At 71.8% G+C, this 55349-nt stretch carries 58 protein-coding genes and 1 tRNA gene (2 of these 59 running past the window's edge); 24 read left to right on the top strand and 35 right to left on the bottom strand.

Annotated features, from left to right (window positions below):
- Positions 1-1595 carry the 3' portion of a serine/threonine-protein kinase gene (locus ABT129_RS01570; protein WP_351895169.1) on the top strand. The gene continues 337 nt to the left of window position 1, outside the view, so 1595 of the gene's 1932 nt are visible here — the last part of the coding sequence; its start codon lies beyond the left edge, outside the window; its stop codon occupies positions 1593-1595.
- A gap of 189 nt (positions 1596-1784) precedes the next feature.
- Here ABT129_RS01570 and ABT129_RS01565 read toward each other — a convergent pair whose 3' ends face one another.
- Positions 1785-3068 carry an adenylosuccinate synthase gene (locus tag ABT129_RS01565; protein WP_187621778.1) on the bottom strand — a complete coding sequence of 428 codons (1284 nt, stop codon included), beginning with the start codon at positions 3066-3068 and terminating at the stop codon, positions 1785-1787.
- Positions 3069-3210: 142 nt separating this feature from the next.
- Here ABT129_RS01565 and ABT129_RS01560 point away from each other — a divergent pair, with 142 nt between their 5' ends.
- Positions 3211-4059, top strand: coding sequence for a diacylglycerol kinase (locus tag ABT129_RS01560; RefSeq protein ID WP_351895167.1), 849 nt, complete (start codon positions 3211-3213; stop codon positions 4057-4059).
- On the opposite strand, the gene ABT129_RS01555 is transcribed toward ABT129_RS01560, so the two are convergent.
- The 19 genes from ABT129_RS01555 to ABT129_RS01465 all read right to left on the bottom strand — a co-directional run bounded on the left by ABT129_RS01555 (position 4056) and on the right by ABT129_RS01465 (position 25035).
- Positions 4056-5144, bottom strand: coding sequence for a 3'-5' exonuclease family protein (locus ABT129_RS01555; RefSeq protein ID WP_351895166.1), 1089 nt, complete (start codon positions 5142-5144; stop codon positions 4056-4058). The genes ABT129_RS01560 and ABT129_RS01555 overlap by 4 nt on opposite strands.
- 148 nt (positions 5145-5292) lie before the next feature.
- On the bottom strand, positions 5293-6489 hold the full coding sequence (locus ABT129_RS01550; RefSeq protein ID WP_351895163.1) for a cytochrome P450: 1197 nt from the start codon (positions 6487-6489) through the stop codon (positions 5293-5295).
- Between the two features lie 26 nt (positions 6490-6515).
- A complete protein-coding gene (locus ABT129_RS01545; RefSeq protein WP_351895161.1) occupies positions 6516-7178 on the bottom strand; it encodes a response regulator in 663 nt (220 codons plus the stop codon).
- Positions 7175-8521 carry a sensor histidine kinase gene (locus ABT129_RS01540; RefSeq protein WP_351895159.1) on the bottom strand — a complete coding sequence of 449 codons (1347 nt, stop codon included), beginning with the start codon at positions 8519-8521 and terminating at the stop codon, positions 7175-7177. The genes ABT129_RS01545 and ABT129_RS01540 overlap by 4 nt, the downstream gene beginning before the upstream one ends.
- An 85-nt stretch (positions 8522-8606) precedes the next feature.
- Positions 8607-9476, bottom strand: a complete 870-nt coding sequence (locus ABT129_RS01535; RefSeq protein ID WP_351895157.1) for an alpha/beta hydrolase — start codon at positions 9474-9476, stop codon at positions 8607-8609.
- 103 nt (positions 9477-9579) lie between these two features.
- Positions 9580-10833: a kynureninase gene (gene kynU, locus ABT129_RS01530; protein WP_351895155.1), complete on the bottom strand. Its 1254-nt coding sequence runs from the start codon at positions 10831-10833 to the stop codon at positions 9580-9582.
- Positions 10826-11674, bottom strand: a complete 849-nt coding sequence (locus ABT129_RS01525) for a tryptophan 2,3-dioxygenase (RefSeq protein WP_351895152.1) — start codon at positions 11672-11674, stop codon at positions 10826-10828. Before ABT129_RS01525 ends, kynU begins: the two co-directional genes overlap by 8 nt.
- A gap of 124 nt (positions 11675-11798) precedes the next feature.
- Positions 11799-12710 (bottom strand): DUF3152 domain-containing protein, encoded by a 912-nt coding sequence (locus tag ABT129_RS01520; protein ID WP_502981611.1) that lies wholly within the window; start codon positions 12708-12710, stop codon positions 11799-11801.
- A gap of 108 nt (positions 12711-12818) precedes the next feature.
- Positions 12819-13232 carry a DUF3151 domain-containing protein gene (locus tag ABT129_RS01515; protein WP_351895148.1) on the bottom strand — a complete coding sequence of 138 codons (414 nt, stop codon included), beginning with the start codon at positions 13230-13232 and terminating at the stop codon, positions 12819-12821.
- 147 nt (positions 13233-13379) lie between these two features.
- Complete coding sequence (locus ABT129_RS01510; protein WP_351895145.1) at positions 13380-14834, bottom strand: MFS transporter; 1455 nt, start codon at positions 14832-14834, stop codon at positions 13380-13382.
- Positions 14835-14915: 81 nt separating this feature from the next.
- Positions 14916-16904 (bottom strand): Ig-like domain repeat protein, encoded by a 1989-nt coding sequence (locus tag ABT129_RS01505; protein WP_351895143.1) that lies wholly within the window; start codon positions 16902-16904, stop codon positions 14916-14918.
- Between the two features lie 154 nt (positions 16905-17058).
- The gene (locus tag ABT129_RS01500) at positions 17059-18219 is read right to left on the bottom strand and encodes a MalY/PatB family protein (RefSeq protein ID WP_351895293.1); all 1161 of its coding nucleotides are present in this window, start codon (positions 18217-18219) and stop codon (positions 17059-17061) included.
- A 78-nt stretch (positions 18220-18297) separates the two neighbouring features.
- Positions 18298-19320: a class II fructose-bisphosphate aldolase gene (gene fbaA, locus ABT129_RS01495; RefSeq protein ID WP_351895141.1), complete on the bottom strand. Its 1023-nt coding sequence runs from the start codon at positions 19318-19320 to the stop codon at positions 18298-18300.
- A 221-nt stretch (positions 19321-19541) separates the two neighbouring features.
- Positions 19542-20081, bottom strand: coding sequence for an orotate phosphoribosyltransferase (pyrE, locus tag ABT129_RS01490; protein WP_351895139.1), 540 nt, complete (start codon positions 20079-20081; stop codon positions 19542-19544).
- Between the two features lie 79 nt (positions 20082-20160).
- A complete protein-coding gene (locus ABT129_RS01485; RefSeq protein WP_351895290.1) occupies positions 20161-20946 on the bottom strand; it encodes an aldose epimerase family protein in 786 nt (261 codons plus the stop codon).
- 62 nt (positions 20947-21008) lie between these two features.
- Positions 21009-22001 (bottom strand): SRPBCC family protein, encoded by a 993-nt coding sequence (locus tag ABT129_RS01480; RefSeq protein ID WP_351895137.1) that lies wholly within the window; start codon positions 21999-22001, stop codon positions 21009-21011.
- A gap of 75 nt (positions 22002-22076) precedes the next feature.
- Positions 22077-23804, bottom strand: a complete 1728-nt coding sequence (locus ABT129_RS01475; RefSeq protein WP_502981610.1) for a spermidine synthase — start codon at positions 23802-23804, stop codon at positions 22077-22079.
- 75 nt (positions 23805-23879) lie between these two features.
- A complete protein-coding gene (locus ABT129_RS01470) occupies positions 23880-24398 on the bottom strand; it encodes a DUF2617 family protein (protein ID WP_351895135.1) in 519 nt (172 codons plus the stop codon).
- A 415-nt stretch (positions 24399-24813) separates the two neighbouring features.
- The gene (locus ABT129_RS01465; protein ID WP_351895133.1) at positions 24814-25035 is read right to left on the bottom strand and encodes a hypothetical protein; all 222 of its coding nucleotides are present in this window, start codon (positions 25033-25035) and stop codon (positions 24814-24816) included.
- A 91-nt stretch (positions 25036-25126) separates the two neighbouring features.
- Between ABT129_RS01465 and ABT129_RS01460 the strand changes: the two genes are divergently transcribed.
- The gene (locus tag ABT129_RS01460; protein ID WP_502981609.1) at positions 25127-26305 is read left to right on the top strand and encodes a pyridoxal phosphate-dependent aminotransferase; all 1179 of its coding nucleotides are present in this window, start codon (positions 25127-25129) and stop codon (positions 26303-26305) included.
- Between the two features lie 66 nt (positions 26306-26371).
- On the opposite strand, the gene ABT129_RS01455 is transcribed toward ABT129_RS01460, so the two are convergent.
- The gene (locus tag ABT129_RS01455; RefSeq protein WP_351895128.1) at positions 26372-26908 is read right to left on the bottom strand and encodes a type III secretion system chaperone family protein; all 537 of its coding nucleotides are present in this window, start codon (positions 26906-26908) and stop codon (positions 26372-26374) included.
- 140 nt (positions 26909-27048) lie between these two features.
- On the opposite strand from ABT129_RS01455, the gene ABT129_RS01450 reads away from it, so the two are divergent.
- Positions 27049-27468, top strand: a complete 420-nt coding sequence (locus tag ABT129_RS01450; protein ID WP_351895126.1) for a hypothetical protein — start codon at positions 27049-27051, stop codon at positions 27466-27468.
- A gap of 30 nt (positions 27469-27498) precedes the next feature.
- Here ABT129_RS01450 and clpB read toward each other — a convergent pair whose 3' ends face one another.
- Positions 27499-30105, bottom strand: coding sequence for an ATP-dependent chaperone ClpB (gene clpB / locus ABT129_RS01445; protein ID WP_351895123.1), 2607 nt, complete (start codon positions 30103-30105; stop codon positions 27499-27501).
- 121 nt (positions 30106-30226) lie between these two features.
- Between clpB and ABT129_RS01440 the strand changes: the two genes are divergently transcribed.
- On the top strand, positions 30227-30631 hold the full coding sequence (locus tag ABT129_RS01440; RefSeq protein ID WP_351895121.1) for a pyridoxamine 5'-phosphate oxidase family protein: 405 nt from the start codon (positions 30227-30229) through the stop codon (positions 30629-30631).
- A gap of 209 nt (positions 30632-30840) precedes the next feature.
- Here ABT129_RS01440 and ABT129_RS01435 read toward each other — a convergent pair whose 3' ends face one another.
- Together ABT129_RS01435 and ABT129_RS01430 are read right to left on the bottom strand one after the other, a co-directional pair.
- A complete protein-coding gene (locus ABT129_RS01435) occupies positions 30841-31161 on the bottom strand; it encodes a Rieske (2Fe-2S) protein (RefSeq protein WP_024755935.1) in 321 nt (106 codons plus the stop codon).
- On the bottom strand, positions 31158-31400 hold the full coding sequence (locus tag ABT129_RS01430) for a hypothetical protein (protein WP_351895119.1): 243 nt from the start codon (positions 31398-31400) through the stop codon (positions 31158-31160). The genes ABT129_RS01435 and ABT129_RS01430 overlap by 4 nt, the downstream gene beginning before the upstream one ends.
- A gap of 164 nt (positions 31401-31564) precedes the next feature.
- Here ABT129_RS01430 and ABT129_RS01425 point away from each other — a divergent pair, with 164 nt between their 5' ends.
- Positions 31565-32569 (top strand): helix-turn-helix transcriptional regulator, encoded by a 1005-nt coding sequence (locus ABT129_RS01425; RefSeq protein ID WP_351895116.1) that lies wholly within the window; start codon positions 31565-31567, stop codon positions 32567-32569.
- A 28-nt stretch (positions 32570-32597) separates the two neighbouring features.
- A complete protein-coding gene (locus ABT129_RS01420; protein WP_351895114.1) occupies positions 32598-33071 on the top strand; it encodes a hypothetical protein in 474 nt (157 codons plus the stop codon).
- 133 nt (positions 33072-33204) lie between these two features.
- Here the strand turns inward: ABT129_RS01420 and ABT129_RS01415 are convergent, their stop codons facing one another.
- From ABT129_RS01415 to dnaK, 4 genes are all read right to left on the bottom strand, one after another.
- Positions 33205-33648 (bottom strand): heat shock protein transcriptional repressor HspR, encoded by a 444-nt coding sequence (locus ABT129_RS01415; RefSeq protein WP_015034631.1) that lies wholly within the window; start codon positions 33646-33648, stop codon positions 33205-33207.
- Positions 33649-33652: 4 nt separating this feature from the next.
- The gene (gene dnaJ, locus ABT129_RS01410) at positions 33653-34837 is read right to left on the bottom strand and encodes a molecular chaperone DnaJ (protein WP_351895112.1); all 1185 of its coding nucleotides are present in this window, start codon (positions 34835-34837) and stop codon (positions 33653-33655) included.
- 93 nt (positions 34838-34930) lie between these two features.
- Positions 34931-35581, bottom strand: a complete 651-nt coding sequence (gene grpE / locus ABT129_RS01405; protein WP_351895109.1) for a nucleotide exchange factor GrpE — start codon at positions 35579-35581, stop codon at positions 34931-34933.
- The gene (gene dnaK / locus ABT129_RS01400; RefSeq protein WP_351895108.1) at positions 35581-37425 is read right to left on the bottom strand and encodes a molecular chaperone DnaK; all 1845 of its coding nucleotides are present in this window, start codon (positions 37423-37425) and stop codon (positions 35581-35583) included. Before dnaK ends, grpE begins: the two co-directional genes overlap by 1 nt.
- A 292-nt stretch (positions 37426-37717) precedes the next feature.
- On the opposite strand from dnaK, the gene ABT129_RS01395 reads away from it, so the two are divergent.
- Together ABT129_RS01395 and ABT129_RS01390 are read left to right on the top strand one after the other, a co-directional pair.
- Complete coding sequence (locus tag ABT129_RS01395; protein ID WP_351895106.1) at positions 37718-38206, top strand: sugar transferase; 489 nt, start codon at positions 37718-37720, stop codon at positions 38204-38206.
- Positions 38207-38313: 107 nt separating this feature from the next.
- Positions 38314-40569 carry a (Fe-S)-binding protein gene (locus ABT129_RS01390; protein WP_351895104.1) on the top strand — a complete coding sequence of 752 codons (2256 nt, stop codon included), beginning with the start codon at positions 38314-38316 and terminating at the stop codon, positions 40567-40569.
- A 57-nt stretch (positions 40570-40626) separates the two neighbouring features.
- Here the strand turns inward: ABT129_RS01390 and ABT129_RS01385 are convergent, their stop codons facing one another.
- A complete protein-coding gene (locus ABT129_RS01385; protein ID WP_351895101.1) occupies positions 40627-41127 on the bottom strand; it encodes a hypothetical protein in 501 nt (166 codons plus the stop codon).
- Positions 41128-41302: 175 nt separating this feature from the next.
- Here ABT129_RS01385 and ABT129_RS01380 point away from each other — a divergent pair, with 175 nt between their 5' ends.
- Positions 41303-42187, top strand: coding sequence for a Yip1 family protein (locus ABT129_RS01380; protein WP_351895099.1), 885 nt, complete (start codon positions 41303-41305; stop codon positions 42185-42187).
- A 65-nt stretch (positions 42188-42252) separates the two neighbouring features.
- Here ABT129_RS01380 and ABT129_RS01375 read toward each other — a convergent pair whose 3' ends face one another.
- Together ABT129_RS01375 and dcd are read right to left on the bottom strand one after the other, a co-directional pair.
- Entirely contained in the window at positions 42253-42750 is a 498-nt protein-coding gene (locus tag ABT129_RS01375; RefSeq protein ID WP_351895097.1) for a phosphoribosyltransferase, read from the bottom strand.
- 13 nt (positions 42751-42763) lie between these two features.
- Positions 42764-43339: a dCTP deaminase gene (gene dcd, locus ABT129_RS01370; RefSeq protein ID WP_351895094.1), complete on the bottom strand. Its 576-nt coding sequence runs from the start codon at positions 43337-43339 to the stop codon at positions 42764-42766.
- A gap of 402 nt (positions 43340-43741) precedes the next feature.
- Between dcd and ABT129_RS01365 the strand changes: the two genes are divergently transcribed.
- Together ABT129_RS01365 and ABT129_RS01360 are read left to right on the top strand one after the other, a co-directional pair.
- Positions 43742-43812 (top strand) — tRNA-Gly (locus tag ABT129_RS01365).
- Between the two features lie 199 nt (positions 43813-44011).
- Positions 44012-44671, top strand: a complete 660-nt coding sequence (locus ABT129_RS01360) for an SMI1/KNR4 family protein (RefSeq protein ID WP_351895092.1) — start codon at positions 44012-44014, stop codon at positions 44669-44671.
- 613 nt (positions 44672-45284) lie between these two features.
- On the opposite strand, the gene ABT129_RS01355 is transcribed toward ABT129_RS01360, so the two are convergent.
- A complete protein-coding gene (locus tag ABT129_RS01355) occupies positions 45285-45689 on the bottom strand; it encodes a hypothetical protein (protein WP_351895090.1) in 405 nt (134 codons plus the stop codon).
- Positions 45690-45861: 172 nt separating this feature from the next.
- On the opposite strand from ABT129_RS01355, the gene sigJ reads away from it, so the two are divergent.
- From sigJ to ABT129_RS01310, 9 genes are all read left to right on the top strand, one after another.
- Positions 45862-46812 (top strand): RNA polymerase sigma factor SigJ, encoded by a 951-nt coding sequence (gene sigJ, locus ABT129_RS01350; protein WP_351895089.1) that lies wholly within the window; start codon positions 45862-45864, stop codon positions 46810-46812.
- A 162-nt stretch (positions 46813-46974) separates the two neighbouring features.
- Entirely contained in the window at positions 46975-47472 is a 498-nt protein-coding gene (locus ABT129_RS01345; protein ID WP_351895087.1) for a hypothetical protein, read from the top strand.
- Positions 47473-47677: 205 nt separating this feature from the next.
- Complete coding sequence (locus ABT129_RS01340) at positions 47678-48232, top strand: DUF5994 family protein (RefSeq protein ID WP_351895084.1); 555 nt, start codon at positions 47678-47680, stop codon at positions 48230-48232.
- Between the two features lie 117 nt (positions 48233-48349).
- Positions 48350-48760 (top strand): VOC family protein, encoded by a 411-nt coding sequence (locus ABT129_RS01335; protein ID WP_351895082.1) that lies wholly within the window; start codon positions 48350-48352, stop codon positions 48758-48760.
- 31 nt (positions 48761-48791) lie between these two features.
- Positions 48792-49238, top strand: a complete 447-nt coding sequence (locus ABT129_RS01330; protein ID WP_351895080.1) for a helix-turn-helix transcriptional regulator — start codon at positions 48792-48794, stop codon at positions 49236-49238.
- 5 nt (positions 49239-49243) lie between these two features.
- Positions 49244-49873 (top strand): glyoxalase, encoded by a 630-nt coding sequence (locus tag ABT129_RS01325; RefSeq protein WP_351895077.1) that lies wholly within the window; start codon positions 49244-49246, stop codon positions 49871-49873.
- 70 nt (positions 49874-49943) lie between these two features.
- Entirely contained in the window at positions 49944-50420 is a 477-nt protein-coding gene (locus ABT129_RS01320; protein WP_351895075.1) for an iron chaperone, read from the top strand.
- Positions 50421-50863: 443 nt separating this feature from the next.
- On the top strand, positions 50864-51067 hold the full coding sequence (locus ABT129_RS01315) for a cold-shock protein (protein ID WP_030210008.1): 204 nt from the start codon (positions 50864-50866) through the stop codon (positions 51065-51067).
- 170 nt (positions 51068-51237) lie between these two features.
- Positions 51238-51501 carry an SCO5918 family protein gene (locus ABT129_RS01310; protein ID WP_351895073.1) on the top strand — a complete coding sequence of 88 codons (264 nt, stop codon included), beginning with the start codon at positions 51238-51240 and terminating at the stop codon, positions 51499-51501.
- A 79-nt stretch (positions 51502-51580) separates the two neighbouring features.
- On the opposite strand, the gene ABT129_RS01305 is transcribed toward ABT129_RS01310, so the two are convergent.
- Both ABT129_RS01305 and ABT129_RS01300 read right to left on the bottom strand, forming a co-directional pair.
- Entirely contained in the window at positions 51581-51940 is a 360-nt protein-coding gene (locus tag ABT129_RS01305; protein ID WP_351895071.1) for a hypothetical protein, read from the bottom strand.
- A gap of 126 nt (positions 51941-52066) precedes the next feature.
- Positions 52067-52669, bottom strand: coding sequence for an MBL fold metallo-hydrolase (locus ABT129_RS01300; RefSeq protein WP_351895068.1), 603 nt, complete (start codon positions 52667-52669; stop codon positions 52067-52069).
- A gap of 115 nt (positions 52670-52784) precedes the next feature.
- Between ABT129_RS01300 and ABT129_RS01295 the strand changes: the two genes are divergently transcribed.
- The gene (locus tag ABT129_RS01295) at positions 52785-53753 is read left to right on the top strand and encodes a GlxA family transcriptional regulator (RefSeq protein ID WP_351895066.1); all 969 of its coding nucleotides are present in this window, start codon (positions 52785-52787) and stop codon (positions 53751-53753) included.
- Positions 53754-53759: 6 nt separating this feature from the next.
- Here ABT129_RS01295 and ABT129_RS01290 read toward each other — a convergent pair whose 3' ends face one another.
- On the bottom strand, positions 53760-54287 hold the full coding sequence (locus ABT129_RS01290; RefSeq protein WP_351895064.1) for a hypothetical protein: 528 nt from the start codon (positions 54285-54287) through the stop codon (positions 53760-53762).
- Between the two features lie 154 nt (positions 54288-54441).
- On the opposite strand from ABT129_RS01290, the gene ABT129_RS01285 reads away from it, so the two are divergent.
- The gene (locus tag ABT129_RS01285; protein ID WP_351895061.1) at positions 54442-55116 is read left to right on the top strand and encodes a TetR/AcrR family transcriptional regulator C-terminal domain-containing protein; all 675 of its coding nucleotides are present in this window, start codon (positions 54442-54444) and stop codon (positions 55114-55116) included.
- A gap of 149 nt (positions 55117-55265) precedes the next feature.
- Positions 55266-55349, top strand: the 5' portion of a protein-coding gene (gene gadC / locus ABT129_RS01280; protein WP_351895059.1) for a glutamate/gamma-aminobutyrate antiporter GadC. Its footprint extends 1398 nt past the window's final position; only the first 84 of its 1482 coding nucleotides appear in the window; its start codon is at positions 55266-55268; the stop codon falls past the right edge of the window.

Here is a 55349-nt window from a genome sequence, read left to right as displayed (position 1 = left end):
TGACCGTGAAGGCGCTGGCCTCCGGGCTCGCCCGTGCCCTCGTCCACATCCACGCCGCGGGGCTCGTCCACCGCGACCTCAAGCCTTCGAACGTACTGCTGACCGTCGACGGCCCCCGGCTCATCGACTTCGGGATCGCCCGCGCCGTCGACACCGTCGCCGACGGCGGCAACCTGACCACCACCGGGGCCGTCGTCGGCTCCCCCGGCTTCATGTCGCCCGAGCAGGTGCGCGGCGACCGCCTCACCCCGGCGTCGGACGTCTTCTGCCTCGGCACGGTCCTCGCCTACGCGGCGACCGGCCGTTCCCCCTTCGGGACGGCGGACAGCGGCGTCCACGCCACCATGTTCCGCATCGCCCACGACGAGCCCGACCTGACGGATCTCGCCCCCGAGCTCTCCGGACTGATCCGCGCCTGCCTCTCCAAGGAGCCGGCGGGCCGCCCCTCCGCCGCCGAGATCGCCGAGACCCTTCCGGTCCCCGACCCCTGGCTGCCGGCGGACGTCCTCGCCCGGCTCGGCCGGCACGCGGCCCGGCTCCTGGAGGCGGAGACGGACAGCGCGACCGGGACCGGAACCGGGGAGATGGCCGGGACCGGGGCGGGAACCGGGACCACGGGTCCCGCGTCCGGCGACCCGGCCACGCCCCTTCCCGTACCGTCCACCGCCTCCACGGCGCCCCGGTCCCCGTCCCGCGCCCCCGGCCGCCCCCGCCGCACCGCCCTCATCGCCGGCCTCGCGGCCCTCGCGGTGGCGGCCGCGGCCACCGTCACGTACGCCCTCTGGCCCGACCCGGACCCCGGCGGCGCACAGAGGAACCGGGGCGCGGGCGGGACCGACGGCGTCTCCGCCCGCCCCTCCGGGATCGTCCCGTCCACCTTCCTCGGTGCCTGGGAGGGCGTGCTCCAGGGCTCCCCCGACCACCCGAGGGAGACCGCCCGGATCGAGATCTCCCAGGGCGCGGCGGGCGCCAAGAACGCCGTCTACGTCCAGGTCACCGAGAACCGGCTGTGCATGGGCCGCTCCCGGCTCGTCTCGGCCGACGAGGACAAGGTCGTCTTCGGCGAGTCCGACGTGACGACCAGCGTGCCCGCCCAGCGCTGCGTGCCCGCCGCCCACCAGACCCTCACCCTGCGCTCCCCCGACGTCCTCGAATGGAGCTCGGGCGCCGCGAAGGCCACCTTCCGCAAGGCCCCCACGGGCACCGAGGTCGTCCCCGCCCGCTACCTCGGCCGCTGGTCACGCATCCCCGCGCCGGAGGTCTACGGCGAGAACGACGACCGCTACACCTCACAGGTCACGATCACCCAGGGCCCGGTCGGCGCCACGGTGGTCGGCGTCATCAACGGCTATCCGCGCACCGTCGACGGCGTGCCCACCTCGGAGGACTGGTACTGCGGCACCACGGCCGTCCTCGCGGGCGTCGGCAACCTGCTGATCATCGGCCCGACCACCCGGGACACCACCGCCTGGGACCGCGAATGCCAGGAGGGCCTCGCCGGCTACCTGCTCGTCGACAAGCTGAAGGGCAAGGACCGGCTCCTCATGTACCCGATGCTCGACGGCGAACCGAACGAGTACTACCGGAGCCAGTAGTTCCGGGGGCGGTGGGTCCGGCGGGTCCCGTGGGTCCGGCGGGTCCCGTGGGTCCCGTGGGTCCCGTGGGTCCCGTGGGTCCCGTGGGTCCCGTGGGTCCCGTGGGTCCGGCGGGTCCCGTGGGTCCGGCGTGGACATGCCGAGGGCCCGCACCCCGGCGAACGGGATGCGGGCCCTCGGGCGTCCCGCCTACAGGAAGGAGTTGATCTCGATCGTCTCGGTGCGGCCGGGGCCGACGCCGATCGCGGAGATCGGGGCGCCCGACATCTCCTCCAGGGCCTTCACGTACGCCTGCGCGTTCTTCGGCAGGTCGGCGAAGGTCTTGGCCTTGGTGATGTCCTCGGACCAGCCCGGGAGCATCTCGTAGATCGGCTTCGCGTGGTGGAAGTCGGTCTGCGAGTACGGCAGCTCCTCGACGCGCTTGCCGTCGATCTCGTACGCGACGCAGACCGGGATCTGCTCCCAGCCGGTGAGCACGTCGAGCTTGGTGAGGAAGAAGTCGGTCAGGCCGTTGACCCGGGTCGCGTACCGCGCGATGACCGCGTCGAACCAGCCGCAGCGACGGTCACGGCCGGTGGTGACACCGCGCTCGCCGCCGATGCGGCGCAGCGCCTCGCCGTCCGCGTCGAAGAGCTCCGTCGGGAACGGGCCGGCGCCGACACGGGTCGTGTACGCCTTGAGGATGCCGATGACCCGGCTGATCTTCGTCGGGCCCACGCCGGCGCCGGTGCAGGCGCCGCCCGCGGTCGGGTTCGACGAGGTGACGAAGGGGTACGTGCCGTGGTCCACGTCCAGGAGCGTGCCCTGGCCGCCCTCGAAGAGCACGACCTTGTCCTCGTCGAGCGCGTTGTTGAGGATCAGCGTGGTGTCCGCGACGAACGGCTTGATCTGCTCCGCGTACTGGAGCATCTCCTCGACGATCTGCTCCGCGTCGATCGCGCGACGGTTGTAGAGCTTGGCGAGCAGCTGGTTCTTGCCCTCCAGCGCCGCCTCGACCTTCTGGACGAGGATCGACTCGTCGTACAGGTCCTGGACCCGGATGCCGACGCGGTTGATCTTGTCGGCGTAGGTCGGACCGATGCCGCGACCGGTGGTACCGATCTTGCGCTTGCCGAGGAACCGTTCCGTCACCTTGTCGAGGGTGACGTTGTACGGGGTGATCAGGTGGGCGTTACCGCTGATCAGGAGCTTGGACGTGTCGACGCCACGCTCGTTCAGTCCGCTCAGCTCGGAGAGCAGGACCGCCGGGTCGACGACGACACCGTTACCGATCACCGGGGTACACCCCGGCGACAGGATTCCGGAAGGGAGAAGATGCAGCGCGTACTTCTGGTCGCCGACGACGACGGTGTGGCCGGCGTTGTTGCCGCCCTGGTAACGCACTACATAGTCAACGGATCCACCGAGGAGATCGGTGGCCTTTCCCTTGCCCTCGTCACCCCACTGAGCACCGAGCAGCACAAGTGCGGGCACAGGCGTACACCCCTTCCGGGTGGGGCATGTCCAAGGTCAGGGGCCGAGGCCGCCTCACCGGTGTGCCCCGGAATAGACGAAGCCCCTGGCGCAATAGCGCAAGGGGCTCTTGCACAAAGATGCTACCCGAGGAAGGACCGAGGTGTCGGCTCACGACCAGCTGCTGGTGGTCATCGACCCGGTCGCCCGCCGAAGTGACGGCGAGTCCGTACGGATCGCGAAAGATGTCCTGTCCGCGGGCGCGGAAGCGAAGATCTGCCTTCCGGACAGCCCGGAGGAGTTCGCCCGCGCCCTGTCCCGGCGCGGCGCACGGCGCCCCGTGGTGATCGGGGACGACCGGGCGCTGCTGCGTACGGTGGCCCTCCTCCACCGGGAGCGGGAGCTCGCCGGAGGGGCCGTCTCCCTCGTCCCGATCGGCCATCCCGACGCCCTGCAAGTCGCCCACGCGCTCGGCGTGCCGCGCTCCACCCCGGCGGCGGCGCGGGCGGTGCTCCACGGGACGGTGCGGCGCCTGGACCTCCTCGTCGACGACAGCGACGGCGTCGTCCTCCGCGGCCTCCGCATCCCCGGCGTGCCCGCCGTCCCGGCGCTCTCCTCGGCGGCCCCGTCCGTCTGGGGCACCTGCCGCTCCCTGGTCCGCACCCTGGTCCGCCCGGCCCCGACGGCCCTCGCCGTCCGCGCGCTCCGGCTGCGGGTCGAGGCGGACGGCGTGCTGCTCGCCGATGTCGACACGCTCCTGGACAGCCTGACCGTCCGCTCGGTGCGGGGCGCCGCCGAGGTGACCGTCCACCCGTCGGCCGCCCCGCCCCGGCACGCCGTCGCCCGCACCCTCACGGTCTCCGGCCCGGACTTCCGCTACCGCGCGGACGGCCGCCTCACGGGCCCGGTCCGCCGCCGGACCTGGACGGCCAGAGCGGGCGCCTGGGGCCTGACCCTGCCCCGGGGCACCACCCCGGAGGCGGTCCCGGACGACCTGGGGGCCACCCCTTAGGCCCGGAGGGGGCGCCCCTGGGCGTCCGGAGAAACCTGGGGTTCGCCGAGGGGGCCGTGGTCCTCCCAGGGGAGCACCTCCACCGTCTCCAGGGGCCACCGGCGGTCCCTGTCCCTGTCGGGACGCCGGGCCTCGGCCTCGCGGACGTGCTCGGTGTGCCACCGCACCTGTTCCCGGTGGAGCGCGGGACGGGACAGCCGGGCGACGGGTGGGTGACAGGCCGCGATCACCTGCGCCAGGACGAGTGTCGTCCCGGCGTCGCTCAGGGGGTCGCCGGGACGCTCGTGCGGGACGCCGTACCACTCGGCGACCTTCTCCAGCGCGCGTCCGCCCGACCGGTTGGGTTCGGTGTGGCGGTCCAGGACGAGGGGGTCGCACAGCGGCGCCAGGCCGCGGGCGAGGCGGTCGGACAGCGGCGTGAGCCCGTGCCGGAGCAGCTCGGTCTCCAGCGTGGTGAACACGAAGGGCGCGTGCCAGACGACCAGGGGATCCTTGGTCGCCAGATGTCCGGCGAGCACGGCCGCGAGCTCGTCGAGCGCTTCGGCCGCCGGTTGCCCGTCCCGGCGCGCGTGGTCCACCGAGATGCCGTGGTTCTTGCGGGGCGCGACGGAGACGGGGTCGGTGCCGGGGTCGACGAGCCAGGAACGGCGGGTCCCGTCGCTGAGCCGCACGGCCGCGCCGAGGATCCGGTCGACACCGTGGCGGTTGCCGGTGGTCGCGATGTCCACGGCCATGAGCCGGCGCCGGTGCCAGCCCGGGTGGCGGCCCCGGGGCGGCGGCGCGGGCTCGCGTACGTGCTCACGGTGGTAGACGTCCCACCCGCCGTGGCCGGCGTGCACGAGGACGCCGAGACCGGCGGGAACGGTCGAGCCGCAGACCCCGCACTCGGCCTCCCTCTGGTTGGCGCGCAGCGCGGAGGGGTCCGACGTGGTGCCGTCGGGGTCGGGCTCGGGGGCGTGGGCGGGGTGGTAGACCACCCAGCCGCCCCACGCGCTGCGGAGCAGCGTTCCGGCCTGTGCCTCGACGTCCTCGCCGCACCGGGCGCAGCGGCCCGCGTAGTGGTTGGTCCGTACCGGGTCGTTCACTGCCTCACCTCGCCGGTCGCCTCGCGTGGAGGTGATGGACACCAGCTTCTCGGATCGGCGGCGGCGACGCGAGCGTTTCGCCGAGGCCCGCGGCGCGGCCCCGCCGGGACCGGCTCCGGGCCTCGGGAGGGCTCGTCCGAGGGCGGCCTCACACCTCCACCAGGAGCTCCTCGAACCCCCGGATCACGTATCCCGGCTTCCGTACCGGCTCCGCCGCCAGGCGCATTTCCGGGGCGCGGCACAGCAACTCGCCGAAGACTGCGGTGAGTTCGAGGCGGGCGAGCGGGGCGCCGAGGCAGTAGTGGATGCCGGCGCCGAAGGTGATGTGGGGGTTGTCGGCGCGGGTGAGGTCGAGGGTGTCGGCCGTCGGGCCGAAGCGGGCCGGGTCGCGGTTGGCGGAGCCGAAGAGGAGGGCCACCTCGGAGCCGCGCGGGAGGGTCACGCCTCCGATCTCGATGTCGTCGAGGACCCAGCGCTCGAACATCTGGAGCGGGGTGTCGTAGCGGAGAAGTTCGTCCACAGCTGTGGACAACTTTTCGGGATCCGGCCGGACGCCCTCCCGGAGCAGCGTCCACCAGCCGTTGACCGTGGTGTTCACCGTGGCCTCGTGGCCCGCGTTCAGGAGGAGGACGCAGGTGGAGATCATCTCCTGCTCCGTCAGCTCCTCCACGGCGACGAGCCCCGAGATCAGGTCGTCGCCCGGGGTCCTCCGGCGCCGTGCGATCAGCTCCCGCAGATAGTCCGAGAACGCGACCGAGGCCTCGACCGCCCGACGGGCCGTCTCCTCCGAGGGGTTGAGCTCGAACATCCCGCAGATCGCCGCCGACCAGGGCCGCAGCCGCCCCCGCTCCTCGTCGTCCTCGGGAATGCCCAGCATCTCGGCGATCACCGCGACCGGCAGCGGCTCCGCGACGGCGGCCTGGAGGTCGCCGCCGCCCGCCGCGACCAGCTCCCCGACCAGATCGGCGGCGAGCCGCCGTACCGTCGGGGCCAGGTTCTCCACCGTCCTCGGTGTGAACGCCTTCGACACCAGGCGCCGGATCCGGCCGTGGTCGGCCGCCTCCAGGTCGAGCAGCCCGTGGTCGTTGAGCGTGTGGAAGGGCTCGTGCGCGGCGGCCGGGGCCTCCTGCCCGAACTCCTCGTGGGTGAAGCGGTGGGTGTACGTGCGCCCGAGCCGCCGGTCCCTGAGGAGCGCCGACACGTCCGCGTGGTGCGGGATCAGCCACTGGCGGGTCGGGCCGTGCCAGTGGGCACGGCCCGCCGCCCGCAGCTCGGCGTAGGCGGGGTACGGATCGGCGACGAACTCCGGGGACCAGGGGTCGTACACAGTGTCAGCAGCGTCCATGGGCGGACGCTACCCCCGCCGGGGCCTCAGCCGCCGACCCTCACCAGACCCGCCTCGTACGCGAACACCGCCGCCTGCGTCCGGTCCCGCAGCCCCAGCTTCACCAGGATGCGGCTCACGTGCGTCTTGATCGTGGACTCGGCGACGACGAGGTGTTCGGCGATCTCGGAGTTCGACAGGCCCTGGGCGATGAGCACGAGGACCTCCGTCTCACGCTCCGTCAGCTCCCCGATCCGCGCCATCGCGGGCGGGCGCGGGGAACTCCCGGGCGCCTTCGCGAACTCGTTGATCAGCCGCTTCGTGACGGTCGGCGCGAGCAGCGCCTCGCCGGCCGCGACCACCCGCACCCCGTCCGCGAGCTGCCGGGCCGAGGCGTCCTTGAGCAGGAAGCCGGAGGCACCGGCGCGCAGCGCCTGGTACACGTACTCGTCCAGGTCGAAGGTGGTCAGGACGAGGACCTTGGCGTCCGCGTCGGCGGCGACGATCTCCCGGGTGGCCTCGATGCCGTTCAGCTCGGGCATCCGGATGTCCATCAGGACGACGTCGGGGTGGAGGGCGGCGACCTGGGCGATCGCCTCCCGGCCGTTGACGGCCTCGCCGACGACCTCGATGTCGGGCATCGCGCCGAGCAGCACCGAGAAGCCCTCGCGGACCATGATCTGGTCGTCGACGATCAGTACGCGGATCACCGGTCGGTCTCCTCACGGGTCTCTTCACGGGTCTCTTCACGGCTCACGGGGATGAACGCGGCCACCTCGTAGCCACCGTCCGCGGTGACCTCGGCCGTCATCTCCCCGCCGAGCATCGTCACACGCTCCCGCATGCCGGTGAGGCCGTGACCCGCGCCCGGCGAGGGCTTGACCAGGCCGCGGGCCGGTCCGTTGGCGATGCGCAGTCCGAGACCGCCCAGGACATAGCTGACCTCGACCTTCGCGGCGGCGCCCGGCGCGTGCCGCAGCACGTTCGACAGGGCCTCCTGGACGATGCGGTACGCGGAGAGCTCCACGCCCTGCGGCAGCTCCCGCACCGCGCCGGTCACCGTCCTGTCGACGACGAGCCCGGCCTCGGTGACGTTGCGGACCAGGGTGTCCAGGTCGCCGAGGGTCGGCTGCGGGGCGTCGGGGGCCTCGTAGTCCTCGGCGCGCACGACTCCGAGGATGCGGCGCAGCTCGGTCAGCGCGGCGACCGCGTTCTCGCGGATGGTGAGGAAGGCCTGCTCCAGCTCCGGCGGCGGGTTCTCCACCCGGTACGGGGCGGCCTCCGCCTGGATGGCGACCACCGACATGTGGTGGGCGACGACGTCGTGGAGTTCGCGGGCGATGGTGGTGCGCTCCTCCAGGACGGTCCGCCGGGAGCGCTCCTCGGCGGTCACGGTCTGCTGGGCGGTGACCTCGCGGTCGGCCTGGCGGCGGACCTGGAGGACGGTGACGGCGAGCAGGACCAGGGCGGCGACGAAGAGCATCGGGACGGAGTCGGAGCTCCGGCCGACGCCGAGGAACATCTCCGTGAAGAGGCAGTAGGCGGCCGTCACGAGCCACATCCACGCCGAGGCGCGGGGCCGGGAGCGGGCGGCGACCACGCCGAGGACCACGAGGTGGGAGAAGAACGTGATGTGCGACCAGGGCCAGCCGGCGTTGTAGCCGGCGAGGTAGCCGATGACGGGCGCGGTGGCGAGCGAGGCCCAGAAGGCGAGGACCGGCCGCACCAGGGTGAGCAGCACGATCGCGGGCGGGGTGCAGACGAGCACCAGCGTCAGCGGGGCGAAGGTGGTGTCGAACTCCTCGTACGCCATGGCGAAGGAGATCATGGCGAGGAACGCCACGACCGCGTGCGGGAACAGCCCGAGGTGCGGTCGTATCCCCTTCGGGAAGAAGCGGGCCACCTTGGGGTTCACGTCGACCGGCTGGAGCGGCCGGTAGGCCACCGCGTCGTGGAAGAGTTCCTGCCGCAGCCCGCCGAGGACGACCTGGACCAGGTGGAACTCGGGGGCGCGGCTCGTCTCGGGGGTCTGTGTCTGAGTCACGTCGACCACGGTACGGGGGCCGCCGGGACCGGTCGTCCCGCTCGGTACGGATCCTGATCCGTCCCCCCTGAGTACTACGAGGTCCCCCGCTCCCTCACCAGGCCAGCTGGGCGATCTCCTCCGCGACCACCGCGCAGGCGTCCGCCGCCGGGTCGATCAGGGGGAAGTGGCCGACCTCTTCGAGGAGCGTGAGGCCGATCGTCTCGCCCGCGTGCGCGGCCGCCTCCACGTAGGCGTCGGCGACGCCGTACGGCACGTCGACGTCCTCGCGGCCCTGTACGACGGTGGTCGCGATGCCGGTCGGCAGCAGCGCCGACGGGTCGGCGTGGGCCGCCCGTTCCTCGTACGCGGAGGCATCGCCGAGCAGTTCGGTGACCGCGCCGCCGCACACGCCGAGCTCGACCGCCCGTCCGAAGTGGGCGATCGGGGCGAGGGCGACGACCCCGCGGAGGGCGGGCGGGGCGGGCAGCCGCCACGGGGAGCCGACGGGCAGGACGTGCCGGGCGGCGGCCCAGAGGGCGAGGTGGCCGCCGGCCGAGTGGCCGGTGAGCACGGTCCGCGCGGGGTCGGCCCCCGGCAGGTGCGCGGCGGCCAGCTCCGGGAGGGCGTCGAGCGCGGCGGCCACGTCGTCGAAGGTCTCGGGCCAGCGCCCGGCGACCGGGGCCGCGCCACCCTGTCGGGGGATGGCGCCGCCGCGCCGGTACTCGACGTTGGCCACGGCGAAGCCCCGGCGGGCCAGGAAGTCCACGAAGGGGGTCAGGTGCCGCCGGTCGTACAGCGCCCGCCAGGCACCGCCGTGCAGGGCGACGACGAGCGGCGCCCGCGCGGGTCCGCCGTGCGGGGCGTAGAAGTCGATCACCTGGTCCGGGTGGTCGCCGTAGGCGGCGGTGGCGTCGGGGGCGACGGCCGGGTGCGAGAAGGCGGACGCCTCTTCGGCGGCGCCGCGCGCGGCGGGGTCCGGCATGCTGTTCCAACCTCTCGGGTACGGGGCCGGATTGGCCTGACCTGCGGGGACGGTACCAGGAGTGGAGCCCCCGCAGATCAGGCGATCATCGGACCGTCGTCCCTCAGGCGGGGAGGTCGGTCAGGACCTCCGAGAGGATCCGCGCCGCCCGCTCCGCGTCGGCGAACCCGACGTACAGCGGGGTGAAGCCGAACCGCAGGACGTCGGGGCGGCGCAGATCGCCGACGACGCCGCGCCTGATCAGCTCGGCCATGACGGCGGGCGCGTTCGCGCAGCTCAGCGCGGCCTGGCTGCCGCGCTCCCGGTGCGCCTCGGGCGTCGCGGTGGCGACGCGGCCCTCCGGCACGTACGCGCGCACGCACTCCAGGAAGAAGTCGGTGAGCGCGAGGGACTTGGCCCGTACGTCCTCGATCGCGACCCCGTCCCAGACGTCGAGCGCCGCTTCGAGGGCCAGCATGGAGAGGATGTCGGGCGTGCCGACCCGGCCCCGCACGGCGCCCGCGGCCGCCTCGTACCCGGGGGTCATGGCGAACGGGTCGCTGTGCGAGTTCCAGCCGGGCAGCGGCGAGTCGAAGGCGGCCTGGTGGCGCTCGGCGACGTACAGGTAGGCCGGCGAACCCGGCCCGCCGTTCAGGTACTTGTACGTGCAGCCGACGGCCAGGTCGACCCCGTGGGCGTCCAGGCCGACCGGCAGGGCGCCCGCGCTGTGGCACAGGTCCCAGACGGCGAGCGCGCCCGCCGCGTGCAGGGCCGCGGTGATGCCGGGCAGGTCGTGGAGCCGGCCGGTGCGGTAGTCGACGTGGTTGACGAGCGCGGCGGCGGTGCGCGGTCCGACGGCCGCGGCCATGCCGGCCGGGTCGACGGGCACGATCCGGTGACCCGTCATCCGCGCCGCGGACTCCGCGATGTACCCGTCCGTGGGAAAGGTCGTCGCGTCGACGAGGATCTCGTCGCGGCCCTCACCGGCGAGCCGGGCGGCGGCGACGACCGCCTTGAAGACGTTCACGCTGGTCGAGTCGCCGACCACGATCTGTCCGGGGGCGGCGCCGACGATCGGCGCGATCCGGTCGCCGATCCGCTCGGGCGCGGTCCACCAGCCGGACTCGTCCCAGGAGCGGATGCGCAGCTCGCCCCACTCGCGGGTGATGACGTCGGCCATCCGGGCGGGGACGTGGGCGGGCAGCGCGCCGAGCGAGTTGCCGTCGAGGTAGACGGTCCCGGCGTCGAGGGCGAACCTCTCGCGGTGCTTGCCGAGTTCGTCGGCGGCGTCGAGGGCGAGGGCGCGCTGTGACAGGGTCTCGTCCCCGTGCGGATCGGACGTGCCCCCGGTCCCGGGCACGGTGGTCGTCTCAGACATGGCTGCGCGCCGTCCACAGCTCGGGGAACACGTTCTTCTGGGCCCGCTTCTCCAGCCAGGCCACGCCCGCCGAACCGCCGGTGCCGGTCTTCGCGCCCATCGCGCGCCGGGTCGCCACCAGGTGGTCGTTGCGCCAGCGCCAGACCAGTTCGGCGACGTCGCTCAGGGCCTCGCCGAGCCGGACGAGCTCGCCGTTCTGGTCGGCGTCCGCGTAGATGCCGGCCCAGACCGCCTCGACCTCGGCGGAGGGCTCGTAGCGCTGTGCCAGGTCGCGGCCGAGGACCGCGGCCGGGACGGGCAGGCCGCGCCGGGCGAGCAGCCCGAGGACCTCGTCGTACAGGCTCGGCTCGTGGAGCGCCTTCTCCAGCTCGGCGTGGACGCGGGGGGCGCCCCGGTGCGGGACGAGCATGGAGGCGGACTTCTCGCCGAGGAGGAACTCCATCCGCCGGTACATCGCGGACTGGAAGCCGGAGCCCTCGCCGAGCGCGGACCGGTAGGCGTTGAACTGGCCGGGGGTGAGCTGGGCGAGGGGACGCCAGGAGTGGTTGAGGGCCTCCAGCTCGCGCACGGAGCGCTTGAGGGCGTCCATGGCGACGGGGATGTCGTCCTCGCGCAGGGCGCGGCTCGCGGTCTCCCACTCGTGGACGATCACCGTGAACCACAGCTCCATGACCTGGGTGGTGACCAGGAAGACCATCTCGCCGGGGTCGTCCGAGCGGAGGTGCTGGAGGTGGGTGAGGACGTCCGCCTGTACGTAGTCCTCGTACGGCGTCGTGCCGGCGAAGTCGAGGTTCGGGTCTACGGCGACCGAACCGGCTCCGGCATCGGGGAAGGTGGACATTTCTGTCTCCTCGATACGTATTACCGGGTAGCGGTCCGCTCCACCGTGCGTACGTCGTTCCGTACGGCACGGGAGCCCCGGTCCCCTCGGGGGGCGCGCTTCGTCGCGCGCCGTCCCAAGCGCATCATGACACGATCGGCCCGGTGATGTAGCTCCCGTCTTCGTCATACGGAAACGCGTTCGAGCGACATCCGTCCAGCCCCTTGATCTGCTGCATCATCGCGGGGGCGGGCCTGCCCGGGCCCGGGCAGCCCATGTGCTCCCGGATGCCGATCTCGTGCCCGACCTCGTGGTTGATGATCAGGTGCCGGTACTCGGCGGCCTCCCCGGCGAAGGTCGGCGAGCCGAGCATCCACCGCTTGAGGTTCACGACGACCCCGTCGGTGGTCTCGCAGTTCAGCTCGCCGCCGGTGTCCATGCCCTGCGCGAGGCAGAGGGCGTCGGCCGTGTCCGGGGTGGCGATCCGGATGACGAAGTCGGCGTTCTCGGAGACCAGCTGGAAGCGGCCCCGGCCGTGCGCGGCCCAGCCGCGCGGATGCGCCAGGATCCGCTGGATCTCGGCGGCCGTCGCGGGCGCCGACAGCGGGATGCCCTTCTCGACCTCGACCCGGTAGCGGCGCAGGACGCCACCGTCCCCGACCGGCTCGCCGGAGGCCCGCGCGGTGGTGAAGGTACCGGCGCCGGACTGCGGCACGGCGGGCTTCTGCTTCGGCGGGGTGGACCTCTTCTTCGGCGGGAGCACGGCCTTCACCGGCGGCTTCGTCGTCGGCGCTGGCTTCCTCGGCTGCGCCGTCGTGGGCCGGGGCGCGGGAGCGGCCGTCGTCGGGGCCGGGCTCTCCGTCGTCGGGACCGGTGCGGGGAGGGTGGCCGGCGGCGGCGCCGACACCGCCGGGGGCGGGTCCTCGAAGTGGGCGAGGGCGGCCCCCGCGCCGAGCGCGACCGTCATCAGGGCCAGCGTCGGCAGCGCGATCCGGGAACCGGACCTCCGCCTTCTGCCGGTACGTCGCCGTCCTGCGGGTGCTGCGCGTTTGCCCACGACAGAATTCCCCCCTCGGGTCCTGCGGTCCCGGGGATCGTACCGGCCGTTTCGAACGCCCTTTCCCCCACGCGGGGGAAAGGGCGTCCGTCGGGCACCGGGGGAACGTCAGCCGAGCGTCTCCGCCGCGGTCTCCGAGGAGTCCCGCAGGAAGGTCGAGCAGCGCTCGTACTCGTCCTTCTCGCCGATCTCGCCGGCCGCGCGGGCCAGCGCGTGCAGGGCGCGCAGGAAGCCGCGGTTCGGCTCGTGCTCCCACGGCACCGGGCCGTGGCCCTTCCAGCCGTTGCGGCGCAGCGAGTCGAGGCCGCGGTGGTAGCCGGTACGGGCGTAGGCGTACGACTCGACGACCGCGCCGCGCTCGTACGCGTCGTCGGCGAGCTGGGCCCAGGCGAGCGAGGAGGTCGGGTACTTCGCGGCGACGTCCGCCGGCGCCGTGCCGTTCGCGAGCAGCTCGCGCGGCCCCGGGTCGTCGGGCAGGTGGGTGGGGGCCGGTCCCCCCAGAAGGTTCTCGTGGATGGCCATGGGGCCCAGTCTGCCTCAGTCCCGAGGGCCACAGTCCCCACGTCCGGCTCCCGCGCACGGCCGGGCCCCGCCACCGCTCCGGCCCCGGCGCGCGCACGGCGCCCGCACCTCGGCCCCGCGCCCGCTTCCCGGAGCGCACGGCCGGGTTCAGGCCGACGCGTCCCGCTGTCCCGGGTCCAGCGGTGGCGACGTCACCCCGCAGTGCACCCGGCACTCCGGGTGGCAGTCCGCCCGCGCCGGCGTCCGCATCGTCGTCCAGGCGATCACCGCGCCCACCACCAGGATCCCCGCACACATCGGCATCGCCCGCCGGAACGTCGCCCCGAACTCCTCCGCCGAGCGGTACGCCTCCGGGCCCATCCCGGCGAGCAGCGGCAGCGCCGCCACCGCGAGCAGGCCGGCCGCCCGCGCCGCCGCGTTGTTGATGCCGCTCGCCAGGCCCGCCCTGGACACGTCCACCGAGGCGAGCACGGTCGCGGTCAGCGGCGCGACCAGCGCCGTCATGCCGAGCCCGAGCACCAGAACGGCCGGCAGGACGTCCCGGACGTACGAGGCGTCCTCACCGACCCGGAGCATCAGGAGCATGCCCGCGGCGCACAGCAGCGGCCCCACCGTGAGCGGGATCCGGGGCCCGATCCGCTCCCCCACCTCCCCGGACTTCGCCGAGAGCAGCAGCATCAGGACGGTCGTCGGCAGCAGGGCCGTACCGGCGCCGAGCGCGGAGTAGCCGGACACCACCTGGAGCTGGAGGGCGGCCAGGAAGAAGAAGCCGCCGAACGCGGCGTACACGCACAGGGTGACCAGGTTGACCGAGGTGAACATCCGGGACGCGAAGATCGACGGCGGGGTCATCGCCGCCTCCCCGCGCCGCCGCTCCACCACCACGAACCCGGCCCCGACGACGATCCCGGCCGCCCCCGCCCACCAGGCCGCGCCGATCAGCCCGTACGTCACGAGGGCGAGCGCCGCCGCGCCCAGGGCCGCGCCGAGCACGTCGAAGCGGCCGTGCGCGGTCTCGTCCCGCGACTCGGGCACGTGCCGCAGGGCCACGGGGACGCAGAGGGCGGCGAGCGGCACGTTCAGCAGGAACACCCACCGCCAGCCCGGCCCGTCCACCAGCCAGCCGCCGACGAACGGCCCGATCGCCGCCCCGACACCGCCGAAGCCGGACCAGAGCCCGACCGCCCTGGCCCGGTCGTCCTGGTGGAAGCTCGCCTGGATCAGCGCGAGGGAGCCGGGGGTGAGCAGCGCCCCGCCCACGCCCTGGAGGGCGCGGGCGGCGATCAGCACCCCGGCGTTCGGGGCGAGGCCGCAGAGGAGCGAGGCGAGCGCGAACCACACGACCCCGATGACGAAGACCCGGCGCCGCCCGTACCGGTCGCCGAGCGCCCCGCCGAGCAGGATCAGCCCGGCCAGGGTCAGCATGTAGGCGTTGACCGTCCACTGCAGGACGGCCAGGTCGGCGCCCAGGTCCTCGCCGATGTGGGGCAGGGCGACGTTGACGACGGTGGAGTCGAGCAGCACCATCCCGGAGCCGAGGACGGTCGTGAACACGATCCATCGCCCGGTCCCCGAGGCCATCCGCACGTCCCGCACGCCCATGGATGCATGGTCCCCCGAACGCCGGAGCCCCGCCCACCGGAATCCGAGGAGACGGTGGACGGGGCAGCGGTGGCCGAGGGGTCAGCGGGTGACGTTGAAGTACTTCCACGCGCCGTGGATCGTGGTGTTCACGTTGTCGCCGGACACGCCGTCCACGTACGCCGTGCGGACCCGGGCGCGGACGCCTGCCGCTCCGGCGCCGTCGAACAGGATGTACGCCATGCCGCCGCTGTCGAGCCGGACGTACTCCTCGGAGCCCGTGCGCCAGGCACCCGCGTACCAGACCTGGACCTCGTACTTGGTCGTGCGGCCCGGGTACGGGTTGTTCCACGCGGTGACCAGCACGTCGCCGGTCTGGTGGTACGTCTGGTACCAGATGGTGCCGATCTTCGACCACTTGTAGTGCCGGGACAGCGAGGTCGTCAGACCGGCCCGGGTGTACACGGTGGAGCCGACGTGGGCCCGGCCGGAGCGGGTGTCACCGGCGAAGTCCGCGGTCACCCAGGTGTCGCGGGTCATCCGGGTCGTCACCGACAGCTTGCCCGCCGAGTTGACCGTGCCGCGCTTGAGCAGCCGCTTGGGCTCCGAACCGTACGGGTCGGCCCAGATCTCGACCACGCGGTTCCGGTACGACCAGCCGAGGGACGCCGTGTACGTCACGTTGGTGCCGTAGTCGACGGTGCGACGGTTCTGGTCCAGCTTCAGGTACGTCGAGAACGGCGTGACCTGCACGGCGGCCGTCCCGGTGGAGTACGCGTGCTTGGCGTCGCCCGGGTACGCGACCCGGTACGAGACCTTTCCGGCCGCGGCCGGGGTGTCCGGGAACGAGAACGTGCCGTTCGCCGCCGTCGGCCGCGTCCCCAGCGCCTTGCCGCCCGGGTTCTCGGCGTCGTACCGCGTCACGGTGAGCGGAGTGCCGGACGGCAGCCGCAGCGTGGAGGCGACCGAGCCGGAGACGGTGAGCGGCTTGTTGATCGGCGCGCCGGACGGGACCTTCACCGTCACGGTGACGGCGTGGAGCTTCGGCGACGTGTAGATCCGGAGCGAGTACGCCGACTGGCCCGGCAGCTGCACCGGGACGAAGAGGCGGGTGCTGTCGGGCGCCCACTGCATCCCGTCGTACGCGGGCCAGGACCGCGTGTCCCGGACGCTCGCCGGGGTCCCGGAGCCGCCCGCGAAGACGAAGACGTCACCGACGTCGTCACGGTCGCCCGTCGCGCCGGCCACGGTGCCGTCCGGGGCGACGGCCACGCCGCCCTCCGAGCTCCAGGAGACCGGGAAGGACTCCAGCTCGGAGAGGTCGGTCAGGCTGAGCCGGGTGAGTGAGGTGACCCGGTCCGCCGCGACGACGCTCTTGCCGTCGGGGGCGATCTCGATGTCGTTCACGAACCCCTGGCGCTGGGTGGACGTGCGGGCGACCGGCGTACCCGAGCCGGTGTCGTACACGACGATCGGGCCCGAGCTGATGGCGCCGTCGGCGGCGACGAGCGTGCCCGGCGCCGCCGGGTGGGTGCGGAGCGTGGGCGGACTCGACCAGTCGGCACCCGTCGTGAGGGCCAGGGCCACGGTCGGCACGGCCGTGGTCAGATCGACCGAGCCGAGCTCCGAGTCCCAGTTCTCGCCGTAGCCGAACCAGAGGCGGCCGTCGACCGCCGCGACGGTCGACGGCTTGGTGCCCTGCCCCGTCGGGTACTCGGCGGTGACGGCCAGCCGCTCCGTGTCGATGGCGACGAGCTTGTCCGCGTTCTCCAGTGCCGCGTACACCGTGCCCGAGTCGGCGGAGAGGTCGAGGTCACGGACGTAGGCCAGATCGGGGATGGCCTTGACGAACCGGCCCGCGAAGTCGGTGACGACGACGCGGCTGTTGTACGTGTCGCTGAAGTACAGGCGCTGGTGGACGCCGTCGACGACCATGTCGCCGACGGTTCCGACGTTCAGCGGCACGACCGAGTCGGCGGCGGCGGGTGCCGCCGAGCCCGCGACCAGCGCCGCGGAGCTGAGAAGGACCGCGAACGACGTCGCGGCGGAGAGAGCGCGCTTGCGCACGATGAAGAGCCCCCCAAAGAGCATGGTTCCGGCCCCTCAACACGGGGCACGGTGCACGAAGACTAGAACACGCCTGCGACACCCCGCCTCCCGGTATCGGCACCGCTCGCCGACCGGGCCCGCCACCGTCCTCTCAGGTCTTCCGCACCGCTCGCAGACCGGCCCCGCCGCCGTCCCCTCAGGTCTTCCGCAGCCGTGCCGCCGCCCGGACCAGGGCGTCCACGCCCCGCTCGGCCTTCTCGCGGGGGCAGCCGACGTTGAGCCGGACGAAGCCGGGCGTGCCGTACACCCCGCCCGGCATGATCGCGACCTTCTCCACCGTCACCAGCTCCTCCTGGAGCCGGGTCTCCTCGATGCCGAGCGGCCGCAGGTCGATCCAGGCCAGGTAGCCGGCCTGCGGGGGCGCCCAGTCGACCCCGGGAAGGCCCGCCGAGAGCCGCTCCCGGACCGTGTCCATGGTGCCCGCCACGTACCCGCGCAGGGCGTCCAGCCAGTCGGCGCCCTGCCGGTACGCGGCGATGTGGGCGGTCAGGGAGAGCACGGCGGGCGAGGCCAGTCCCTCGCCGGTCTCCATCCGCCGGACGAAGGCGGTGCGCTCGTCGGGGTCGCCGATCAGACCGTACGAGCCGGAGAGTGCCGGGAAGTTGAAGGCCTTCGTGCCCGAGGTGACCAGGGCCCAGCGGCGGCCCCGGCCCGGCTCGGCCACGCGGGTCCACGGGATGTGGCGGTGCCCTTCGGTCGTCAGGTCGGCGTGGATCTCGTCGCTGACGACGGCCGCGCCGTGGCGCTCGGCCAGCTCGGCGAAGACGGTGAGCTCCTCCTCCGTCCACACCCGGCCGGTCGGGTTGTGCGGGGAGCAGAGCAGCAGCATCCGGCTGTCCGGCCGGGCCAGCTCCCGTTCGAGGGCTTCGAGGTCCCCGAGCGGTACGCCGCGCAGCTCGCGGCCGAGTCCGGTGACGGCCTTGCGGAAGCCGTCGTAGGTGGGGGTGTGCACGACGACGCCGTCACCTGGCTCCGTCCACATCCGCAGCAGCTGCGAGAGCTGGTTGAGCACGGACGGCGCGTACACCAGCGCCTCGGTGTCGATCTCGGTCGCGTACCGGCTCGCGTACCAGTGCCGGATCGCCTCGCGGAACTCGCCGAGCCGCCAGTCGGTGTAGCCGAAGACTCCGTGGTCGACCCGCTCGCGCAGGGCGGCGAGCACCTCGGGCGGGGAGGCGAAGTCCATGTCGGAGATGGTGAAGGGGAGCAGGTCGGGCACGCCGAAGCGGTCCGCGATCCCGTCCCACTGGACCGACCAGGTGCCGTGCCGGTCTATCTCACGGTCGAAGTCGTACATCGGGCCCTCTCGTCGACGACGCACGAAGGGCCCGGCACCTGGGGAGGTACCGGGCCCTTCGCTCACACGGTCACTGCGTTACTTCAGCTTGGTGCCGGTCGAGCGCAGCGCCGCGCACGCCTCGGTCACGCGGACGGCCATGCCGGCCTCGGCCAGCTTGCCCCAGGTGCGCGGGTCGTAGGTCGACTTGATGCCGACCTCGCCGTCGACCTTGAGGACGCCGTCGTAGTTCTTGAACATGTGGTTCGCCACCGGACGCGTGAAGGCGTACTGGGTGTCGGTGTCGAGGTTCATCTTCACGACGCCGTTCTCCAGGGCCGTGGCGATCTCCTCGGCCGTGGAGCCCGAGCCGCCGTGGAAGACGAAGTCGAACGGGGAGGCCTTGCCGTACTTCTCGGCGACACCGGCCTGGAGGTCCTTGAGGAGCTCGGGGCGGAGCACGACGTTGCCCGGCTTGTAGACGCCGTGCACGTTGCCGAAGGAGGCGGCGAGCAGGTAGCGGCCCTTCTCGCCCAGGCCGAGGGCCTCGGCGGTGCGGAGCGCGTCGTCGACGGTGGTGTACAGCTCGTCGTTGATCTCGTGGCTGACGCCGTCCTCCTCGCCACCGGTCGGGGTGATCTCGACCTCAAGGATGATCTTGGCGGCGGCGGCCTTCGCGAGCAGCTCCTGGCCGATGGCCAGGTTGTCCGCGAGGGTCTCGGCGGAGCCGTCCCACATGTGCGACTGGAACAGCGGGTTCTCGCCGCGCGCGACGCGCTCGGCGGAGACCTCGATCAGCGGACGGACGTACGCGTCCAGCTTGTCCTTCGGGCAGTGGTCGGTGTGCAGCGCGACCGTGATGTCGTACTTCGCGGCGACGATGTGCGCGAACTCGGCCAGGGCAACGGCGCCCGTGACCATGTCCTTGTTGTACTGGCCGCCCAGGAACTCGGCTCCACCGGTCGAGATCTGGATGATGCCGTCGCTCTCGGCCTCCGCGAAACCGCGCAGAGCGGCGTGCAGGGTCTGGGACGAAGTCACGTTGATGGCCGGGTAGGCGAACTTGCCTGCCTTCGCCCGGTCGAGCATCTCGTTGTAGACCTCGGGGGTTGCGATGGGCATTCGTCCGCTCCTTGTGATGTGCGGGGTGTGTGCGTTGCTGTCCCTGACCTGGGGGCGACGTCATCGTCGACCCCATCCTTTCAGACTCTCGTCCGGGCTCCCACGGGCACGGCACACCAAGGGGCGGGGTGTTTCACGTGAAACACCCCGCCCCTTCGCAAAAATGCAGGTCAGGACCGCTCTTGCCCGGGTCCGGGACCTAAGTCACGACTTCGCGGCGGTTACGCCAGGTCGAGATCGGCCAGCCGGTAGCCGGTGAGGTACGTCAGACCCGCTCCGTCGATGGCCTCGGCGGCGCCCCGGTCGACGATCGTGGCGACGGCGACGACCTCGCCACCGGCCTCGCGGACGGCCTCGACGGCGGTCAGCGGCGAGCCGCCGGTGGTCGAGGTGTCCTCGACGACCAGGCAGCGACGGCCCTTGACGTCCGTGCCCTCGATCCGGCGCTGCATGCCGTGCGCCTTCTGCGCCTTCCGTACGACGAAGGCGTCGAGGCGCTGTCCGCGCGCGGCGGAGGCGTGCAGCATCGAGGTCGCGACCGGGTCGGCGCCCAGGGTCAGACCGCCGACGCAGTCGAAGTCCAGGTCGGCCGTGAGGTCGAGCATGACCTGACCCACCATCGGCGCGGCCTCGCCGTCCAGCGTGATCCGGCGCAGGTCGATGTAGTAGTCGGCTTCCAGACCCGAGGAGAGGGTCACCTTGCCGTGCACCACGGCCTTGTCCTTGATCTGCTGGAGCAGCTCAGCGCGTACGTCAGTCATGCCCCTGAGCTTAGAGGGCGTGATCGGAGGCGGCGCCCGCAGCTCCGGGGCGCCGGAACCCCTCGGGCCCCCGCACCTCTCAGAGGCGGCGCCAGGTCCAGGTGCTCTCGATCTCCAGGGGGTCGATCGGGGTGACCAGGCGCGGGTGGGTGTTGAGGCCGTTCGGCGGACCGGACTGCGGCTCGACGCAGACGGCCTCCTCGGGCTCGTCGTAGACGACGACCCAGGGGGCGCGGCTCGTGACCTTCAGCTCCAGCTCCTCCGGCCAGGTGAGGGTGACATCGACGCCGTCGGGCATGCCGAAGCAGTCGTCCCAGGGGCCGGGGGTGGGGTCGATCCGGCGTCCGGTGGGGAGGTGGTTCTCACCGCGCTCCTCCTGCCAGGCGGGGGTGAAGTCGAGGCGCACGTCCTGACCGCCCCGGCCGAGGTTGCGCAGGAACCAGGGGTGCCAGCCGGCCTGGGCCGGGAACGAGTCGTCGTAGGTCTCGACCCCGAAGCGGAGGGTGAGGGAGTCCTCGGACAGCTCGAAGACCTGGGTGACCGTGCCCTTGTACGGCCAGGGGTCACTCAGCTCGCAGGTGAGGACGGCCTCGGTCGCGGAGGTCCTGGCGGTCTTCCAGGCGAGGTCTCGGACGGTGCCGTGGATGGCGTGCGGCGGCGCGTTGACCGGGAGCTGGTGGGTGGTGGCCCCGTCCCGGAAGCGGCCGTTCTCGGTCCGCCCGCACCAGGGCACCATCGGGAAGCACCCGAAGCGTTCGCCCTGGCGCAGCAGCTCGGTCCCGCCGATCCGCAGGCTCTCGATCCGGCAGCCGTTCTCGGGGCTGATGGTCAACTCGGCGTCGCCCGCCGTCAGTCGCGTCTGCATGCTCACGACCCGACCCTAATCGTGCGGGACCCCGAACGTGGGCGACCCTTTCCGGGCACGTTTCAGCGTCGTCGGCGCAGAGCCCGGCCGACGACGACCGCCGAGGCGAGCGCGAGGGCCGCCGCCGGCGCGATCCAGCGCAGGGTGGCCCCGGCGCTCGTCGCCTCGGTGGCGGGAACGGGCGCGTACCGGCCGCGCGGTGGGGCGTGGTCCACCTCCTCGGCACTCCGCCCGATCATCGTGCGGCGGGCGTGGGCGGCCTCGGCGGCGGGCTGCGGGGCGGGGAACTCGATCGGGGTGTCGGCGAGGCTCTCGTCGAGGACCGGATCGAGGGAGGGCGGCGGCACCGGCGCGTCGAAGACGGACTCCCGGGGCTCCTCGACACCGTCGTCGACCCCGTCGTCGTCGGTGTCGGCCTCGGAGGCGGGCTCGGTGTCGGCCTCGGGAGCGGGCTCGGAGGCCGCCTCGGAGGCGGCCGCTCCCCCGGACGCGGCGGCGGCGGCCGGCACCGACCCCGCCTCGGGCGACGGCGAGGACGACGCCGGCGAGGACGACGACCCGGGCGCCGAAGACGACTCCAGCTCCGAAGCCGACCCCACGTTCTCGTCCGGCTTCTCCTCCGGCTTCTCGTCCGCGAGGGCGGCCAGCGCCTCCACGAACTTGTCGAGCAGGCGGGTACCCGCCGTGGACCGGGCCTCCTCCGTCGCCTCGGCGAGCCGGCCGACCGCCGTCAGACCGCCCGTGAAGCTCAGGCTGGTGCCCTCGGCCACCGGGGTGAGGACGACGGTGAGCGACAGCTCCGCCGTGCCCTTGCCCCGGGCCTCGGTGCCCTGGCCCTCGTAGGTGATGGCACCGTCCCGCTCGACGACCTTCAGGGCGCCCCGGTAGGTGATGGTGTTGCCGCCGACCCGCACCTTGAGCCGGCCCGTGAGGGGACCCGCCTCCGCGTCGGCGTCCCGCTGGAGGCCGGGTACGCAGCGCACCACCCGGGCGGGGTCCGTGAGCGTCTCGCGCAGGACGTCGGCCGTGACGGGAACGAACACCTCATGCTCCATGGAAGCCGAGCCTACTCAGGCCGGGCCGTGGCGTCGCCCGTTCCGCACCACGGCCCGCTTCTCCCGGCCACCCCGTCAGCCGCCGTACCGCGGGTGCACCAGGGTCGAGGGGGGTAGTTCGGGGCCCCGGCCCCGCTCGGCGCGGCGCGCCGCGGCGGCCAGGGTGCCTTCGCCGAGCGAGCGCAGCCGGGGCGCGTCGGCGGCGAGGCCGAGGGCGGGCGGGCGGCCGCCGGGCAGGGCGAGCAGGAAGCCCCAGTCGCCGGGCCCCCGGCCGGTGCCGCTGGAGCGGTCGGCGCGGTCGGGGCCCGCGGCGAAGCCGGGGGTGCGGCCGCTCGCGCTGTACGGGCGGGTCGCGAACCCGGCGGCGCGCAGGGTGGCGTCCACGGTCCAGTAGGTGCGGGGCCGGTCGGTGACCGACCCGGCGTGCACGGCGAACCGGCCGGCGGGGGTGAGGACCTGGCCCACGAGCCCGTAGAACTCCTCGGAGTACAGCTTGGTGCTGGGGGTGATCCCGGGGTCGGGCAGATCGGAGATCACCACGTCGTACCGTTCCTGCACACGGTCGGTGGCGCCGCGGAGCCAGTGGAAGGCGTCCGCGCGGACCACCCGGACGCGCCGGTCCCGGAACGCCTGCGCGTTGAGCGTGGCGAGCGCCGGGTCCGTACGGGCGAGACGGACGACCCCCGGGTCGAGTTCGACGACGGTGACGGAGCGGACCCCGGGGTAGCGCAGGGCCTCGCGGGCGGCCATGCCGTCCCCGCCGCCGACGATGAGCACGCGCGCGTGCGCTCCGTTCATCGCGGGGTGGACGAGCGCCTCGTGGTAGCGGTACTCGTCCTGGCCCGCGACCCGGAGGCGCCCGTCGAGGAAGAGGTCGGGCGGGCCCTCGCGGCCACCCGTCACGACCACTTCCTGGAGCTCGGTGTGGATGGCGACCCGCACCCGGTCCCCGTACACGGCCCGGCGCGCCGCCTGTTCGAAGTCGTCGACGAGCACGGTCGCCGTGGCGAGGACGGCGAGGACCGACACGTTCACGGCGATGAGCAGGGCCCGGGAGCGGGGGGTCAGGTCGCGGCGGAAGACCCAGAGGACGAGGCCGCCGCCCGCCACCGCGTTGACCGCGCCCGTGACGAGGGCGCCGGTGAGCTGGCCGAGCCAGGGCAGCAGCAGGAAGGGGAAGGCGAGGCCGCCGACCAGCGCGCCGACGTAGTCGGCGGCGAAGAGGTCGGCGACCGTCCCCGCGGCGTCGTCCTCGTCCCCCGTGGAGGCCTTCCGCCCGGTCCGGCCGGAGCGCCCGAACCGCCCCGAACGGCGCGAACGCCCCTGTCCGGAGCGGTCCGCCGCCCCGGGGGCCCGCTGTATGAGCGACATCAGGAGCGGGATCTCCGCGCCGATGAGCACCCCGATGGCGAGCGAGAACGCCACGACCACGTACCGCGATTCGCCGAGCCAGGCGAAGGACGCGTACAGCACCATCGCCGAGCAGCCGCCGATGAGGGCGAGTCCGGCCTCGACCAGGCCGAAGCCGACGGCGGCGCGGCAGCGCAGTCGCTTGGCGAGGAGCGAGCCCACCCCCATCGCGAAGACCATCACGGAGAGCACGACGGAGGCCTGGGTGACCGAGTCGCCGATCAAGTAGGAGGCGAGCGCCACCAGTTCGAGTTCGTAGACCAGACCGCAGGCGGCGCAGACGAAGACGACGGCGAGGACCGGGAACCGCACCGTCCGGCGCGGCGGCTCGGGCCGCCGCACGGGCGCCCGCCGCACGCTCTCGGGTGGCATGGTCACGGTCGGCTCGATCATGAACGTAACGCTACGTCACGACTCCCACGCCCTTTGTCACCCACACGAGTGCACCTGGGGCGCCCAGGGGGCGTATCAGAGCGTTGCGGGCATACGTGCGCCGATGCGGGTCCTGGTCACCACCAGCTGCCCCTCCTGGGGGTAGGCGTGCCAGGTGCGCCACCGCACCTGCCCCTCGTGGCGCTGCGCCAGCATCGCCGTGAAGGCGTGGGGAGAGCCGGGGAAGGTCCCGGCGAGTCCGTTGGGGTGGTCGGCGACGAGCGCGAGCAACTCCTGCGCACGCCCCGCGAAGGAGCCGTGCGAGAGCGTCTCGACGCGCGCCGCGAATTCGTACTCCCATTCGCCGACGCGCTTGGACACGCCGAGCGGGAGGGGGGTGCTGCTGCCGGGCATACAGGCGACGGTCTCCGAGCAGCTGCGGCCCTCCTCTTCCAGGAGGACCTGGTGGGAGGCGCCGAGAAGCCTCAACTGGAGCTTGGCGCCCGCGAGTTCGAGGTCGAGCATGGCGAGGGCGGGCAGCGGCTCGCGCCCGAGGGCCCAGGCCAGATCGGCCGCGCGGGTATCGGTGTAGGAGGTTTTCAGGGTGGTGAGCATGGGTCGGCTCCGCAAACACGGTTTGACGGGTGGGCCGGGGTCGCCCCGGTGAAGGGTTCAACGGCAGTGGGGAATCGCCGGCTCGGGTCCAGACACGGTCCGAGGGCTGTCTCTGTCAGGAGCGAGAGAACCACGGACCCCGGGCGACTCGCAGCGTTTTTACCCAACTTGCCGTGTTTTCCAACCCCTTCGGGGACCCCACAGTTCACTTGTTCACTCGGTATCGATCGCCATGTCCGCACCGCGTTGCCGACGTCACGTGCCTCGGGGGTGTCCCGTCGCTCACGCCACGAGCCCGGCCTGCTCGACCGGACACCCCCGAGGGCCGGTCACACCCGCCCCGGAACCGTCACGAGGTCCCGGGACCGTCATCCGGTCCCGGGACCTTCATGCGCCTCGGACGCCGTCGCGATGCTCAGCTGCTGCCGCCGCAGCCCCCGCCGCCACCACAGCTCGACCCGCCGGAACCGCAGGAGCTGGAGCCCCCGCCGCAGCCCGCGCCCCCGCTGCCGCCGTCCGCCCACGTGCTGCGGCCACCGGACCGCCTCGGCCGGCTGCCGCCGCCGAGCCCCTGCTTGATGCTGAAGACGACGACACCGAGGACCGCGATCCCCAGGAAGACGAAGATGATCGACATCAGTACTACCCCCGTTCTGTTGTGCGGGGGTGATTCCCGGTACGACGACCCGTCAAAGCGCACTTGAGCAAGTCCAGAGCTTGGCTCCAGGATGGCCGTCATGACACGACCGCTGCTCAACCGCCGGCTCGCCGAATTCGGGACCACGATCTTCGCCGAGATGTCCGCGCTCGCCGCCAGGACCGGGTCGATCAACCTCGGTCAGGGCTTCCCCGACACCGACGGCCCCGAGGAGATCCGGGAGGCCGCGGTCCGCGCGCTGCGGGACGGCCGCGGCAACCAGTACCCACCCGGCCCCGGCGTCCCCGAGCTGCGGTCCGCGATCGCCGACCACCAGCGGGAGCGGTACGGCCTCACCTACGACCCGGACACGGAGGTGCTCGTCACCGCCGGCGCCACCGAGGCGATCGCGGCGGCGCTGCTCGCCCTGGTCGAGCCGGGCGACGAGGTGATCGCCCTGGAGCCGTACTACGACTCGTACGCCGCCTGTGTCGCGATGGCCGGCGGGACCAGGGTCCCCGTCACCCTCCGCCCCCACGAGGGCGCCTACGTCCTCGATCTCGACGAACTGCGGGCCGCCGTCACCGACCGGACCCGGCTGATCCTCCTCAACACCCCGCACAACCCGACCGGCACGGTCCTCACCCGGGCCGAACTGACCGCCGTCGCCGAGCTCGCGATCGAGCGGGACCTGCTCGTCGTCACCGACGAGGTCTACGAGCACCTGGTCTTCGACGGCGCCGAGCACCTGCCGATCGCGAGCCTCCCCGGGATGCGGGAGCGCACGGTCACCATCGGCTCGGCCGGCAAGACGTTCTCGTTCACGGGATGGAAGGTCGGCTGGATCACCGCGAGCCCCGAGCTGACCGCCGCCGTCCGCTCGGCCAAGCAGTTCCTCACGTACGTCTCCTCCGGCCCCTTCCAGTACGCGATCGCCGAGGCGCTCCGTCTCCCGGCCACGTACTTCGACACCCTCCGCGCGGACCTCGCGGCCAAGCGGGACCTGCTGAGCGAGGGCCTCGCGCAGGCCGGCTTCGAGGTCTACCGCCCGGCGGGCACCTACTTCGTCACCACCGACGTCCGCCCGCTCGGCGCCGAGGACGGCTTCGCCTTCTGCCGGTCGCTGCCCGAGCGCGCCGGCGTCGTCGCCATCCCCAACGCCGTCTTCTACGACCACCGCGAGGCCGGCGCCCCCTTCGTCCGCTTCGCCTTCTGCAAGAAGACCGAGGTCCTGGAGGAGGCGGTCTCCCGGCTCAAGCGGCTCGTCTGAGCCCTCGCGCACGAGAGCCCGGCCCCTCGGAAAGGGGCCGGGCTCTCGCCGTGGTGCGGGAGGGGCTCAGGCCTCGTCGTCGCCCGCGGCCTTGTCCTCCGGGGACTCCAGGCCGAACTGCTCGACGACCCACTTGTCGAACTCGATGGAGGCGCGGACCCAGCTGACCGTGGAGGACACGAAGTGCTCCAGGGCGACGCCGGTGCCGATCAGCATCTGGGCCTCACCGATGAGGCGGAGGGTGGCGGAGCCGTCCTCCTCCTCGTGCAGGTGCGTGTAGACCTTGGGCCACAGGGTGCGGCGGTTCCAGTCGTCGATCGCGTCGAGGACCTTGGCGCGGTCGTCGGCGGAGTGCGGACGGTCGTAGAACGTCCGCACCGAGAAGACCTGCTGCTCGTCCTCGCCGCGGAACATGAAGTACGTGCGGAATTCCTCCCACGGCGCCGCGAGGTCACCCTCGTCGTCGACGACGTACTTCAGCTCCATCTGCTCGAGGAGCTGCTTGACGAGGTCCTGGTCGGGGACGACGGGGCCCGCCGGTCCTGCGGCCTGAGGCTGGGGCTGGCCCCCGAAATTCGGAATCGAGGACGGGTCGATGCTCACCGTGTATTTCCCTTCGTACGGATGCTCGCCATCCTCTCCCATGCTGGGCGGTACGTGGCAAGTCCCACCTCCCGCGATCCGCTGCGGGCTGACAAGATCTGGTCCTCATGGGGGAGAGAACAGCGAAGAGGACGGGTCCTGTGAAGCCGCGCGCCTGGACCTGGGTGTGGGCCTCGGTGGCGGTCACCGTGCTCTGCGGGGGGCCGGTCGCCCTGCTCGCCTGGGGCGCGATGGCCTGGAGCGAGATCGGTGAGACGAAGGAGGTCGACTGCGCCGAGGTGATGACCTTCGCGCGCGGCAGCCTCCCGGTGGAGGCCGAGGACGCCCATTGCACGGCCGCCCACTGGCAGGACACCCAGGCGACGGCCGAGTTCCGGATGCCCCGCTCCGCCATCGGGGGGTGGCTGAGGACGACCTATCCGACGGGTAGGGCCTCGTTCTCCTGCGAGGAGGACCGGTGCGTGGACGTGTCCTTCGACGAGATGCTCTACGTGCACCTGCGGATCACGTACGAGGACGGCGACACCGCCCTCGTACGCGTGACGGCCTTCGACACCTGAGCCAGGCGGACAGGAAGGTGACGACAGGGCCTACCGCGCCGCCCCCACGATCAGGCCGTCCTCGAAGCGGTCCACGCGGACCGTGTCGCCGTCCACGACCTCACCCGCGAGGATCTCCCTGGCGAGCCGGTCGCCGATCGCCGTCTGGATGAGGCGGCGCAGCGGCCGGGCGCCGTACGCGGGGTCGTTGCCCTCCTCGGCGAGCCACTCCAGGGCCTCCGGGGTGACGTCCAGGGTGAGCCGCCGCTCGGCGAGCCGCTTCGCGAGCCGGTCGATCTGGAGCCGCGCGATCCGGCCCAGCTCGGCCCGGTCGAGGGCGGAGAAGACCACCAGGTCGTCCAGCCGGTTGAGGAACTCCGGCTTGAAACTGGCCCTGACGACGTCCATGACCTGCTGCTTCTTGACGTCCTCCGAGGTCAGCGGGTCGACGAGGTACTGGCTGCCCAGGTTCGAGGTGAGGATCAGGATGGTGTTGCGGAAATCCACCGTCCGGCCCTGCCCGTCGGTCAGCCGTCCGTCGTCCAGGACCTGGAGCAGGACGTCGAAGACCTCCGGGTGCGCCTTCTCCACCTCGTCGAGCAGGACCACGCTGTACGGGCGCCTGCGGACCGCCTCGGTGAGCTGGCCGCCCTCCTCGTACCCGACGTAGCCGGGAGGCGCGCCGACCAGGCGGGCGACGCTGTGCTTCTCGCCGTACTCCGACATGTCGATGCGGATCATGGCCCGCTCGTCGTCGAAGAGGAAGTCCGCGAGCGCCTTCGCCAGCTCCGTCTTCCCGACGCCCGTGGGGCCGAGGAAGAGGAAGGAGCCGGTGGGCCGGTCGGGGTCGGCGATGCCCGCGCGGGTGCGGCGCACGGCGTCGGAGACGGCCCGGACGGCCTCGGACTGGCCGATCAGCCGCCGGCCGAGCTCGTCCTCCATGCGCAGCAGCTTCTGCGTCTCGCCCTCCAGGAGGCGGCCGGCGGGGATGCCCGTCCAGGCGCCGACGACGTCGGCGATGTCGTCGGGTCCGACCTCCTCCTTGACCATCGCGTTCTTCTTGTCAGCAGCCTTCGAGGACTCCTGCTGGGCCTCGGCCTCGCTCGCCTCCTCCAGATCCCGCTCCAGGGCCGGGATCTCCCCGTAGAGCAGCTTGGAGGCGGTGTCGAAGTCGCCGTCGCGCTGGGCGCGCTCGGCGCGGCCGCGGGCCTCGTCGAGACGCTCCTTGAGCTCGCCGACCCGGTTGAGGGACTCCTTCTCCTTCTCCCAGCGGGCGGTGAGGCCGCGCAGCTCCTCCTCGCGGTCGGCGAGGTCGCGCCGCAGCTTCTCCAGGCGCTGCTTGCTCGCCGCGTCCGTCTCGTTCTTCAGGGCCAGCTCCTCCATGCGGAGCCGGTCCACGGACCGCTGGAGCTCGTCGATCTCGACGGGCGAGGAGTCGATCTCCATCCGCAGCCGGGAGGCGGCCTCGTCGACGAGGTCGATGGCCTTGTCGGGGAGGAAGCGGGAGGTGATGTACCGGTCGGAGAGGGTCGCGGCGGCCACCAGCGCGGAGTCGTTGATCTGCACCTTGTGGTGGGCCTCGTACCGGCCCTTGAGGCCGCGGAGGATCGCGACGGTGTCCTCGACCGTGGGCTCGGCGACCAGGACCTGCTGGAAGCGGCGCTCCAGGGCGGGGTCCTTCTCGATCCGCTCGCGGTACTCGTCGAGGGTGGTCGCGCCGACCATGCGGAGCTCGCCGCGGGCCAGCATGGGCTTGAGCATGTTGCCCGCGTCCATGGCGGAGTCGCCGCCGGCGCCCGCGCCGACGACCGTGTGCAGCTCGTCGATGAAGGTGATGATCTGGCCGTCGCTCTCCTTGATCTCGGAGAGGACGGTCTTCAGGCGCTCCTCGAACTCGCCCCGGTACTTGGCCCCGGCGACCATCGCGCCGAGGTCGAGCGAGACGAGCCGCTTGTTCTTCAGCGACTCGGGTACGTCGCCCTTCACGATCCGCTGGGCGAGTCCCTCGACGACGGCGGTCTTGCCGACGCCGGGCTCACCGATGAGGACCGGGTTGTTCTTGGTGCGGCGGGACAGCACCTGCACGACGCGGCGGATCTCGTGGTCGCGGCCGATGACCGGGTCCAGCTTGCCCTCGCGCGCGGCGGCCGTGAAGTCCGTTCCGAACTTCTCCAGCGCCTTGTACTGCCCCTCCGGGTCGGGTGTGGTCACCCGGCGTCCTCCCCTGCTCTTCTCGAACGCGTCGACCAGCTTCGACGCGCTCGCGCCCTGCGCGTCGAGGATCTCACCGGCGCGGCCGCCCTTGGCGGCGATCCCGACGAGGAGGTGCTCGGTGGACAGGTAGTCGTCGCCGAGCTCCTTCGCCCGCCGGTCGGCGTCGGCGATGACCGCGAGGAAGTCGCGGCTGGGCTGCGGGGGCGCGACCGTCGACCCGGTGATGCTCGGCAGGGAGGCGAGCAGCCGCTCGGCGCCCGCGCGCACGGCGGCCTGGTCGGCCTCGACCGAGGCGAACAGGTCGACGATGTTCTCGTTGTCCTGTCCCGTGAGCAGCGCGAGCAGCAGGTGGGCGGGGGTCAGGTCGGCGTGTCCTTCGGACACGGCGCGGCTGCTGGCCGCGTTGATCGCGTCCCGGCTCCGGTTGGTCAGTTCGGCGTCCACGTGCGGTGCTCCTCCTGGGTTCTCGTGGGTCCTCCTCCTATGACTTCTCCAGGGTACACAAAGTTGAGTCGATAGCGCTCAAGGTGTCGGAGGGGGCTCTCCCCCGGGTAGTTTCCGGTCCATGGCCACCGACCCGAAGAACCCCACCGACTCGTACCTCGGCTTCTGGCGCGAGTACCACATGAGCACCCTGACCACCCCGCGCCCGGACGGGACCCCGCACGTCGTCGCGGTGGGCGTCACGTACGACCCCGAGAACGGGTACGCGCGGGTCATCACCAACAAGCACAGCCGGAAGGTGGCCAACGTCCTCGCGGCGGGCACCGACGGCGCGCGGGTCGCCGTCTGCCAGGTCGACAAGGGGCGCTGGGCCACCCTGGAGGGCGTCGCCCGCATCCGCACGGAGGCGGAGGTCGTCGAGGACGCGGTGGCGCGCTACGCGGAGCGCTACGGACGCACGCCGGCGCCGAACCCGGACCGGGTCGTCATCGAGATCGCCCTCACCCGGGCGATGGGCCGCGCCTGACCCCGTACGGGAAAGCCCGGGCCCCCGCGTACGGGAGGACCCGGAGCACCCGCGTACGGGAGGACCCGGAGCACCCGCGTACGGGAAAGCCCGGACCCCCGCGTGCGGGAGAGTCCGGGCAGCACAGCGGCGCCATCGCGTTTCAGGTCCGCGATGGCGCCGCTGTGTGGGGGAAGTGCCGGAGCGATCTACAACGACGGGGGAATCGCTCAGGCACTGCGGGGGGTGGCGGTGATGGTCTCGGGCTCGATCAGCTGGTGGTCCCGCTGGTCGAGGTTGACGAAGATCATGCCGTACCGGATGGCACAGCGGATCGGCTGTGGTGCGCCCCGGGGGCGGCGCAGGCAGCGGTAGGCGCGGACGTCCTCGTCCTGCTCCCGTGCCACGACGATGGGCTCTCCGAAGAGGGTCACCTTCAACGCGTCGCCACGGTGGGGGATGGCGGTCGCGAGGTCGACGAAGTGCCAGCCGGATCGATAGGCCGAAGCCATCTCCCGGCGGAACCGGCGGTCATCTGGCGGGACGCTCACGCTCCCGCACCCTTGGTGGCGAACTCCCAGGACGGCTCCCCGGGGCCGGCGAGCACGTCACGCCCCGGAGCGGTCTCCCACGAGGGCTCGCTCCGGACGGGGGCGACCTCCCACGAGGGCTCGGGACGGGCGAGCACGTCACGTCCCGGAGCGGTCTCCCACGAGGGCTCGTCCGGCCCCGCCACCACCGAGTGCGCCGGGTGACTCTCCCACGAGGGCTCGCCGTCGAGTGCGAGCACACCGAGAGCAGCCGCCGCAACGGCTATGGCGCTAAGTGCACGAACCATCCTGGTCATGGCCGATCTCCACCTCTTTTGATCACTACCTCCCCCCCGCGTCTTAGACGATGGCTCACTCCCGCTCCTTTCCACCAGCCAAGCCGGGCATCATGTTCCTGTAATTCATGACCCTGAGGGGGGTGCAAATGAGGCTCGAATGTGACGTGTCAGGCCATAACCACAGTCACGGTGAACTATGCGACGTGGGCAAGGAGCTGTACGCGAACGCCCTCCGCACGGGTCGAATCGCCCGTTCCGAGGCCGAGGCCGCCCCCTGCCTGAAGGAACTGTCCCTGCTGCACCCGGATCCGGACGACAGCCAGTGGCTCCATCCGATCCCGCCGTCGATCGCGCTCAACCAGCTCATCCACCCCATCGAGCAGGAGATACAGGCCCGGCGCCAGCACGCCATCGCCCTGGCCGACGCGTTCGAGCCGTTCCTCGCCATCCACACCCAGGACCCCTCGGCCACCCAGGCGATCACCGTCCTCGAAGGCCTCAGCGTCATCAACGCCACGCTGGACCGCGTCATCAACGAGTGCACCGTGGAGCTCCTCACCATCCAGCCCGGCAGCGGCCGCCGCCCCGAGACCCTCGAAGCCGCCCTGCGTCGCATGGAGCCGCTCCTCGACCGAGGTGTCCGGATGCGCACGCTCTACCAGCACACCGCCCGCCACCATCCGGCCACCCTCGCCTACGTCGAGCGCGTCGCCCCCTACGGGCTGGAACTGCGCACCCTGGAAGAGATCGTCGACCGGCTGATCATCGTCGACCGCAAGGTCGCCTTCGTGCCCGCCCGCAGCGACCGCCAGGTCGCCCTCGAACTGCGCCACGAGGGCCTCGTCCAGTACCTCGTCGGCGTCTTCGACCAGTTCTGGCTGCACGGGGTGCCCTGGGAGGAGGAGATCCCCTACAGCCCGTCCGTGGACGGCATCGGCGGCGTCCAGCGCTCCATCGCCAAACTCCTCGTCGAGGGCCACGTCGACGAGGCCATCGCCCGGCGCCTCGGGATGAACGTCCGCACCTGCCGCGCCCACATCGCCAAGCTCGCCGCCACCCTCGGCAGCGGCAGCCGGGCCCAGCTCGGCTATCTGATCGCCCAGTCGGGCATCCTCGATCAGGACAACTGACCAGCGTCGAACGGGACTACCGACCACCGTGTACATACAGATCGACCTCGACGGGCCCGCCGGGACCCTTCGGGTCTCCGGGCACGGGCTCCCCACCGTGGAGCTCGTACGGGCCCCCGGAACCACCCCGAACACCCACACCCCCATCGGGACCCGCAAGCCCGCCCTGCTCGCCCTCGGCGTCGACGGGGAGCCCGCCCGGCTCAAGCCCGCGCGGGGCCGGCTGCTGCGGCGCTCCTACCGGGTGGACGTCCGCGTCGACGGGATCCGCTACCGCCTCGCCCCCTGCACCCACGTGGACAGCCGGTTCACCCGCGACGGGCGGACGCTCGGCACCCTGGAGTCCTCGGGGGACGGCACGGTGGACGCCGACTGGGACCCGGCCGTCGACCCCACCCCGCTCGACCGGGCCGTCGGCACCGCCCTGGCCGCCGCGTTCGGCACCGGCGCGGCCCCCTGGTGGGAGACCCTCGGCGACATCGTGGCCGAACTCATCCCGTAGCGGGGGACGCACGGGACACGCGCGATCCCGTAGGGGGACGCACGGGACACGCGCGATCCCGTGGCCGGGCGCGCTCGGGACACGCGCGAGGCCCCTTCCACAGCCGTGGAAGGGGCCTCGTCGCTTCTCTGTCCTACTCGCCGCGCTTGGGGCGCCAGACCACCAGCGCGCTCGCCTGCTGCACGTCCTGGTACGGCACCAGGTCGCGCCGGTACGAGGCGTGCACCTGGGCCTCGCGCTGCCGCATCGCCGCCGCCGCGCCGTCGACGGCCGCCGACAGCTCCGCGATCCGGCTCTGCAACGCCGCGACCTGGTTCTCCAGTTCGATGATGCGCTTGATCCCGGCCAGGTTGATGCCCTCGTCCTGCGACAGCTGCTGCACCTGACGGAGCAGCTCGATGTCACGGGCCGAGTACCGCCGGCCGCGGCCCGCCGTGCGGTCCGGGGAGACCAGACCGAGACGGTCGTACTGCCGCAGGGTCTGCGGGTGGAGACCGGAGAGCTGGGCGGCCACCGAGATGACGTACACCGGCGACTCGTCGGTCAGTTCGTACGGATTGCGTCGGCGCCCGTCCACCGGGTCACGCTCCCTTCGCGGCCTGGAACAGCTCCGCCCGGGGGTCCTCGGAGGCGGTCGCCTCGCGGTAGGTCTCCAGGGCATCACGTGCCTTGTCGTCCAGCTCCTTCGGCACCGCGATCTCGACCGTCACGAGGAGGTCGCCGCGGCTGCCGTCCTTGCGGACCGCGCCCTTGCCCCGGGCGCGCATGGTCCGGCCGTTCGGGGTGCCCGCGGGCAGCTTCAGGGTGACCGCGGGGCCGCCCAGGGTCGGGACCTTGACCTCGCCGCCGAGCGCCGCCTCCGTGAAGGAGACCGGCACGGTGACGGTGAGGTTGTCGTCCTTGCGGCCGAAGACCGGGTGGGCGTCGACGTGCACGACGACGTACAGGTCGCCGTTCTGCCCGCCGCGCTCGCCCGGCGCTCCCTTGCCGCGCAGCCGGATCTTCTGGTTGTCGCTCACGCCGGCCGGGATGCGGACCTGCATGGTGCGGGAGGACTTGGCACGACCGCTGCCCTTGCAGACCTCGCAGGGGTTCTCGGCGATGAGGCCGCGGCCCTTGCAGTCCACGCAGGGGTCGGTGAGCGAGAAGCCGCCGCCGCTGCCGCGCGAGACCTGTCCGGTGCCGACGCAGGTCGGGCAGACCCGGGGGGTGCCGTTCTTGTCGCCGGTGCCCGAACAGGCCGTGCACGGCTGCTGGCTGGACATCCGCAGCGGTACGGTCGCTCCCTCGATGGCCTCGGTGAAGCTGAGCGTCACCTCGGACTCGATGTCCTGGCCGCGCCGCGGCTGGGTGCGGGTGCCCGCGCCGGCGCCGCGGTTGAACAGGCCGCCGAAGACGTCCCCGATACCGCCACCGCCGCCACCGAAACCGCCGCCCGCGCCGCCCTGGGCGCCGCCTCCGAAGAGGTCGCCCAGGTCGAAGTTGAACGAGCCGCCGGCCCCGGGTCCGCCGGCCCGGAAGCCGCCGTTCCCGAAGAGGGCGCGGGCCTCGTCGTACTCCTTGCGCTTCTTGGGGTCGCCGAGGATGTCGTTGGCCTCGGAGATCTCCTTGAAGCGCTCCTCGGCCTTGGTGTCGCCCTTGTTGGCGTCCGGGTGGTTCTCGCGGGCGAGCTTCCGGTACGCCTTCTTGATCTCGGCGTCGGTGGCGTCCTTGGGGACGCCGAGAACCTTGTAGTAGTCCTTCTCGACGAAGTCCTTCGTGCTCATCGACGTCCCTCCTTCCGGACCGCTCCGGTGTTCGTCACTGCTCCGGTGACCGCCGGGGGTCCGGCGGTCACCACCGCTCCGAGGATCGGCGCGTCACCCCTCTTCGGGGGCACCGCTCTCCTCGTCGGAGGCCTTGCTCTCGTCCTTGGCCGGGGTCGCGCCCGGCTGGGGCTCGGCGACGGCCACGCGGGCGGGCCGGATGGTCCGCTCGCCGATCCGGTACCCCGGCTGCAGGATCGCCACGCAGGTCGTCTCGGTGACGTCCGGCGCGTACGAGTGCATCAGGGCCTCGTGGATCGTCGGGTCGAAGGGCTCGCCCTCCTTGCCGAACTGCTGCAGACCCATCTTGGCGACGACGGTCTCCAGCGATTCGGCCACCGACTTGAACCCGCCCACGAGCTCTCCGTGGTCCCGGGCCCGGCCGACGTCGTCGAGCACCGGAAGCAGGTCGGACAGGAGGCTCGCGACGGCGATCTCCTTGACCGTGATCCGGTCCCGCTCCACGCGGCGGCGGTAGTTCTGGTACTCGGCCTGGAGCCGCTGGAGATCCGCGGTGCGCTCGTCGAGCGCCGTACGGGTCTGGTCCAGCTGCGCCAGCAGGGCTACGTCCGTAGCGTCCCCGGCCGGGGCCGCCCCCTCCGCCTTGTCGGCGGGGGCGGCGGCAGCGGCGGTATCGGGCTCCTCGGGCGGGCCGTCGGCGGGGACGTCGGGCTTCTCCTCGAAGCCCGGGGTCTCCTCCGACATCAGGCAGCGCCGCCCTTCTGGGGCTCGTCGTCGATGATCTCGGCGTCTACGACGTCGTCATCCGCCTTGGCCTGCGCGCCACCCTCGGCACCGCCGGCGGCCTGGGCGCCCTGGGCGTCGGCGTACAGCGCCTGGCCGAGCTTCTGGGAGACGGCCGCGACCTTCTCGGTGGCGGTGCGGATCTCGGCGGTGTCCTCGCCCTTGAGCTTCTCCTTCAGCTCGACGAGCGCGGCCTCGACCTCGTCCTTGACGTCGCCGGGGACCTTGTCCTCGTTGTCCTTGAGGAACTTCTCCGTCTGGTAGACGAGCTGCTCGCCCTGGTTGCGGGACTCGGCGGCCTCGCGGCGACGGTGGTCCTCGTCCGCGTACTGCTCGGCCTCCTGGCGCATCCGGTCGACCTCGTCCTTCGGCAGCGAGGAGCCGCCGGTGACGGTCATCTTCTGCTCCTTGCCCGTGCCCAGGTCCTTCGCGGTCACGTGCATGATGCCGTTGGCGTCGATGTCGAAGGCGACCTCGATCTGCGGGACGCCACGCGGGGCCGGCGGCAGACCGGTCAGCTCGAACATGCCGAGCTTCTTGTTGTACGCCGCGATCTCGCGCTCGCCCTGGTAGACCTGGATCTGCACGGACGGCTGGTTGTCCTCGGCCGTCGTGAAGATCTCGGACCGCTTGGTCGGGATCGTGGTGTTGCGCTCGATGAGCTTGGTCATGATGCCGCCCTTGGTCTCGATACCGAGGGACAGCGGGGTCACGTCGAGGAGCAGGACGTCCTTGACCTCACCCTTGAGCACACCGGCCTGCAGGGCGGCGCCGATGGCGACGACCTCGTCCGGGTTGACGCCCTTGTTGGCGTCCTGACCGCCGGTCAGCTCCTTGACGAGCTCGGCGACGGCCGGCATACGGGTCGAACCACCGACGAGAACGACGTGGTCGATCTCGGAGAGGTTGATGCCCGCGTCCTTGATGACGTTGTGGAACGGCACCTTGCAGCGGTCGAGCAGGTCCGAGGTCAGCTGCTGGAACTGGGCGCGCGTGAGCTTCTCGTCCAGGTGCAGCGGGCCCTCGGCGGAGGCCGTGATGTACGGCAGGTTGATCGAGGTCTCCGTGGAGGAGGACAGCTCGATCTTGGCCTTCTCGGCGGCCTCGCGGAGGCGCTGGAGGGCCATCTTGTCCTTGGCCAGGTCGACACCGTGGCCGTTCTGGAACTGGGTCACCAGGTAGTCGACGACGCGCTGGTCCCAGTCGTCGCCACCGAGGTGGTTGTCACCGTTGGTGGCCTTCACCTCGACGACGCCGTCGCCGATCTCCAGGAGGGACACGTCGAAGGTGCCGCCACCGAGGTCGAAGACGAGGATCGTCTGGTCGTCCTTGTCGAGGCCGTACGCCAGGGCGGCGGCGGTCGGCTCGTTGACGATGCGCAGGACGTTGAGGCCCGCGATCTCACCGGCCTCCTTGGTGGCCTGGCGCTCGGAGTCGTTGAAGTACGCCGGGACGGTGATGACCGCGTCGACGACCTTCTCGCCCAGGTAGGCCTCGGCGTCGCGCTTCAGCTTCTGCAGGATGAAGGCGCTCATCTGCTGCGGGTTGAAGTTCTTGCCGTCGATCTCGATCTTCCAGTCGGTGCCCATGTGGCGCTTGACCGACCGGATGGTCCTGTCGACGTTGGTGACGGCCTGACGCTTCGCCACCTCGCCGACGAGCACCTCGCCGTTCTTCGCGAAGGCGACGACGGACGGCGTGGTCCTGGCGCCCTCGGCGTTGGTGATGACGGTGGGCTCGCCGCCTTCGAGAACGCTGACGACGGAGTTAGTCGTGCCCAGGTCGATGCCGACCGCACGTGCCATTTCAATTCCTCCAGCTGACGTACTTGAGTGGATCTGACTCAAGGATGCACGACGCCCTTCGATGAGTCAACAGACCTGAGTGGAGGGGGCTCAACTCTTCGCCCTTTATCTCACTCATACACGGCCGGGCGCGCGTCGATCCCGGACCGGACGGGGTGGCGCGTGAGAGAGTCCGGTTGCCCCTTGCCGGGCAAAGCAGGCATATCCCACGAATATCCCATGATTCTCAAGTCCCGGGTCCACGGATCCCCGTGTCCCGACTCCTCGGTCGCCGCTCGGAAGGGTGTGGGGAATGACGGCCAAGCGCACGTTCGACGTCGTGGGCGGGCTCGCCCTCCTGGTCGCACTGTCCCCGCTCCTCGCCGCCGTCGCCCTCTCGGTCGCGCTCGGCGGGGCCACCCCCGGCCGGGGCGTGCTGCGCCGCCGCACGGTGGCCGGACTCGGGGGGCGACCCTTCACGATGCTGACCTTCCGCACGAGGAGCCCCCTGGCCGCCCTGCCGCTGCTCCTGCACGTCGTCGGGGGCCGGATGTCGCTGGTCGGGCCGTGTCCGCTGACCCCCTCCCACCGCGAATGCGCGGGCGAGGGGCGCCGCCGGCTCTCCGTACGACCGGGGCTCACCGGCCCGTGGCAGATCAGCGGACGCTCGGACCTGCCGTGGGAGGAGCGCGAGCTGCTCGACCTCCACTACGTGGACCACCACTGGCTGGGGATGGATCTGTCGATCCTGGCGCGTACGCTTCCAGCAGTCCGCAGGCGGCGCGCGGCAAGGTTTGCCTGAGCGACACAGATCACCGCGAGCGCCGCTACAGCACGGGGCCCCGAACGGGTAATCTCAGCACGGACTCCATAAGTTACCGCTTAGTAGGCCCGCCCGAGGAGCCCCTCATGCAACTCGCCGCGATCATCGTGTCGATCGCCATCACGGTGGTGGCCGTCGCGCTGTTCGGCCGTGCCACCGTGCAGATCTACCGGTTCGTGCGCCTCGGGCAGCCCGTGCCCGCCGGCACCCGCACCGGCGACCCCACCCAGCGCACGGTCACCCTGGTCAAGGAATTCCTCGGCCACACCCGGATGAACCGCTGGGGCATCGTCGGCTTCGCGCACTGGTTCGTGGCCGTGGGCTTCTTCTCGCTGCTCCTCACGATCGTGAACGCCTTCGGCCAGCTCTTCCAGGCCGACTGGCTGATCCCGATCATCGGCGACTGGCTGCCGTACGAGATCTTCACCGAGTTCCTCGGCCTGATGACGGTCCTCGGCATCGTGACCCTCATCGTGATCCGGCAGCTCAGCAAGCCGACCAGGGCGGGCCGCAAGTCCCGCTTCACCGGCTCCAAGACGGGCCAGGCCTACTTCGTCGAGGCCGTCATCCTGATCGTCGGCCTCTGCATCATGACGCTGCGCGCCCTCGAAGGCGTCCAGCACCACGTGACGAGCTGGGAGCCGGGCTTCTTCGCCTCGTACCCGCTGATCGCGCTGCTCGACAACCTCGACCTGAGCACGATCCAGCACCTCACCTACTTCGTCGCGGCGCTCAAGATCGTCACGTCCTTCACCTGGATGATCACGGTCTCGCTCAACACGAACATGGGCGTCGCCTGGCACCGCTTCCTCGGCTTCCCGAACATCTGGTTCAAGCGGAACGCCGACGGCTCCACCGCCCTCGGCGGGCTCCTGCCGATGACGACGGCCGGCAAGGAGATCGACTGGGAGGACCCGGCCGAGGACGCCGTCTTCGGCGTCTCCCAGGTCGAGCAGTTCTCCTGGAAGGGCATCCTCGACTTCTCCACCTGCACCGAGTGCGGCCGCTGCCAGTCGCAGTGCCCCGCCTGGAACACCGGCAAGCCGCTCTCCCCCAAGCTCCTCATCATGTCGCTGCGCGACCACGCGCACGCCAAGGCCCCGTACCTGCTCGCCGGCGGCGGCAAGGACATGGAGGGCAACGAGAAGGCGACCGAGGAGCAGCTCAAGGACGTCCCCGCCTCGGCGATCGCCGAGGCCGAGCGCCCCCTCATCGGCACCGCCGAGGAGAACGGCGTCATCGACCCCGACGTCCTGTGGTCCTGCACCACCTGCGGCGCCTGCGTCGAGCAGTGCCCGGTCGACATCGAGCACATCGACCACATCGTCGACATGCGCCGCTACCAGGTGATGATCGAGTCCGCGTTCCCGTCCGAGGCGGGCACGATGCTCAAGAACCTGGAGAAGAAGGGCAACCCCTGGGGCCTGGCGAAGAAGCAGCGCGTCGAGTGGACCAAAGAGGTCGACTTCGAGGTCCCGATCGTCGGCAAGGACGTCGAGGACCTCTCCGAGTTCGACTACCTCTACTGGGTCGGCTGCGCCGGCGCCCTGGAGGACCGGGCCAAGAAGACCACCAAGGCCTTCGCCGAGCTCCTGCACATGGCGGGCGTCAAGTTCGCGATCATGGGCGGCGACGAGAAGTGCACCGGTGACTCACCCCGCCGCCTGGGCAACGAGCCGCTGTTCCAGCAGCTCGCCCAGGAGAACGTCGCGATGCTGAACATGGCGTTCGGCGAGGACGACGAGGACCCGGAGACGAAGAAGCCGAAGTCGGCGAAGCGGATCGTCTCGACCTGCCCGCACTGCTTCAACACCATCGCCAACGAGTACCCGCAGCTCGGCGGCGAGTACGAGGTCATCCACCACACCCAGCTGCTCCAGCACCTCATCGACGAGGGCAAGCTGGTCCCGGTGACCCCGGTCGACGGCCTCATCACCTACCACGACCCGTGCTACCTGGGCCGTCACAACAAGGTCTACACGCCGCCGCGCGAGATCATGTCCGCCGTCCCCGGCCTGCGCCAGCAGGAGATGCACCGCCACAAGGAGCGCGGCTTCTGCTGCGGCGCCGGTGGTGCCCGGATGTGGATGGAGGAGCGGATCGGCAAGCGCATCAACAACGAGCGCGTCGACGAGGCCCTGTCCCTCAACCCGGACATCGTCTCCACCGCCTGCCCGTTCTGCCTCGTCATGCTGACCGACTCGGTCAACGGCAAGAAGAACGAGGGCAAGGCCAAGGAGTCCGTCACGGTCGTGGACGTGGCCCAGCTGCTCCTCGAATCGGTGAAGACCCCGGTCGACCCCGAGCCGGAACCGGCCGAGGAGCCGGAACCGGCCGTCTGACCCGGACCTGAGAGGGCCGCCCCGCGAGAGATCGCGGGGCGGCCCTCTTCCGCGTCGTCAGGCCTTCTCGGCGACGTACGCCCCCACGAGCCTGCCCCAGAAGTCGTAGACCGAGCTGCCGGCACCCTGCTTCGGGGTGTCGATGGCGGCGAGCTCGTACCGGTGCCCGCCGGCGTCGACGAGCCGGTACGTCCAGCCGTGGTGACCGGCGGCCGGATGCCTCGGGTCGAGGGTGGCGACGGCGTGGCCGTTCGGCCGGCTGATCTCGACGCGGGGCCAGGACGCGCTCTTGTAGAACCGGGCGGTGTTCCCGTCGGGCAGCGTCACCCGGGCGGAGGCCTGCTGCGCGGCCGGCCCGGGCTTCTGCTTCGGGGCGGGGGTGGCCGTCGGGGTCGGCTTGGGGGTCGGGGTCGGCGTCGGCCGGTCGCTCGCGGCACCGGCCCCCGGAACCTGCTCCGGCCCGCCGGCGGCGAAGGCTCCGGCGGCCGGCAGGAGGAGGGCGGCGACCGCCCCGGTGGCGACGGCGGCGGTACGAACGGAACGACGGGTGCCACGCATCGGAAGGGCTCCTTGCTCGGGTCGCTGACATCTCCGAAGCTACGAGTACGACATTGAGGTGATACGTCAGATTTGTAACGGATGCCCGGCCTTTCCCCCTAGGGGATGTCACAGCTCAGTGGCAAGCAGCGGCCCGAGGAGCACCCGCGCGGCTGAAGCGGGTACGTTCGACGACGTGGCTGGATTCAGGAACGGACGCGGCCGGGACAACCGCCCCCCGCAGCACCAACAACCGCAGCAGGCGCCGTACGGGCACAACGCGGCCCCGCCGCCGTACCCGCAGCAGCAGTGGCCCCAGCAGGGCCCGGGCCAGGGCCCGGCCCCGTACGGGCAGCAGCAGAGCGGCGGGCAGCAGCAGTCCTACGGAGAGCCGGAGTACTTCGGCGAGCCGTACGGCCGGCCGCAGCACCCGCAGGGGGCGACGGCGAACAACCCGGGCCACACCCAGATGTTCAGCGTCGACGACCCCTACGGCGACGCCTCGACCCACCGGCCCGGCGCCGCCCCCGTCCCCACGGGCCCCCGGCTGCCGTGGAAGGCCCTCCTGAGCGGCATCGTGCTGCGCCCGGCGGACACGTTCCTGCGGATGCGGGACCACGCCGTCTGGGGCCCGGCGCTGATCGTCACCTTCCTGTACGGGCTCCTCGCCATCTTCGGCTTCGACAAGGCGCGCGACGAGGCGATCGACGCGACCCTGTCGACGGCGATCCCGTACGTCCTGATGACCGCCCTCGGCTTCGTCGTCGGCGGACTGATCCTGGGCGCGGTGACGCACACGCTCGCGCGCCAGCTCGGCGGCGACGGGGCCTGGCAGCCGACGGTGGGCCTGTCGATGCTGATCATGTCGATCACGGACGCGCCCCGACTGGTCTTCGCCCTCTTCCTGGGCGGCGAGAACGGCATCGTCCAGGTGATCGGCTGGCTGACCTGGCTGGCGGCCGGAGCGCTCTTCACCGTCATGGTGAGCCGCTCGCACGACCTGCCGTGGCCGAAGGCGCTGGGCGCGTCGGCGATCCAGCTGGTGGCCCTGCTGAGCCTGATCAAGCTGGGCACGCTGTAGGGACGGACGACGGAGAGGGCCCCGCCGGCACACGGCGGGGCCCTCTTCCCATGTCCCGGGCGGGCTCAGGCGTCGAGGACCTGGCCCTCGCGCTTGACCACGGGCGGCTCGACCGACCAGGGGAAGTTGATCCACTCGTCGGTCTTCTTCCAAACGTACTCGCACTTCACGAGGGAGTGGGACTTCTCGTAGATGACGGCGGAGCGGACCTCGGCGACGTGGTCGACGCAGAAGTCGTGGACGAGCTTGAGCGTCTTGCCGGTGTCGGCGACGTCGTCGGCGATCAGGACCTTCTTGTCGCTGAAGTCGATCGCGTTCGGCACGGGCGCCAGCATGACCGGCATCTCCAGCGTGGTGCCCACGCCGGTGTAGAACTCCACGTTCACGAGGTGGATGTTCTTGCAGTCCAGGGCGTAGGCCAGACCGCCGGCGACGAAGACACCGCCGCGGGCGATGGACAGCACGACGTCCGGCTCGTAACCGTCGTCCGCGACGGTCTGCGCCAGCTCGCGGATGGCGCGCCCGAAACCCTCGTACGTCAGGTTCTCGCGTACTTCACTCATGCCTGCGACCGCCTCACACCTGGGTCCGATGGAAGTTCATGAACGAGCGGGAGGCCGTCGGCCCCCGCTGGCCCTGGTACCGGGAGCCGTACCGCTCGCTCCCGTACGGGAACTCGGCGGGCGAGCTCAGCCGGAACAGGCACAGCTGCCCGATCTTCATACCCGGCCAGAGCTTGATCGGCAGGGTGGCGAGGTTCGACAGCTCCAGCGTCACGTGGCCGGAGAAACCCGGGTCGATGAAACCGGCGGTCGAGTGCGTCACGAGCCCCAGCCGCCCCAGAGAGCTCTTCCCCTCCAGCCGCGAGGCGATGTCGTCCGGGAGGGTGATGACCTCGTAGGTCGAGGCGAGCACGAACTCGCCGGGGTGGAGGATGAAGGCCTCGTCCCCCTCCGGCTCGACCTCACGGGTCAGATCGAACTGTTCGACGGCGGGGTCGATGTGGGGGTAGCGGTGGTTCTCGAACACCCGGAAGAAGCGGTCAAGCCTCACGTCGATGCTCGAGGGCTGCACCATGGATTCGTCGTACGGGTCGATGCGCACCCGTCCGGCATCGATCTCGGCCCGGATGTCCTTGTCTGAGAGAAGCACGCCCCCACGATACGCAGAGGGCGCGGACCTGCCCCAATCGGCAGGGGCCCGCGCCCCGGGCACCCGTCAGCGCCGCCCGGTCTCCACCGGCACCGCGTGCCGCAGCCGCGCACACCTCGGACACCGGATGAGCCGCCCCGGCCCGATACGCCCGGCCCCGAGCTGCTGCAGCGGGAACGAAGCGGTACTGAACACATGCCCCTCGGCACAACGGACGACGGTGCGCTCCATCGGACCCATCAAGTCCCTTCCCCTACACATGCGGTGGACGAGCAGCCACATTAGGGGATGAAGGGGACACCCTCCAGACGGCACTCCGCACACGCCGAGGCACGAACTTCGGCTCAAGTGGCGCATGGGGTACAGTGTGCAACGATGCGGCACGGTTCATCCGGCCGTTGTGCGGATGTAGTTTAATGGTAGAACATGAGCTTCCCAAGCTTATAGCGCGGGTTCGATTCCCGTCATCCGCTCTTCTATGAAGCCCCAGGTCAGCGACCTGGGGCTTCGTCGTACAGATCTCTCAGCGCGTATGGTCGGCGGGTCGGCCGACCTGTTTCCCCCGTCGCAAGCGATCACGCCGGCCGCGGCAGAGGACAGCGTGCGCCGAGCATTCTCGCTCCGGGGATAAACCCCGTGTCGGTGCGGTGCGTGTCTCACTAGCGTGTGTCCATGAATGAGGTCACGTGGGTGGGGGTGAGGGAGCGGGTTCTCCGGCTCGCCGAACACCCTGAAGCAGACAAGGTCTTCGGCGCGCGGGAGCACGGCTTTCGCCTCGGTCCGGTCATGAGCGAGGAGCAGCTCCGGGCGCTGGAGGTGGAGCTGGGCGTCGGTCTGCCCGCGCAGTACCGGAGCTTTCTCCTCCATGTCGGAGCAGGTGGAGCCGGTCCTCACTACGGCCTGATGACACCGTCCTTGGGCGACGGTGGGTGGCAGTGGCGCGGCATCGGGCTCGCGTTCTCCGCCCAGCCCACCACCGCCGAGTTCGCCGGGCGGCCCTTCGTGGCCGAGGTGCTGCAGGGTGAGCTCGACGCGCTCGACGCTCAGGAGCCCGAGAAGGACGCCTTCGCGACCGACGAGGAGTTCCATCATGCTCACGCGGCCTGGGACGCGCGCTACGAGGAGCTGTACGACGCGCAGGAAGCGGGCGCGGTGTTCCTCAGCGAGCAGGGATGCGGCTACACGTCGCTGCTGGTGATGTCAGGCCCGCACCGGGGGGCCATCTGGGAGGATCTGAGACCGATGGACCGGGGGATCGAGCCGACCGGACATGACTTCGCGCACTGGTACCGAAGCTGGCTCGAGCGCACCGAGCAACGGCTCGATACCTGACAGGGTGACGACGATGCGGTACTGCGAACGCCACGAAATGCACAACTGCGCGGACTGCGCTCCGCCCGCACCGCGCAGCAGCGCACCCACCAGCGAATGGGAGGGCTGGCCGGCAGCCGCGATCATCATCCACGCCAGCGGCAAGGCCCACCTTCCCGGCTGCATGCACATCGTCCCGGCCGATATCCGGCCACCCCGCTACGGCTGGGTGCTCACCCCATCACCCGGGGCCTGGCGCCGCCTCGCGCCCTCCAGCCCGCTCCGCGCCACCCAAGGCAACACCGAGCGGGCGGCCATGAGTCGCTGCGAGAGCTGCGACGCGACGCAATAGGGACGCGGCTCGATTCCCGGGGGAGAACCTGTCCGTTCAGGTTCAGCCGACCGTGCCCCAAGCGTGCCCTTCGGAGCGTTGAACAGCGGTCAGAACGGGTACGGCCGGATCACCGTCACGTGCCGCCCATGAGAACGTTCCCGCAGGTCAGGGGCGTGATGATCAACCTGAGCTTCGGTGATTCCCAAGCTTATGGCGCGGGTTCGATTCCCGTCATCCGCTCATTCACGAAGCCCCAGGTCAGAGACCTGGGGCTTCGTCGTTGTCCGGGGCGGGCGGTCGCTACCGCCGGGTGTTGGTGCGGTGCGAGAGGTGGGTGGAGAGCACCTGGCCCACTTCCACCATGCTCAGGCCGAACATCAGGATGCCCAGGGGGACATGGAGCGACGGCATGTGCGCGATGCCCAGGACCACCTGGACCGAGGCGAGGACGAGGAAGCCGGAGGCGTACAGGATGGGGCGGGGGGAGCCGCCGCCCGGGCGCCAGGCAAGGACGGCGGCGAGCACGTACAGCATCGACGCCCCGTACATCACGCGGGAACCCACGTCGTGCAGCAGCCCGCCGTACGACGTGGACAGCAGGAGTCCGGCGGTCGCCGCCTGGAAGAAGAGGGTCACGGTCTGCAGGGCTATCGCGACCTGCACGAACGTGAGCCTGACCGGTGCTGCCGTCGTCTGCGTGGCCATGGCGCGGCCCCCCTCTTCTGCCTCGCGGCGGTGGATCGTCGGTGTCTCGACTCTCCGACGACGCGGCCCCGCGAAATGTGAGGCGGCGGGCGGGGCTCACAATCCGGTGCGGTGTTTCGTCGAAGTACCGAGAGCCGAAGCGGACGAGAAGAACCAGGGAGCGGCCGGGACCATGAGCACCCCATCCGAGGCAGGGCACGACCCGTTCGAGCCGCATCTCAGCGCGGTCGTCGACGAGCGGCGCCAGCTGATCAACCTCTCCTACCGGCTGCTCGGTTCACTGGCCGAGGCCGAGGACGCCGTACAGGAGACCTACACCCGCTGGTACGCGATGTCACGGCAGCAGCGGCAGGCCATCGAGTCGCCCGGCGCCTGGCTGACGACCGTGGCCAGCCGCGTCTGCCTGGACGTGCTCGGCTCGGCGCGGGCCCGGCGCGAGCGGTACGTCGGCGCGTGGATACCCGAGCCGCTGCCCGACCGCACGGAGTGGATGAGCGGACGGGCCGACGGCGGCGCCGAACCGGTCGACCCCGCCGACCGGATCACCCTCGACGAGTCGGTGAACATGGCCTTCCTCGTCGTCCTGGAGGCGATGACACCGGCCGAGCGCGTGGCGTTCATCCTGCACGACGTCTTCCGCTACCCCTTCGCCGAGATCGCCGAGATCGTCGGCCGGACGCCCGCGGCCTGCCGGCAGCTGGCGTCCTCGGCCCGCCGGCGCGTCCAGGCGGCGCGGGCCCCGGAGGCCGCGACGGCCCGGCAGGCCGGTCTGGTGCGGGACTTCAAGGAGGCTTGGCAGGCCAGGGACATCAGGGCACTCGTCGACCTCCTCGACCCCGACGCCACGATGACCGCCGACGGCGGCGGCATGGTCGGCACCGTGCTGCGCCCGGTCGAGGGCGGGGAGCAGATCGCCCAGTACCTCATCCACATCGCCGACAAGGCCCCCGGCCTGACCCTCCTGGAGCGGACGGTCAACGGCCGGCCCGGTCTGGTCGCCCAGCACTCCGGCGTCACCGTGACCGTGGCGGCGTTCGACCTCACCGGCGACCGCGTCACCCGCATCTGGGCCGTCCGCAACCCGGAGAAGCTCCGCCCGTGGACGGAGTACGGGGAGAGCTGACCGGCAGGAGGGCGGGGGCAGGGCCGTGCCCCCGCCCTAGTCCCTGCGCTCGTCCCCGGCGAGCGTCGAGAGGGCCGTGGGCAACAACCCCCGCTTCATCGCGGGCATCAGGAAGGGTCTCGCCGCACTCGGCGAAGGGTAGACGTGCGCACCAACCAGTGGATGAGGAAGCTCCTGACGGAGGTGGACCTGACCGGCCTCTCCTCGTCGGACGTCCCCCCCATGTTCCGGGAGGTCGTCGAGCGCGGCTGGTCGGTGACGGGGAGCGGTGCGCGGGTGCTGACCGACCTCCGCACCGATCCGGACGGCTCCCACTTCGACCGCCTGGCGGAGGAGACGACGGTCAACGGCCGCGGGATGACGGACTACGACCTCCCCGCCGAGCCGGCCGCCGCGGACGCCCGCGCGAGCGTGCTGCTGCGCCGCTGCCTGGCGTACGCCGCCGACTGCCTGCGGGCGGCGGGGGAGCAGTTCGGCGACGACGCGGTGCGGGCCTACGTGTCGCTGTCGCTGGGCGGCCTGGACGACGACCTCCTCACCGCCCAGGTCACGTTCTGCACCCCCCTGCCGGACACCCCGCCCTACATCGCCGGCCTCGAACAGGTCCAGGACGCCGCCGTCGCGGAACTCTCCCTGCGGGACTGCCCGGTCGGGGGGTGACGCGGGCATCGGCAGCGGTGCCGGGGCGGGAGCGGGAGGGGGTCCCGAGGAGGGGAACCACCCGGTCGGGACCCGTCGTCCGGGGTCGGCGCGGAGTAGGCTGGAGACACCGGGAGTCACTCGAACACCCGCTCCCACGCGGACGTCGTTTCCGGCGATCAAGACACCGGGCCGCTCCGGGCGGCCCGGGGACGGGTCCGCGATCATGACCTCCGCCCCCGCTCCTCCGCTCGCGGCGCGTCTGTCGCTGACGCCGAGGACCGCGCCCTCCGGCCCGCTGGACGGCGGCTGGTGGCCCCGTTCACGCGTTCTCGAAGCCGAACTTCCCGCTCTGTGCGCGGCGTTGGAGGGGCGCTACGGGCGCATCACGCGCGTCACCGTGAATCCCGCGCGCTGGCCCGTCGTCCCGCACAAGGTGCCCGTCACCGGGCACACCCTGCACGTCGGCTGGTTCGCGGAACAGGATCCCGACACGATGATCCTGCTCTCCTACGCGGTCGGCCGCTGCGACCTGCTGGTGATACCGCCCGAGACCCAACCCGCCGCCGCGGCACGGCTGATGGCCGCCGCCGCCCTCCCCGGCGGCGTGCGGGCCGCCGGTGCCCTGCTGTCCGACGAGGCCGCGACCGGCCGCCGCACGCGGGACGCCCGCAGCGGCGAGGAGGCGTGGGAGACCGATGGCGGGTCCGCCCCGCCGCCCCTCCGGCACCCGGTCGTCGGCGCGCGGATGATCCCGATGCCCGGGCGGCGGCGGAGGTGAGTCCGCGGAGCTCCTGACCGCCCCACCGGCCGGAGCACGGCGGGGCGGCGGGGCGTTCCCGCCTGATTCGTCAGGAATCGAGAAGCGGGGGTGCTCCGGCCCAACTAGCTTGTGGGCATGGACATCACCATTCACACCACCGTCCTCCCGCACGACGACCCCGACGCCTCCCTCGCCTTCTACCGCGACACCCTCGGCTTCGAGGTCCGCGGCGACGTCGGGCAGGGCAGGACCCGGTGGATCACCGTCGGGCCCGTCGGGCAGCCCGGTACGTCGATCCTGCTCGCGCCGCCCGGGGCCGACCCGGGGATCACCGAGGCCGAGCGGCGCACCATCGCCGAGATGATGGCCAAGGGCACCTACGGCTGGATCCTGCTCGCCACCCCCGACCTCGACGGCACCTTCGAGAAGCTGCAGGCCGGGGACGCCGAGGTCGTCCAGGAGCCGACCCGGCAGCCGTACGGCGTGCGCGACTGCGCCTTCCGTGACCCCGCGGGGAACCTCGTCCGCTTCCAGGAGCTCCGCTGAAAGGATCACCCCCATGTGTCATCCTGCGTGGATGAGCGCACTGACCGAGGCGCACCGCCTGAGTGATCTCGCGCGGTTGCGCCGCGTTCGCGACCGGATCGACCGGGAGTACGCGCTGCCGCTGGACGTCGAGGCGCTCGCCCGCGGCGTGAGCATGTCGGCCGGGCACCTCAGCCGCCAGTTCAAGCAGGCCTACGGCGAGTCGCCGTACTCCTACCTCATGACGCGGCGCGTCGAGCGGGCCATGGCCCTGCTCCAGCGGGGCGACCTCAGCGTCACCGACGTCTGCTTCACCGTCGGCTGCTCCTCGCTCGGCACCTTCAGCACCCGCTTCACCGAGCTCGTCGGGGTACCCCCCAGCGTCTACCGGCGCCGGGTCGCGGACGGCGAGGCCGGCCTGCCGTCGTGCGTGGCGAAACAGGTCACCCGACCGGTCAGGAATCGAGAAGCACCGGTACCCGCCCCGCACCTAGCGTGAATTCCATGAACGCCATCGCAGCAGTCACCCTGGAGGTGGCCGACCTCCCGGCCGCCGAGCGCTTCTACTCCGCCTCCGGCCTGGGCGCCCATGTCCGCCTCCGCGCCACGGACGCCCCGGCCACCGGCTTCCGCGGGTTCTCGCTCTCGCTCACGGTGTCCCGGCCGGCCGACGTGCGGCACCTGCTCGACGCCGCGCTGGACGCCGGCGCCACCTCGCTCAAGCCGGCGTCGAAGTCCTTCTGGGGCTACGGCGGTGTCGTGCGGGCCCCGGACGGCACCATCTGGAAGGTCGCGACCTCCGAGAAGAAGGACACCGGCCCGGTCACCGGCCGTGTCGACGCGTTCGTCCTCCTCCTCGGGACCGCGGACGTCGCCGAGAGCAGGAAGTTCTACGTGGGGCGGGGCCTCACCGTCGCGAAGAGCTTCGGCCGCAAGTACGTCGAGTTCGCCGCGGCCCCGGAGAGCCCCGTCAAGCTCGCTCTGTACGGGCGCCGCGCCCTCGCCAAGGACGTCGGCGTCCCCGTCGACGGCGAGGGGTCCCACCGGCTCGTCCTCGGCGGCGAGGACGGCGGTTCCTTCACCGACCCGGACGGGTTCGCCTGGGAAGCCGCCTCCGTCGCCGTCACCTCCTGATCCGGCCGCTCTTCCCGGCTCCAGCCCCGCTCCAGCCCCCAGCCCCCGCACGTCCGAGAGGAACTCCGCCATGTCGAGCACCCGGTCGTCCGCCAGGAACACCCCCACCGGCGGCGAGAAGTACGACGGCTTCACCGAGGAGGAGCGCGACGCGATGAAGGAGCGCGCCCAGGAGCTCAAGAAGACCGCGCGTCGCGGGTCGCGGTCGGCCAAGGCCGACGGGGAGACCGAGGTGCGCGCGAAGATCGCCGAGATGCCGGACGCCGACCGCGTCCTCGCCGAGCGGATCCACGAGCTCGTGAAGGAGCACGCCCCGGGCCTCGCCCCCAAGACCTGGTACGGGATGCCCGCGTACGCCAGGGACGGCAAGGTCGTCTGCTTCTTCCAGAGCGCGCAGAAGTTCAAGACGCGGTACGCCACCCTCGGCTTCAGCGACCTGGCGCACCTCGACGAGGGCTCCATGTGGGCGACCAGCTACGGCCTGACGGAGCTCACCTCCGACGACGAGGCACGGATCGCCGCGCTCATCGTGAAGGCGGCAGGCTGAACGGTCGGTGAGGAGTGACCCAAGGGGCGGTGTGGGCAGGGGTGTTGGGCGTGGCGGTCCGGACGGGCCCGCCGCGCCGCCCCGGCCCGCCGCGCCCCTGCCCGCCGGGACGCCGCCGCCGGGGCCCCGCGAAGCTTCGCCCCGCGCAGGCGAATATCCGAGATCGCCGAGGGAGAATTCGAAGCGACGCGAGGTGAAAATTTGTCATGTAAACACACGGGATGGCTGTGCGCGAAATCTTTCACCCCGCGCTTCTCCCCCCATCGTGCTAGTGTCGATATCAGTTGCAGTTGTGGGTCCCGAACGTACGAGTGCCCTACCGGTCTTTCCGGCTGTGGGCACCCTTTTTCATTTCCGGGCTTTTTCCGGGCGGGGCGATCATCGCAGCGACACGGAGCACACAAGGTGTGGGCTCCGAGCACTGCCCCGAAGGAGAATTTGGCATGGCGACTGGCACCGTGAAGTGGTTCAACTCGGAAAAGGGCTTCGGCTTCATCGAGCAGGACGGTGGCGGCCCCGACGTCTTCGCCCACTACTCGAACATCGCCGCCCAGGGCTTCCGTGAGCTGCAGGAAGGCCAGAAGGTGAGCTTCGACATCGCGCAGGGCCAGAAGGGCCCGACCGCCGAGAACATCGTCCCCGCCTGAAACCAGGCGCTGACGCGTAGCACGAGTTGACGAGCTGAGGCCCGCACCTTTGGGGTGTGGGCCTCAGTTTTTTGTACCTCTTAGTACCAAGCACCTCATGTCGGCTGCGGAAAATCTGCCCGGCCCCCTTCTGGACCCTCTCCCCTGGACCACTCTCCGCAGGAGTCACCATGCGCTGTGTCATCGCCCGCTTCCCGTTCGAGCTGACCAAGGCCGGTGTCCTCGAATCGATGAAGGGCGTCAAGCCCGAGCCGGCCGTCGGTGACGTCGTCACCATCGGCCGTCGTCAGTACCCGGTGAAGCAGGTGGGCGAGGTCGTCACCCGCCAGGACCGCCGTGATTTCAGCGCCGGCGAGGTCGTCCGCGCCATGACCCGCCTCGGCTTCACCTGCACCACGGTCTCCGCCGACGAGCCCTCCGGGACGACCTTCTGACGGACCCGGGGCGGGCCCGGCCCGCCCCGAACGTGGCTCACCGCGCCGTACGGGTGGGCGCGCCGCGCCGCGCGCGGGGTCAGTGGTCGAAGTAGCTGAAGTCGCCCACCGTCCAGGCGCTCACGTCCTCGAGGGCGACCCGGTACATCCCGCCGGTCTCCGGGATGCCCACCGTGCCCTGGAGGATCCGGGCGAGGTGGAAGTGCAGGTGGGTGGGTGGCCCTTCCTTCCGTGCGGAGGGGCTGAAGACGCCGGAGAACTCGCCCAGCCGGGGGGAGTCCGTCAGGACCTCCGACACGCGCTGTCTCCACAGGGCTTCCGGGGCCAGTCGGCCGGTGAGGACCACACCCCCCGCGACCACCGTGAGGGACATCTGATTGCTCTGCCCGGACTCCACCGTGGCGGCAATGTCAACGAGCAGCTCGTCAGGCTTCGACATGGAAGTCGATTCTAGGCGGCACCCCTCCCCGGGCGCCCCCTCCGGTGACCGCCGTCCCGGGTACCTCCGACGGGCCGCCGCCCGTCATCGCCGCCGGGCCCCGGGCCGGTCGCGGCCCCGTACCCGCTACAGCGGTGCCGTGTCGTCCGCCGGGAACGCCGGGCCGTGGCCCGGGACGATCACGTCGGCCGTGGCGAGGACACGCAGGCGCGAGTCCTTCAGGACGGTGTGGTCCGGCGCCACCGGGTCCTCCACCGGGCCGTTCGGCCGCCACCAGAGGTCACCCACGAAGGCGACGACGCCCGCGTCGGTTCCGGCGAGGAGGGTGATGTCCTCGGGGCTGTGGCCGGGGGTACGGATCAGCCGCAGCGACGGGGCCAGCTCGTGGCCCTCCGCGTCGCGGTCGGTCCACTGGTCGTTCTCGTAGATCGCCTTGTGGTCGTGGACGCGGGCCCGGCCGAAGAGGCCGACGTTCATGGTGTTGTCGGGGTGGTGGTGGCTGAGCACGACGTCGGTGATGTCGTCGGGGCCGAGGCCGAGTTCGGCGAGCGGGCCGAGGATCCGGTCGCGGCTCGCCACCATGCCGGGGTCGACGATCACGTGCCGGTCGCCGTCCCGCACGTAGGAGACGGTGGCGGCGACCCCGGGGCCCGTGGAGAGCGTGTAGCCGGTGGTCAGGATGGTGTAGGTGGCGGTGCGGGCGCTCGGTGCGTCGTCGTGGTGTGTCATGCCCCAAGTCTTCTGCGGGGCGGGCGTCTTCACGAGTGGCCGTGCTGCCACTGATCGCGGGAATCGTGCCAGCGGTCTCGTCCGCGCTCCCGGCCCGCGTGCCAGACTCGCCCCCATGCCGCCCTTCGTCACCGTCGCCGCCTACGCCCCGCACGGGGTCGGCATGCTCGGCGCCGGCATCGTCTCCGAGGTGTTCGACGCGCGCGGCGGAGGTCTGCCGCTCTTCGACTTCGCGCTCTGCACCGACCGGCCGGGAAACGTCCGCACCGACGTCGGGCTGCCCCTCGTGGTCGAGCACGGTCTGGACCGGCTGGCCACCGCCGATCTGGTGATCGCCCTGCCCTGGGCGGAGTTCCGCACGCCCCCGGCGCCCGCCGTCCTCTCCGCGCTCACCTCGGCGCACGCGCGCGGGGCGCTGGTCGCGGCCCACTGCGTCGGCGCCTTCGCGCTCGCCGCGGCCGGGCTGCTCGACGGGCGGCGCGCCACCACCCACTGGCGGTTCGCCGGCCTCCTCGCCGAACGCCACCCGGACGTCACCGTCGAACCCGACGCCCTCTACGTCGACCAGGGCCCGATCGTCACGGGCGCCGGCGCCGCCGCGGGCTTCGACCTGTGCCTGCATCTGCTGCGCCGGGAGTACGGGGCCACCACCGCCAACGCCATCGCCCGGGACCTGGTGCTCCCCTCCCACCGCGACGGCGGGCAGGCCCAGTACCTCGTCACCCCCGTACCGGAGGACAGTCGGGACGAGCGGCTGACGGACGCCCTGGACTGGGCCCGGGCCAACCTCCACGAGCCGCTGCCCGTGGCGGAGTTGGCCCGCCGGGCGCTGATGAGCCGCCGTTCCTTCGCCCGCCGGTTCGCGGCCTCCACCGGCACCACCCCGCACGCCTGGCTGCTCTCCCTGCGTCTCGGCCGGGCCGAGGAGCTCCTGGAGACCACGGACCTCCCGGTGGAGGAGATCGCCCGCGCGGTCGGTTTCGGGAGCGCGGCGGTGCTGCGCGCCCAGTTCGTACGCCGGCGAGGTGTCCCGCCGCGGTCGTACCGCCGTTCCTTCACCCGTACGCCCACCGTCTCGCCCTGAGCGGGGTCAGACCAGGGCCGCGGCCGTCAGGGCCAGGGCCGAACCGGCGAAGACCACGGTGTGGCGGACGTTCTGGAGGACGCGGGTCCAGGCCGGGAAGGCGCCCTCGGCGGCCGTGAGGAAGGCGGGGACGTCGACGCGGAGCAGCTCCGGGTCGCCCTTGCGCCGGAAGGCGGCGCGGACGGACTTCACGGCGCCCAGCTGGCTCTGCAGGATCGCGAGGTTGGCCAGGAAGGCGATCGAGGAGAAGACCCAGGTCAGGGTGGTTCCCCAGGGGCTGCCGGTCAGGTTGAGCACGGCGGCGGTCAGCGACGCGGCGGCGAAGGCGCCGGGCGCCCACCACTCGTGGCCGCTCGCGTCGAAGCGGAGCCTGTTCTCCTCCAGGACGGCCGGGCGGACGCCCTGGCGCCGCAGTTCGGCGACGGCGGCGGCCTTGGCGACGGCGCCGAAGCGGTGGCGGAGGACCGGGATGCTGACGAAGGCGGCGGCGACGAGGATCTGGGCGGCCGCGGCGAGGGCGGTGAGGGTGGTCATGTCGGGCTCCTTGGCGGTCGGGGCGGTTCCGTCGGCCGCCACTTGCACTTAGTTCAAGTGGCGATGTCGAGAACTGTAGAGGCCGACTTGAACTAAGTGCAAGACCTGACTTGAACATTGTGCAATCGTCTTCGCGGTGACCTATCGTGAGCCCATGGCCCGCTCCACGCTCACCCGTGACCAGATCGTCCGCACCGCCGTCGAACTCCTCGACTCCGACGGCCTCGAAGGCCTCAACATGCGCAGCCTCGGCCAGCGTCTGAACTCGGCCGCGACCGCCGTCTACTGGCACGTCAAGAACAAGGACGACCTGGTCACCCTCGCGGGCGACCTGGTCTGGGACGAGATCCGGCTCCCCGACCCCGACACCGTCGACTGGCGCACGGCCGCCACCGCCATGGCGGGCGACCTGTACGCGATGTTCACCCGGCACCCCTGGCTCGTGCAGGCCTTCGCGACCCACCTCTTCCACGGCGAGGGCAAGGCCCGCCACGACGACCACAACCTCGCCGTGTACGAGGCCGCCGGGTTCGTCGGTCCCGAGGCCGACCGGGCCGCCGCCGCCGTCTTCACCTACGTCCTCGGCAACGCCTCCTCCGCCGCCGCCACCGCCGCGCTGACCCGGCGGATCGAGCGCGAGGGCGGCGACGCCGAGGAGGTGTTCGCCGCCACGATGAAGGAGGCCGTCGAGGTCGCCGGGCGGTTCCCGCGCCTGCGGAGCCGTATCGACGCCCTCGCCGCCGCCGACTACGCCGAGGCCCCCGACGACACCTTCGCGTTCGGCCTCGACTCCCTGCTCGACGGCCTGACGGCCCGCCTGACGGGCTGACGGGCTGACGGGCCGGCTGTCGGTCGCCCGACGGGCCGACCGGTCCGCGCCGGGCTTCCCGCCCGGACCCCCCGTACGGACCCCGCCCGCTTGCGGCGGGCCCGGTCCCGATCGAGCTTGGGGTGATCGTGCGACCAGCGGGAGGGCCCATGAGCAGCATCGACACACCGGCCGACGTGCCGAAACCGCGGGCCGGTGTGGCGCGGCCCGCCGCGCCCGCCATGACCTGGCTG

Source organism: Streptomyces sp. NPDC002057 (assembly GCF_040296665.1).
GTDB lineage: Bacteria > Actinomycetota > Actinomycetes > Streptomycetales > Streptomycetaceae > Streptomyces.
This window is presented reverse-complemented; position numbering and strand designations above follow the sequence as displayed.

Bases quoted from the DNA above. Each gene is read 5' to 3' on its own strand.
- ABT129_RS01550 (WP_351895163.1), bottom strand. From the start codon at position 6,489: ATGGACGCTGCTGACACTGTGTACGACCCCTGGTCCCCGGAGTTCGTC.
- ABT129_RS01535 (WP_351895157.1), bottom strand. From the start codon at position 9,476: ATGCCGGACCCCGCCGCGCGCGGCGCCGCCGAAGAGGCGTCCGCCTTC.
- kynU (WP_351895155.1), bottom strand. From the start codon at position 10,833: ATGTCTGAGACGACCACCGTGCCCGGGACCGGGGGCACGTCCGATCCG.
- ABT129_RS01525 (WP_351895152.1), bottom strand. From the start codon at position 11,674: ATGTCCACCTTCCCCGATGCCGGAGCCGGTTCGGTCGCCGTAGACCCG.
- ABT129_RS01515 (WP_351895148.1), bottom strand. From the start codon at position 13,232: ATGGCCATCCACGAGAACCTTCTGGGGGGACCGGCCCCCACCCACCTG.
- ABT129_RS01510 (WP_351895145.1), bottom strand. From the start codon at position 14,834: ATGGGCGTGCGGGACGTGCGGATGGCCTCGGGGACCGGGCGATGGATC.
- ABT129_RS01505 (WP_351895143.1), bottom strand. From the start codon at position 16,904: ATGCTCTTTGGGGGGCTCTTCATCGTGCGCAAGCGCGCTCTCTCCGCC.
- ABT129_RS01500 (WP_351895293.1), bottom strand. From the start codon at position 18,219: ATGTACGACTTCGACCGTGAGATAGACCGGCACGGCACCTGGTCGGTC.
- fbaA (WP_351895141.1), bottom strand. From the start codon at position 19,320: ATGCCCATCGCAACCCCCGAGGTCTACAACGAGATGCTCGACCGGGCG.
- pyrE (WP_351895139.1), bottom strand. From the start codon at position 20,081: ATGACTGACGTACGCGCTGAGCTGCTCCAGCAGATCAAGGACAAGGCC.
- ABT129_RS01485 (WP_351895290.1), bottom strand. From the start codon at position 20,946: ATGCAGACGCGACTGACGGCGGGCGACGCCGAGTTGACCATCAGCCCC.
- ABT129_RS01480 (WP_351895137.1), bottom strand. From the start codon at position 22,001: ATGGAGCATGAGGTGTTCGTTCCCGTCACGGCCGACGTCCTGCGCGAG.
- ABT129_RS01475 (WP_502981610.1), bottom strand. From the start codon at position 23,804: ATGATCGAGCCGACCGTGACCATGCCACCCGAGAGCGTGCGGCGGGCG.
- ABT129_RS01470 (WP_351895135.1), bottom strand. From the start codon at position 24,398: ATGCTCACCACCCTGAAAACCTCCTACACCGATACCCGCGCGGCCGAT.
- ABT129_RS01465 (WP_351895133.1), bottom strand. From the start codon at position 25,035: ATGTCGATCATCTTCGTCTTCCTGGGGATCGCGGTCCTCGGTGTCGTC.
- ABT129_RS01460 (WP_502981609.1), top strand. From the start codon at position 25,127: ATGGCCGTCATGACACGACCGCTGCTCAACCGCCGGCTCGCCGAATTC.
- ABT129_RS01440 (WP_351895121.1), top strand. From the start codon at position 30,227: ATGGCCACCGACCCGAAGAACCCCACCGACTCGTACCTCGGCTTCTGG.
- ABT129_RS01425 (WP_351895116.1), top strand. From the start codon at position 31,565: ATGACCCTGAGGGGGGTGCAAATGAGGCTCGAATGTGACGTGTCAGGC.
- dnaJ (WP_351895112.1), bottom strand. From the start codon at position 34,837: ATGAGCACGAAGGACTTCGTCGAGAAGGACTACTACAAGGTTCTCGGC.
- grpE (WP_351895109.1), bottom strand. From the start codon at position 35,581: ATGTCGGAGGAGACCCCGGGCTTCGAGGAGAAGCCCGACGTCCCCGCC.
- dnaK (WP_351895108.1), bottom strand. From the start codon at position 37,425: ATGGCACGTGCGGTCGGCATCGACCTGGGCACGACTAACTCCGTCGTC.
- ABT129_RS01395 (WP_351895106.1), top strand. From the start codon at position 37,718: ATGACGGCCAAGCGCACGTTCGACGTCGTGGGCGGGCTCGCCCTCCTG.
- ABT129_RS01390 (WP_351895104.1), top strand. From the start codon at position 38,314: ATGCAACTCGCCGCGATCATCGTGTCGATCGCCATCACGGTGGTGGCC.
- ABT129_RS01385 (WP_351895101.1), bottom strand. From the start codon at position 41,127: ATGCGTGGCACCCGTCGTTCCGTTCGTACCGCCGCCGTCGCCACCGGG.
- ABT129_RS01375 (WP_351895097.1), bottom strand. From the start codon at position 42,750: ATGAGTGAAGTACGCGAGAACCTGACGTACGAGGGTTTCGGGCGCGCC.
- ABT129_RS01360 (WP_351895092.1), top strand. From the start codon at position 44,012: ATGAATGAGGTCACGTGGGTGGGGGTGAGGGAGCGGGTTCTCCGGCTC.
- ABT129_RS01355 (WP_351895090.1), bottom strand. From the start codon at position 45,689: ATGGCCACGCAGACGACGGCAGCACCGGTCAGGCTCACGTTCGTGCAG.
- sigJ (WP_351895089.1), top strand. From the start codon at position 45,862: ATGAGCACCCCATCCGAGGCAGGGCACGACCCGTTCGAGCCGCATCTC.
- ABT129_RS01345 (WP_351895087.1), top strand. From the start codon at position 46,975: ATGAGGAAGCTCCTGACGGAGGTGGACCTGACCGGCCTCTCCTCGTCG.
- ABT129_RS01340 (WP_351895084.1), top strand. From the start codon at position 47,678: ATGACCTCCGCCCCCGCTCCTCCGCTCGCGGCGCGTCTGTCGCTGACG.
- ABT129_RS01335 (WP_351895082.1), top strand. From the start codon at position 48,350: ATGGACATCACCATTCACACCACCGTCCTCCCGCACGACGACCCCGAC.
- ABT129_RS01330 (WP_351895080.1), top strand. From the start codon at position 48,792: ATGAGCGCACTGACCGAGGCGCACCGCCTGAGTGATCTCGCGCGGTTG.
- ABT129_RS01325 (WP_351895077.1), top strand. From the start codon at position 49,244: ATGAACGCCATCGCAGCAGTCACCCTGGAGGTGGCCGACCTCCCGGCC.
- ABT129_RS01320 (WP_351895075.1), top strand. From the start codon at position 49,944: ATGTCGAGCACCCGGTCGTCCGCCAGGAACACCCCCACCGGCGGCGAG.
- ABT129_RS01315 (WP_030210008.1), top strand. From the start codon at position 50,864: ATGGCGACTGGCACCGTGAAGTGGTTCAACTCGGAAAAGGGCTTCGGC.
- ABT129_RS01310 (WP_351895073.1), top strand. From the start codon at position 51,238: ATGCGCTGTGTCATCGCCCGCTTCCCGTTCGAGCTGACCAAGGCCGGT.
- ABT129_RS01305 (WP_351895071.1), bottom strand. From the start codon at position 51,940: ATGTCGAAGCCTGACGAGCTGCTCGTTGACATTGCCGCCACGGTGGAG.
- ABT129_RS01300 (WP_351895068.1), bottom strand. From the start codon at position 52,669: ATGACACACCACGACGACGCACCGAGCGCCCGCACCGCCACCTACACC.
- ABT129_RS01295 (WP_351895066.1), top strand. From the start codon at position 52,785: ATGCCGCCCTTCGTCACCGTCGCCGCCTACGCCCCGCACGGGGTCGGC.
- ABT129_RS01290 (WP_351895064.1), bottom strand. From the start codon at position 54,287: ATGACCACCCTCACCGCCCTCGCCGCGGCCGCCCAGATCCTCGTCGCC.
- ABT129_RS01285 (WP_351895061.1), top strand. From the start codon at position 54,442: ATGGCCCGCTCCACGCTCACCCGTGACCAGATCGTCCGCACCGCCGTC.